We start from the raw sequence: 56,979 nt of genomic DNA on the forward strand, positions 1-56,979 counted from the left end.
CTGCACCGACACCGGTGCGTCCCCGCCCACCGCGACCGGCCCGACATGGATCTGCCGGCTCCTGCGCCGCTCGGCGATCGGCCGGGCCGGCACCTCGGGGACGCCCAGGGAAATGGCGGTCATGGCCTCAGCTCCGGTTTCCGGAGACGGTCTCGCGCATGGCGCGCAGGGACTCCTTCAGCGACCCCATGGTCGCCATCACGGCGGTGGGCTCGTAGCCGCAGTGGGCCATGCAGTTGTCGCAGCGCGGGTCCTTGCCGCGGCCGTACTTGTCCCAGTCGGTCTTCTCGATGAGTTCCCGGTAGGTGGGGACGTAGCCGTCGCTCATCAGGTAGCAGGGACGCTGCCAGCCGAAGAGCGAGTAGTTCGGGATCGCCCACGCGGTGCAGGGGAAGTCCAGCTTGCCCTCGAGGAAGTCGAGGAACAGCGGCGAGTGGTTGAGCCGCCAGCGCTTGCGGTTGCCACCGGCGAAGGCCTTCCGGAACAGCTCCCGGGTCTGGGTGACACCGAGGAAGTGGTCCTGGTCGGGAGCCTTCTCGTAGGCGTAGGCCGGCGAGATCATCATCTCGTCCACCTTCAGCTCGTCGTTGAGGAAGTTCAGGACGTCGATGACGGTCTGCGGGGTGTCGGTGTTGAAGAAGGTGGAGTTGGTGGTGACCCGGAAGCCGCGCCGCTTGGCCTCCTTGATGGCCGCCACGGCCTCGTCGAACACGCCTTCCTTGGCGACGGACTGGTCGTGCCGCTCGCGCAGGCCGTCGATGTGCACGGTGAAGGCGAAGTAGGGCGAGGGCTTGAACTTGTCCATCTTCTTGCGCAGCAGCATCGCGTTGGTGCACAGGAAGACGTACTTCCGCTTGGCCACCAGCTGCCGCACGATCTCGTCGATCTGAGGGTGCATCAGCGGCTCGCCGCCGGCGATGGACACCATCGGCGCACCGGACTCCAGCACCGCGCCGACGGCCTGGGCGACCGGCATGCGCTGCTTGAGCACCCCGGCGGGGTGCTGGATCTTGCCGCAGCCCTCACATTTCAGGTTGCAGGCGAAAAGCGGCTCCAGCTCCACGATCAGCGGGAACTTGTCCCGCTTGCGGAGCTTCTGCTCGGCCATATACGTCGCGACCTTGATGGACTGGCGCAGTGGCATGGCCATCTGGCTCACCTCCTGGGGAGCAGCACATTACGGTGCCATTCGAAAAAAGTCGGTAGTACAGAACGAAGAACGCGGAAAGCCGATATTCCACCGCGCAGTGTGCCGATGCGGACGAGCTCGTGTTCCGGAGCGTCCACCACGACCCGTACGGCCGCAACCGGGCGCGGTTGCCCCCGTACGGCGCTCAGCAGCGTGGCAGCCGACTCCATGTCCACCGCGATCGCACCGGTGGCACGCAGGTCGGATCTCTCCTCGCCGCGCACGACGTGGTCGGAGCCGGTCAGCGGCCCGGTGTGGACCTCGCGCCCGGGCAGGGTGCGGGCCAGCTCCTTGACGAGCAGGTCGGTGCCGGTGCACGCGACGCTCCCGCGCGGGTCCCGGGTCTCCTCGGCGACCACCAGGTCGCCGGGGTGCATGCCGGGCGCGAGTCCCGCGCAGAACCCCGTGGCCAGCACCGCGGCACCGGCCAGCGCCGGGTCGGCCAGGGCCCGGGCGACGGAGCGCTCCGCCGCCTTGGGCCCCATTCCCGTGCGCAGGACGGCCACCGGCCCGCCGGCGCCGCTCCTGTCGCCGGTGCGCAGGGCGAGGTGCTCGATGCCGAGCGCACAGGCGATCAGCAGCGGTGCCGGAGCGGGCTGTGTGCTCATCAGTTCCCCTCGACCTCGGCCGGGGAGCGCTCGGCGGCCACGGCCTTGCCGACGACGGGCTCGCCGTTGACGTAACGGCCGAGCGCGGTCAGCGGGAAGACCTGGCGGTACAGGTGGTAGTTGATGGAGAAGTCCCACGGGAAGCCGGTGCCGGTGAAGTACGGCTCGTCCCAGGAGCCGTCCTCCCGCTGGGTGGACGCCAGCCACTCGATGCCGCGCTCGACGGCCTTCGAGTCCTTCTCCCCGGCCGCCAGCAGCGCCATCAGTGCCCACGCGGTCTGCGAGGCCGTGGAGGCGCCCTTGCCGGCCCACTGTGTGGAGTACTTGTAGGAGCGCAGGTCCTCGCCCCAGCCGCCGTCGTCGTTCTGGACGGACTCCAGCCAGGCCACCGCACGGCGGATCGCCGGGTGGGAGCCGGGCAGGCCGGCGGCGATCAGGGCGGGCACCACCGAGCCGGTGCCGTAGATGTAGTTCACGCCCCAGCGGCCGAACCACGCGCCGCTCGGCTCCTGCTCGGACAGCAGCCAGTCGATGCCGCGGCGGGTGCGCGGGTCGTGGGCGAGGCCCTCGTAGGCGAGCATCTCCACCACGTGGGCGGTGACGTCCGCGGACGGCGGGTCGATGACCTCGCCGAAGTCGCAGAACGGCAGCCGGTTGGGGAACGGGCTGGTGTTGTCGACGTCGAAGGCGCCCCAGGCCCCGTTCTTCGACTGCATGCCGAGGTTCCAGCGCACGCCGCGCCCGACGGCCCGGTCCACCCGCTCGGGGTCGGGGTGCCTGACCCGGCGCAGCGCCAGGACGACCTCGGCGGTGTCGTCGATGTCGGGGTAGTTGTCGTTGTGGAACTCGAACGCCCAGCCGCCCGGGGGCAGCGTGGGCCGGCGCACCGACCAGTCGCCGGGACGCACGACCTGCTCGCCGAGCATCCAGTCGGCGGCCTTGACCAGCTGCGGGTGGTCGGCGGGCACACCGGCGTCGGCCAGCGCGATGGTGGCCAGGCAGGTGTCCCACACCGGCGACTGGCAGGCCTCGATCATCCGGGCGCCGTCCTCGCGCCAGACGGCGAAGCGGTCCAGCGACTCGAGGCCGGCGCGCATGACCGGGTGCTCCAGGTCGTAGCCCAGCAGGTGCAGCGCCATGATCGAGTACACCGCGGGCGGCTGGATGCCGCCCCAGCAGCCGTCGTTCTCCTGCCGCTCGATGATCCAGCGGGCCGCGGAGTTGATCGCGGCGCGGCGCAGCCGCTTCGGCGCCACCTTGCGGAAGGCGTGCAGGGCCTTGTCGATGCGCTGGAAGGCGCCGTCCCAGCTGACGGCCGGGGCGAAGGGCCGGGGCGGGTTGGGCACGGCCGGGTCGGTGTGCAGCTCGTCCAGCGGGAACGGGGCGGGACGCACCGGACGCTTCGCCGACACGATGGTCAGCGGCACGATGGTCTGCCGGGCCCAGCAGCCGAAGTCGTAGATGTTCAGTGGCATCCACGTCGGGAAATAGATCAGCTCGGGCGGCAGTTCGGGCAGGTCCTCCCACTTCCACCAGCCGAACAGGGCCAGCCAGATCCGGGTGAAGACGCGGGTGGCGGCGATGCCGCCCTGTTCACGGATCCACGCGGAGGCCCTGGCCATGTGCGGGGCGTCGGGCTCGTCGCCGGCCAGGCGCAGCGCCACATAGGCCTCGACGGTGGTGGACAGGTCGCCCGGGCCGCCGTAGAAGGTGGCCCAGGTGCCGTCCTCGCGCTGCTCACCGCGGATGAACAGGGCGGCGGCGTGCGTGGTCTTCTCGTCCAGGATGCCCAGGAACTGACGCAGCAGCAGGTCCTCGGCGTCCATCGTGACGTTGGTCTCGAGGTCGCCCTTCCACCAGCCCTCGCTGTCCTGCTTGGACAGCAGGTACTCGGTGGCGCGCCGGACGGCCTGGGCGGCGGCTTGCCGCACCCCGGCCGCCTCGGGGGTGGAGGGTTCGGTTTCGCTGGCCGAGGCAGCGTCGGACGGCAGGGCCGTCCCGGTGCTTCCGTCGGTCGTCGCTGTCATGGCTTCCCCTTCGTGCAGTCGTACACGTCGTGCTGCTGTGGGTCCGCCGTCGGCCGTTGTCCGGCATGTTCCCGGTCCGGCCGGCGACTACGCGAGGCTGTCAATGGATAGTGATCATCTCTTTCGTACGACGACGAAGTCGGCGAGCGCCGTGAACGCGTCCCGCACCTGGTCGGGCATCGTGACGGCGTCGAGTGCTTCGATGGCGATGGTGTGCTGGCGGCGCGCCTCCTCGGCCGTCCACTCGCGGCCGCCGGCCTCCTCGATGAGGGCGGCGCGGGCCGCGAACTCCTCCTCGGAGAAGTTGTCGAAGTCGCTGCTCTTGGCGTCGGCGGCCAGCATCTCGCCGAGACGTTCGGAGGCGGGGCCGCCGGCCGCCAGCGCGGCCACGACCGGCAGGGACTTCTTGCGCTGGCGCAGATCGCTCCAGGTCTGCTTGCCGGTGGCGTCCGGGTCGCCCCAGATGCCCAGCAGGTCGTCGACGGCCTGGAAGGCCAGGCCGAGGTGGTGGCCGTACGTCTCCAGCGCGTCGGCGGTGGCGTCGTCCGCGCCGCCGAGCACGGCGCCGATGGAGCTGGCGCAGGCGAGCAGGGCACCGGTCTTGTTGCCCTCCATCTCCAGGCACTCCTCGACGCTGACCCGGTCGCGGTGCTCGTAGGAGATGTCCTGCGCCTGACCGTCGATCAGGGCGCGGGTGGCGCGGGTGAGCCGGCGGGTGGCGCGGCCGGCCTCGACCGTGCCGAGCTCCAGCAGGACCTCGTTGGCGAGGGCGAACAGGGCGTCGCCGACCAGGATGGCCTGGGCGGGTCCGTGCACCTTCCACACCGTGTCGCGGTGCCGGCGCTGCTCGTCGCCGTCCATGAGGTCGTCGTGCAGCAGCGAGAAGTTGTGCACGAGTTCGACGGCCACCGCTCCGGGTACGCCGGTGGCGGGGTCGGCGCCGGTGACCTCGGCGGAGAGCACGGCCAGGGCCGGCCGGACGGCCTTGCCGCCGTCCCCGTGCGCGGGGTTGCCGGCCGCGTCGATCCAGCCGAAGTGGTAGGCGGCGACGGTGTCCATGGGCGGGGCCAGCCGGTCGACGGCCGCCCTGAGGACGGGCGTGGCCAGGGTCCGGCCGCGCTCCAACAGCGCGGTCACGTCCACCGCGGTCCTTCGAGCGGGCGCCGAGGCCGGGGGCACAGTGGGCACAGTCTCTCCTCTTGTCGCGGTGCCGGGGGTGCGGGAACCCGTCACGGGCTGCTGGTCGGACATCACCGGGTCCCCTCTCGCACGAATGCTCCGGTCACGCCCGGCCGGCGGCCGGGGAGCCGGGGAAGGTCCCCCGTCGGGACGTCCGGTGATGCCTCCTCGAAGGTGAAGAGGCGGCTCGGACGGGGTCGGCCCAGGGCGCTGAGCGCGGCGTCCGCCGCGCTGACACCACTGCGGACGGCGCTTTCCATGGTCGCGGGCCACCCGGTGGCGGTCCACGCTCCGGCCAGGTACAGGCCGGGGGCCTTGGTGCGGGCGCCGGGCCGCAGCCGCCCCACGCCGGGGGACGGGGCGAACGTCGCCGTACGCTCCCGGGTGACGAAGAAGTCCCGGACCCGGGCGTCACGTGCCAGGGGCAGCAGCCGCCGCAGCTCGGGAAGGTAGCGCTCGCGCAGTTCGGCGACAGGCGTGTCGATCTCCCGGTGCGCCATCGACTGGGACAGCGCCAGGTACTGACCGTCCTTCAGCCCCGAGGCGCGGGTACGGTCGAAGATCCATTGTACCGGGGTGCCGATGGCGGCGACGAAGGGCCGGGACAGCACCGTGCGGTCGTAGACGACGTGGACGTTCAGGATGGGCGCGGTGCCGATGGCCAGCAGTCGCTCCGGGGCGTCCAGGGCGCCCGCCGGCAGCAGGGCGTGGGCCTCGCGCTGGGGCACGGCGAGGACGACCGCGTCGGCCTCCAGGCTCCGTCCGGGAACCTGGACGCTCCACCGCCCGTTCTCCTTCCTGGAGACGGAGGTGACACGTGTACGGACCTCGACGCGCGCGCCCGCGGAGCCGAGCGCCTTGCGGGCCAGACGGTCGTGCAGTTCGCCCAGCGGGACGCGGGCCCAGCCGATGTCGGCCGCGCCCGGATCGGACAGCAGACCGGTCTTGAACACCATCGCGGCCAGCCCCAGTGAGGCGTCGGAGGCGGTCGCGTTGAGGGTGGCGACCCCCACGAGGTCCCACAGTGCCTCGACGGCACGCGCCGACTGGCCGTGCGCGGCCAGCCATTCGCCGAAGCTCTGGGTGTCCAGAGCCGGGTCGGCGGGGTCGAGGGCCTTGAGCGCGAGTGCGGCACGGCCCACGCGTGCGCGTTCGGCGAGGGAGAGGTGCGGGTAGGTGGCCAGGCTGCGCCCGAGATGCAGGGGTACCGGCAGCGCGTCGCGGCGGATCCTGCCGAGTCTGCGTCCCTCGGGGCGGGCCGCGTCGAGCACGGGCACGTCGAGGCGGTCCTGCAGCGGGGCCAGTTCCGTGCCGCCGATGCGGTCGAGGAACCACCGGTAGGCGGTGCAGCAGCGCAGGTAGACGTGCTGTCCGTTGTCGACGGTGAGGTCGCCGCGCCGGAAGGAGAAGGCGAGGCCGCCCAGGCGGGGCCGTCCCTCCAGCAGGGTCACGCGTACGCCGGCGTCCGCGAGCGAGAGCGCGGCGGTGAGGCCGGCCAGTCCGCCGCCGACCACGACCGCGTGCCGTGCCGGGCGGTCCGGCTCCGTGGTGCGCACACCGTCCGGTCGGATGCCGTCGGTCATCGTGCGCCCTCCCCTGTGCGTCCGCCGCGGGGGGCGGGCTTGCCCCGGACCGCCGCCACCGTGAGGGACGCGCTGTGCCGCCGCGGGGTTGTCCGCCCGCGGCCGCCCGCGGGCTGCGTCGTCGTCACAGCGCCGGTCACACCCGCCTCCTGACGGCCTGCCGGCTCACGTTCCGCGCGTCCAGGCCGGACAGGCCGCGCACGGCGACGTACGCCTTCTCCGGGCCGGGCAGCGAGACCCGGCCGCGCAGCACGGCCTCCGGGTCGCGGGCGATGCGGTCCAGCAGACGGCGGTAGATGCCCGCCATCGCGGCCACGCAGGCGCCGCTGCGCCGGTCGAGCATGGGCAGCAGCTGGTAGCCCTCGGCGAACAGCGCCCGGGCCCGCCGAACCTCATAGTGGACCAGCCCGGCGAAGTCGGATCCTTCCGGGGGCCGGGACCCCTGGAAGCCGGCGGAACAGCCGAACTTGGCCAGGTCCTCGAAGGGCAGGTAGGTACGGCCGCCCAGGGCGTCCTCGCGGACGTCGCGCAGGATGTTGGTCAGCTGCAGTGCGAGACCCAGGGTGTCCGCGTACTTGGGGGCGCGTTCGGCGTCGCGCGCGCCGGGTGCGGTGCCGAACACGCCGAGGGAGAGCCGTCCGATGGCACCGGCCACACAGCGGCAGTAGACCTTCAGGTCGTCCCAGGTCTCGTAGGTCTCGCCGCGCACGTCCATCAGCACGCCGTCGATCAGCTCGTCCAGACCGCCGAGCGGGATCGGGAAGGTGCGGGCGGCGTGCGCGAGGGCGACGGCGACGGGGTCGGTGTCGTCCTCCTCCACCGCGCCCTCACGGATGCGGGCGAGCAGCGCCCGGGTGTCCTGGAGCTTGGCGATCTTCACCTCGTCCGCCAGCGTGCCGTCGCCGATGTCGTCGACCCGCCGGGAGAACGCGTACAGCGCCGACATCGCACGGCGCTTGGGCGTCGGCAGCAGCCGGATGCCGTACGCGAAGTTGCGGGCCTGCTGCCCGGTGACGGCCTCGCAGTAGCTGTAGGCGGCGAGTACCGGTGCGGACACCTGCTGTTCCGACTCCACGGCCCGGATCACCCCTCTCCTCGCAGAGTCACGCCCACCTCGCGCAGCAACTGGACCTTGCCTGGCTTGGGCGGGCCGGGAAGTACGTCGTATTCGGCGGCGGCGATCGCGTCGATCGCCGCCCTTCCCCCCGCCACGAACCCTGCGAGCAGCAGTTTCAGTCTGCCGTGGACGCTACCCACCAAAGGGGCGCCTTCATTCAGCAGGTCGCGGGCGCGTTGCGCTTCGAACGCAACCAGGGCGCGCACCGACGCGCCCGCGGTGGACGTGGCGAGATCCGCCTCCTGGACGTGAAAGCGTTTCATGTCCTCGGCGGGCAGATAGATGCGGTCGCGGCCGAGGTCTTCCTTGACGTCCTGAAGGTGTTCGACGATCTGCAGCGCGGTGCAGATCGCGTCGGACCGGCGGATCCGCTCGGGGGTCGAGGTTCCGGTGACGGCGAGGACGAGACGGCCGACCGGGTTGGCGGACAGCTCGCAGTAGGCGAGGAGGTCGTCGTAGGTTTCGTACCGGCTGACGAGCTGGTCCTGCCGGTTGGCGGCGATCAGGCCGAGGAACGGCTCCGGGGTCAGCCCGCACCGCCGCACGGTCGGCTGCAGCCGACGCAGCAGCGGGTGGCGCGGGGTTCCGTCGAAGACCCGGCGCAGATCGGCCTCGAACGCGTCGAGCAGGACGAGCCGGTCCCCGGCCTCGCCGGGCGGGACACCGAGCAGCCGGGCGTCGGTTCCGCCGGGGGCCAGGTCGCCGTCGCCGATGTCGTCGACGAGGCGCGCGTAGCCGTAGACGGCCATGAGGTCGTCGCGCCAGGCCCGGGGCAGGAAGAACGGCGCCACGGGGAAGTTCTCGCCCGCGGCCTTGTCGAGGGTGGCGCGTTCCGCTTCGCGCGCCGTCGCAGTCGGGGTCATCGTCCGCTGCCCGGGGCGAGGACGGCACATGCTGCGTTGAGCTGGGGAGTTTCCGTAGCCATTGCCGTCACATCTCCCGTTCTACACTGCCGACCCGATACACACTATTTCGGACACGCCGCCCGGCGGTCCGCGGGGCGCCCTGGCGCAGGGTGTCGCGCATTATCTCCCCACTTGCCGTTTTCCGGGACCGGACCAGCTTACGTTGTACAACGCAGCCACTTTCCGGGGGGGTGTCCTGCACATCACAACAACACATGGCCCCCTTTCAAGATTCCTTGGCTTCCCGACACGTTTGCCTATGGTGACCTATCCGTTACGAAGACCAGGGGCCCCACCGGCGCACGTGTCCGGTGGGGCCCCGGGCGGGCGAGGCGGGCCGCTGCCTGCGGCTACCTGTTCGTGAACTTCTCGTACTCCTTGAGCACCTCGTCGGTGGGGCCGTCCATGCGCAGCTCCCCGCGCTCCAGCCACAGCACACGGTTGCAGGTGTCACGGATCGACTTGTTGTTGTGGCTGACGAGGAACACGGTGCCGGCCTGCTTGCGCAGCTCGCGGATGCGGTCCTCGGAGCGCTTCTGGAAGGCGCGGTCGCCGGTGGCCAACGCCTCGTCGATCATCAGCACGTCGTGGTCCTTGGCGGCGGCGATGGAGAACCGCAGCCGGGCGGCCATGCCGGAGGAGTAGGTCCGCATCGGCAGGGAGATGAAGTCGCCCTTGTCGTTGATGCCGGAGAAGTCGACGATCTCCTGGTAGCGGGCCTTGATCTGCTCGCGGGACATGCCCATGGCCAGACCGCCGAGGATGACGTTCCGCTCGCCGGTCAGGTCGTTCATCAGCGCGGCGTTCACCCCGAGCAGGGAGGGCTGCCCGTCGGTGTACACCTTGCCCTTCTCGGCCGGCAGCAGGCCCGCGATGGCCCGCAGCAGGGTCGACTTGCCCGAGCCGTTGGAGCCGATCAGGCCGATGGCCTCGCCGCGGTAGGCCACGAAGGACACCCCGCGCACGGCGTGGACCTTGCGCACCCCGCGCGCCGCATCGCCCGAGCCCCGCCGGAGGATCCGGCTGAGGGCGGCGGTGGCGCTGCCCTTGCCCCCGGCGGCACCGTTGACGCGGTAGACGATGTGCAGGTTGTCGGCGATGACGGTGGGGACCCGCTCCCCGCCGCCGCCCTGGCGGGAGTCGTTCTCAGCCACGGCCGTACCTCTCCTCCGCCTTCCAGAAGTACACGAAGCCGCCGACGAAGATCACCAGGGCCCAGCCCAGGGCGACGGCCCACACGTGCGGGGGCAGATGCTCCCGGCCGTAGCCGTCCAGCAGGGCGAACCGCACCAGGTCCATGTAGACCGCGGCGGGGTTCACCTGCATCAGGCGGACCAGCCACTCCGGTTTGCCGACGAGCATCTTGTCGATGGAGAACATCACCCCGGAGGCGTACATCCAGGTACGCATCACGAAGGGCATCAGCTGGGCCAGGTCCGGGGTCCTGGCGCCCATCCGGGCCACGATCAGCGCCAGGCCGGAGTTGAACAGGAACTGCAGCACCAGCGCCGGGACGATCAGCAGCCACGACAGGCGCGGGTAGCTGCCGAAGCCGACCGCGACGACGAACACCACGATCATCGAGAACAGCAGCTGCTGGAGCTGCTGCAGCGCGAACGAGATCGGCAGGGAGGCGCGCGGGAAGTGCAGCGCCCGCACCAGGCCGAGGTTGCCCGAGATGGCGCGCACACCGGCCATGACGGAGCTCTGGGTGAAGGTGAACACGAACACACCCGTCACCAGGAACGGGATGTAGGTGTGGCGGCCGAGTCCTCTGTCGGCGTTGAGAATGACCCCGAAGATGAAGTAGTACACCGCCGCGTTGAGCAGGGGCGTGACCACCTGCCAGAGCTGGCCCAGCTTGGCCTGGCTGTACTGGGCGGTCAGCTTCGCCTGGGAGAAGGCCAGGATGAAGTGGCGCCGCCCCCACAGCTGACGTACGTACTCCCTGAGCGGGGGCCGGGCACCGCTGACGGCCAGCCCGTATTTGGCGGCGAGCCGGGCCGCGTCGAGCCCCTCGTCGGGCGGCGGTGCCGCGCCGAGGGCGACGCCGCCGTCATGCCTTGTCTCACTCACAAGTGGATACTTTCGTCTTGATGCGCAAGCCTGTGCGACTGTACGGGCATGCCACGAGCGCCGGCCGGGCGGCCGGGCGCTCAGGGAACGAGCTTGTCAGATCACCGGTGGCCGGCCCAGCCGGGTGAGCCGCCATACCGTACGCCATTTCATGGGCCGGCGTGGCCCGCAGGGTGTCGTCCAGCCCTCCTTGAAACCGCCGAACCAGGCCTTCAGGGCGGGACGCGAGGGCCGGCGGAGCAGCGTGAGCAGCAGCCAGCTCCCCAGATAGACGGGAACGAGCACGGCCGGCAGGTTGCGCCGGGCCAGCCAGACCCGGTTGCGCGCGACCATGCGGTGGTACACCGCGTGCCGCGAGGGCGCGGTCGTGGGATGGTGCAGCACCATGTCGGCCCGGTAGTCGATCATCCAGCCCGCGTCCAGGGCGCGCCACGCGAGGTCGGTCTCCTCGTGCGCGTAGAAGAAGTCGTCGGGCAGGGTGCCGACCTCGGTGAAGACCTTCGTGCGCACGGCGTTCGCGCCGCCGAGGAAGGTGGTGACCCGCGAGGAGCGCATCGGGTCCGAGGCGCGCAGCCGCGGCACGTGACGGCGCTGGGTGAGACCGGTGTCCGGGTCGGCGATGCGGAAGCTGATGATCCCGAGCCGGTCGTCCTCGGCGAAGGCCTTCCGGCACAGCTCGGCGGTGTCGGTGCGGGCGAGCAGGCCGTCGTCGTCGAGGAACAGCAGGATGTCGACGTCCCGGCCGGCCGGCCCGAAGGCCTCGATGCCGACGTTGCGGCCGCCGGGGATGCCCAGGTTCTCGGGCAGCTCGATGGTGCGGACGCCCTCGGGGACGTCCGGCACGGGCGCGCCGTTGCCGACGACGACCACCTCGATCGGGTCGCCCTCCTGCTCGGCCACCGACTTCAGCAGGGCACGCAGCTCGTCGGGACGGTTGCCCATGGTGATGACGACCGCGCCGACCTTCATGGCCCCGCTCACCGCAGCCTGCTGGAGGCGAGGACGGACACCAGGTGCAGCAGCGTCTGCAGCAGCGCGATCGCGGCGAGCACCGCGGTGCCGAGCCTGGTGAAGAACAGATCGCCCCGGACCTGGTCGACGACGGCGAGGACCAGGATCAGCAGCGAGGCCTCGATGCCGAGGATCAGCCGGTGGAACTTCAGCGCGGCCGCGGCGCGCCGGGCCAGGGCCACCTTGGAGGACCGCGGCTCGGCGGCGGCCTCCTTCACCGGCGGCAGCCCGGCCTGGTGGCGGGCGACGCCGACCAGGTCGGTCTCGGCCTTGATCAGGATCGCGCCGAGCGCGGCCAGCGTGCCGAGGAAGGCCCACACCCAGTGGATCCGTCCGGGACCCCACAGATCGGCGGCGCGCAGGCCGAGGCCGACCAGCACGGCGGCGTCCGTCAGGTAGGCCCCGACCCGGTCGAGGTAGACCCCGCTCAGGGAGAACTGCTGCTTCCAGCGGGCCACTTCTCCGTCGACGCAGTCCAGCAGCAGGTACAGCTGGACGGCGACCACGCCGAGCACCGCGCCGGGGATCCCGGGCACGAGCAGGGCCGGGGCGGCCAGCACGCCGAACAGGGTCATCAGGTAGGTGAGCTGGTTGGGCGTGACCCTGGTGCCCACCAGATGGCGGCTGACGCGCAAGGACACCTCGCGCATGTACAGGCGTCCCGCCCAGTGCTCCCCGCTGCGCCGGTCCTTGACCCCGGCGGGGTGGACGACCGGTCTCAGTTCAGCTACCGATGGCCTTGACATAGTCGGCGTAGATGTCCTTGATCTGCTCGGTCGTGAGGTCGAGGTGTTCGAGAATCGTGTAGCGGCCGGGCCGGGTCTCGGGAGCGAACTCCACGACCCGGACGAACTCCTCGGCGCTGAAGCCGATCTCCTCCGGCAGCACGGGCAGCCCGTGCCCGCGCAGTACCCGGGCGATCTGGGCCGACTGTTCGTGGGCCCCGCGCAGGTGCATGGCGAAGGCCGCGCCGAGGCCCACCTGTTCGCCATGGCTCGCGGCCCGCTGCGGGTACAGCAGGTCGAAGGAGTGGCTGATCTCGTGGCAGGCGCCGGAGGAGGGGCGGGAGTCGCCGGAGACGGACATCGCGATGCCGGTGAGGACCAGCGCCTCGGCGAGCACCTGCAGGAAGTCCTGGTCGCCGATGCCGCCGGGGTGCCGCAGCACGGCCTCGCCTGCCTGGCGGGCCATGGCCGCGGCCAGGCCGTCGACCTTCTCTCCGTTGACGCGCTGGGACAGCTCCCAGTCGGCGACCGCGGAGATGTTCGACACCACGTCGCCGATGCCCGAGCGCACGAAGCGCGCCGGAGCCTGACGGATCACGTCCAGGTCGATGACCACCGCGATCGGGTTCGGCACCCCGTAGGAGCCGCGCCCCGCGTCGTTGTCCAGGGTGGCCACCGGGGAGCACAGGCCGTCGTGCGCCAGGTTGGTGGGCACGGCCACCAGGGGCAGCCCGACCCGCGCGGCGGCGAACTTGGCACAGTCGATGATCTTGCCGCCGCCCAGGCCGACGACGGCGTCGTAGCGGCCGGACTTGATCTGCCCGGCCAGCCTCACCGCGTCGTCGAGGGTGCCGCCGCCCACCTCGTACCAGCTCGCACCCGGCAGCGAGGGAGCGATCCGCTCCCGCAGCCGGGCCCCGGAGCCGCCGCTGACCGCCACGGCCAGCCGCCCGGACTGCGACACGCGTTCGTCGGCGAGGACGCTCGCGAGGTCGTTCAGCGCGCCCGCGCGGATGTCGACGGCGACCGGGGAGGGGATGAGGCGGGTCAGTACCGGCACGCGATCTCCCGGCCCTTGGCGAGGTCGTCGTGGTTGTCGATCTCCACCCACTCGACGTCGCCGATCGGCGCCACGTCGATCGTGAAGCCGCGGTCGACCAGCTCCTGGTAGCCGTCCTCGTAGTACAGCTGCGGGTCGCGCTCGAAGGTGGCCTTCAGCGCGTCGGCCAGCTCCGCGGCCGCCTCGGCCTCGATCAGGGTGACGCCGATGTACTCGCCGGTGGCCTCCGCGGGGTCCATCAGCTTGGTGATCTTCCGGACGCCCTTGCCGGGGTCGGCGACGACCTTCATCTCCTCGTCGGCGAGCTGCTTGACGGTGTCCAGCGCGAGGATGATCTTCTTGCCGTCACCGCGGGCGGCCAGCAGGGTCTTCTCCACGGAGACCGGGTGGACGGTGTCGCCGTTGGCGAGCAGGACGCCCTCCTTCAGGGCGTCACGGCCGCACCACAGGGAGTAGGCGTTGTTCCACTCCTCGGCCTTGTCGTTGTCGATCAGCGTGAGCCTCAGGCCGTACTTCTTCTCCAGGGCTTCCTTGCGCTCGTACACGGCCTCCTTGCGGTAGCCCACGATGATCGCGACCTCGGTCAGGCCGACCTCGGCGAAGTTGCCGAGGGTCAGGTCGAGGACGGTGATGCCGTCCTGTGCGCCCTCGGGCCCCACCGGCACCAGCGCCTTGGGCAGGGTGTCGGTGTAGGGGCGCAGGCGCCGTCCGGCGCCGGCCGCCAGCACGAGGCCGATCATGCGGGTTCTCCTTCGTCGTGTACGGCGGGCTCGCCCCTCAGATGAGAGACCACCCAGAAGCGGATGCTCTCGGCGAGCACCAGCACGGCCACGAGCACGGCGAGGGCCGTGAGCGCGACCTTGAACTGAACAGCGGTGAGCAGTGCGGCGAGCACAGCCACGAGCAGCGTCCGGCCCTCCTGCCCGCCGATCGCGCGCACCAGGCCGGCGGGGGGTGCCCCGGCGCTGCCCCGGATGCGGTACACCGTGTCGTAGTGATGGTAGGCGACGGCCGCCACCAGCCCGTAGGCCGCCGGCAGCGCCCCGTGCACGCCGGCGTGTGCGGCGAGCGCCAGGATCGTGCCGTACTCGGCGGCGCGGAAGAACGGCGGGACGAGCCAGTCCAGTGCGCCCTTGAGCGGGCGGGCGACGGCGAGCGCCGACGTGACGACGTGGACCAGCGCGCCGGCGACGACCCAGGGGCTGCCGGAGCCGGCCAGCGCGGCGGGCACGACGACGGCGAGGCCGCCGAGCAGGGCGAGGGCGGGGGCGGCGATGCCGGGCAGGCGGCGGGCGGGCCGGCGGACGATCCGTGCCAGGACCTCGGCGAGCGGGCCCCGGTCGGCGAGGTCGGCCAGCGCCCGCGCGGCACGGTCGGTGCGGGTGGCCTTGCGGGTCACCGAGCGCAGCAGCCGGCCCGCCGTGGTGTAGGCGGCGGCGACGGCACAGCCGATGAGCAGCACGCAGAAGGTGATGCGCGGGGTGGTGGCCGCGGTGAACACGGCGATCAGCGCCCAGCGCTCGCCGATGGGCAGGACGATCATCCGGCGCGCCCACACGGTCCAGCCGACGCTGTCGAGCCGGTCGGACAGGGCGGCGGTGGGGCTGGTGTTGGCGGTGGCGTCGTGGTTGGCCTCGTTGAAGGAGAAGTCGACCACGTGCCGGCAGGTCTGCAGGACCATGGCGCCGAGAGCGAGGGCCCACACGTCGTCGCCGCCCCGGGCGGCGCCGAGGGCGAGGCCGGCGTAGTAGGCGTACTCCTTGGCCCGGTCGAAGGTGGCGTCCAGCCAGGCGCCGAGCGTGGAGTACTGCAGCGAGTAGCGGGCGAGCTGCCCGTCGGTGCAGTCGAGGACGAACGAGGCGATCAGCAGCACACCGGCGGCGACGAAGCCGCCGCGGGTGCCGGTGGCGGCGCAGGCGGCCGCCACGAGCGCGGTGAGCAGGGAGGCCGTGGTGACCTGGTTGGGGGTCAGGCCGCGGCGGGCGCACCAGCGGGCGATGTAGCGCGAGTACGGGCTGATGCAGAACGTGGTGAAGAAGCCGTCGCGGGCCTTCACCGCCGACTTCAGCCGCACCGCCTCGTCGTCCACGGCGGCCACGGCCTGCCGTGCCTCGGTGCGGGCCTGCGGGTCGGCGGGGACGACGGCGACCAGGCTGCCCAGCTCGGGGCGGTGCACCTCGGCGCCGTCCGCCTCCAGCGCGGCGGCGATCCGGTCGGCCAGGCAGCCGGCCGTGGTGGTGGTACCGCCCTGCCCGGCCGCGGCGGCGAGGCCGGGGGAGGTCCCGCTGCCGGCGGAGGTCTCGCGGGCCATCGCCCGGGTCAGCACCTGCCGGCCGGCCTTCTGCGCGGTCACCGCGCCGGGCACGGCCGCCAGCGGGAAGCGGGGGTCGGTCAGGCCCAGGCGCAGGGCGTGCAGGTGGCCGACGAAGCCGGCGTCGACGACGGCGACGCGCTGGTCACCGGGCACCTGGGCGAGCAGGGTCTCGGCCTCGGCGGCGTCCGCGGCCGTGCGCACGTCGAAGCCCAGGGACCGCAGATCGTCCTCGATCGACGATCCGGGGACCGGCTGACCGGTGAGGATGGCGGTCGACAACCGTACTCACTCCCTGGTGACGACGCCTGACGCGTCGGTCATGTGCATGTTGGGCTACCGCCTGTCACGGGCGCCCGGCGGCATGTCGGCAGAGGCTATCGGATGCCGGGACGTCCGCGTTCACCGCCCGTCCGCGAGCCGGCCGCCCCCCTGCCGCAGCCTGCGCCGCGATCATCATGGGCGATCGGAGCACCGGGCCACAAACTATGGATCAGATCCGAACATTCCCCGCATACGACCGTTCCGGCTGCGCCGGGTGTTCCGGGCGGCCGCGGTCCGCCGGGTCCGGCCGGCCGCGGCACGGGCGGCCGGCGCGGCGTTCGCACCCTGTCCCGCACGGCCCTGACCTGCGCTTCGTTTCCGCAGGTCAGGGCACATGACAACGGTGTTCAGTGCCGCGTTGCCCGATCCCCTGCGGCCGTAGTTGACTGTGAGTCCGGCGGAACACAGGAGGGCGGTCGGACAGATGGGGGCCGGTCACGACCACGGGCACGCGCACGGTGTCCACGGCACGGCTGCGGCGGCGCACCGCGGCACGCTGCGTGCCGCGCTGGTGATCACCCTCACCGTGATGGCGGCGGAGATCGCCGGCGGTGTGCTCGCGGGCTCGCTCGCTCTGGTCGCGGACGCCGCCCACATGGCGACGGACGCTCTCGGCCTCGGCATGGCGCTGCTGGCCATCCACTTCGCGAATCGTCCGGCGACCCGCAACCGCACCTACGGTTACGCCCGGGCCGAGATCCTGGCCGCGCTGGCCAACTGTCTGCTGCTGCTCGGTGTCGGCGGGTATGTCCTGTTCGAGGCCGTCGAGCGGTTCCTCTCCCCGGTCGGCACCGACGGTGCGCTGATGATCTGGTTCGGTCTGTTCGGCCTGGTGGCGAACTCGGTGTCGCTGTCTCTGCTGATGCGCGGCCAGCAGGAGAGCCTCAATGTGCGGGGGGCCTTCCTGGAGGTGGCCTCGGACGCCCTCGGCTCGCTGGCGGTGATGGTCTCGGCGGCGGTGATCCTGCTCACCGGCTGGCAGGCCGCCGACCCGGCCGCCTCGCTCGCCATCGCCCTGCTGATCGTCCCGCGCACCGTCAAGCTGCTGCGTGAGACCCTGGACGTGCTGCTGGAGGCGGCCCCGCAGAACGTCGACATGGCCGCGGTCCGGGCGCACATGCTGGCCCTGGACGGGGTCGAGGACGTGCACGACCTGCACGTGTGGACCATCACCTCGGGGCTTCCGGTACTGTCCGCGCACGTCGTCGTCAGCTCGGAGGTGCTCAGCGCCGTCGGCCACGAGAAGCTGCTGCACGAGCTGCAGGACTGCCTGGGCGACCACTTCGACGTGGAGCACTGCACGTTCCAGCTGGAGCCCGGCGGGCATGCCGAGCACGAGGCGGGTCTGTGCCACTGAGGCGCACACCCACCCGAGCCCGCCGGCGCCCCGGAAGGGGACCCGGGGGGTTCCTCCGGAACCGCGTCGGGCACGATCACCTACCGGGTCCCTGGCGCGGCAACCGGCCGGCGACGGGCGCCGCCCACGGCTGTGTGGGACATGCGGTGCGCCGACAAGCGCCGGGAGTGCCGGATTCGTGCGGCAGACTTGGGGGCTCGAGGACCGATGCGAAGGATGGGTATGCCGATCACACCTGCCACCGCGACGCACAGCTCGTCGAACGGGACCGCGGACGCGATTTTGCTCGAACTCGTCGACGAGGACGGCGTGACGATCGGCACCGCGGAAAAGCTCGCCGCCCATCAGCCGCCGGGCCGGCTGCACCGGGCGTTCTCGGTGTTCCTCTTCGACGACCGGGGACGGCTGCTGCTGCAGCAGCGGGCGCTCGGCAAGTACCACTCCCCCGGTGTGTGGTCCAACACCTGCTGCGGCCACCCCTACCCCGGTGAGGCGCCGTTCGCGGCGGCGGCCCGGCGCACCTACGAGGAGCTGGGGATCTCGCCGGCGCTGCTGACCGAGGCCGGAACGGTGCGCTACAACCACCCGGATCCGCTGTCGGGCCTGGTGGAGCAGGAGTACAACCACCTGTTCGTCGGTCTGGTGCGCGCCCCGCTGCACCCGGACCCGGACGAGGTCGGCGACACCGCGTTCGTGACCCCCGAGGAGCTGGCGAAGCGGCACGCCCGGGATGCGTTCTCGTCGTGGTTCATGACCGTTCTGGACGCCGCCCGGCCGGCGATCCGCGAGCTGACGGGCACCGCCGCGGGCTGGTGAGCCCCGGCCGGGTGCCGTCCCGCGCCGCCGGCCGCGCGCGGCCGGGACGGGCGCGGCCGTGCTGCCGCAGCGGACGGAGCGCCCGGCAACAGGCGGGCCCGCGCCGGCTACCGGCCGGGCCCGAACGGCAGGGCGGCCCAGATCACCTTGCCGCCGCTCGCCGTGTGCTCGACACCGCACACTCCGCCCGCCTCCCGGGCGATCTCCTGGACCAGCAGCAGGCCGCGGCCCCCGGTGCGCCCGTGGTCGGTGTGCAGGGCGCTGGGCCGGTAGGGGTGGTTGTCCTCCACGGACACCCGCAGCCACTCGGGGCCGACGGCGACCTCGACGGCGAGCATCGGCGACAGCAGCGCCGCGTGCCGTACGGCGTTGGTGACCAGCTCGGAGACGATCAGCAGCAGTCCGTGGACCAGGACTTCGGAGACGGGCACGCCCTGGCGCCGCAGCAGGTCGCGCACGGCGTGCCGGGCCTGCGGGACGGAGGCGTCGACGGTGGGCGCGGTGAAGCGCCACACCCCCTCGTAGGGTGCCGGGTCCGGCGGCCGGGCACCGGGTGAGGCCGCCGCTCCTCCCGGCGGACGCGGGCCGCCGTCGCACCCGTGCTCGTCCATGCTCCAGTCGCCGTCCTCGCGCTCGGTGGTCGCCACACGTCGAGTCTTGGTAACGCAGCGCTCGGTTCCCAGGACTGACCACAAGTGCACGGATTTCCCGCATTTACCGACCGTTACTGTGCATCCGGCACCCGCGTGTGACCGTTGCTGTCCGGTCCGCACCGCTTGGGCACCACGCCGCTTTTTCGGTCGCCCACCCCGGCGACGACGGCACGGGCCGGTGCGGCGACGGGGCGTGACGGCCGGCGGCCGGGACGGCGGCAGCGGCGGCACCGCTGCGACGCCGCTGCGGACGCCGTGCCGGGTCAGGTGGGCCAGGGGGCGTTCAGGACCCGCTCGACCATGCTGGTGCGGCGGAATCCGGGGACGAAATGCTCCAGCACGTCCGCGTTGACCGTGCCGTACGTGGTGTCGGGGCGGTGCCGGAGCCCCTCGGCGAACAGACGCAGGAACCGCTGTTTGAAGGCGCCGCGCGGATGGGCCGCGACGATCTCGTCGACCCGGTCGCGGTCCAGCTGGTCGAGGCGCAGGCCGACCGCGTCGGTGAGCACGCCGGCGTTCAACGCCGCCGTCTCCGGTCCCAGGCGGGCGGGGATCCCCGGCGTGGTGTGCAGCGCGACGGCCGACCAGACCACCTCGGCGGACCTCTCCGGGAAGCCGCGGTCGAGCAGGAACGCCCGTGCGTGGTCGGCGCCGTCGAGCTCGAAGCGCTGGGGAGTGGCGGAGAAGGGGACGGCAAGTCCCGTGTCGTGGAACATCGCCGCCACGTAGAGCAGCTCGGGATCCGGCGTGAGGCCGAGCGCTCGCGCGTGCCGGGACGCGAACAGGAAGACGCGTCTGGAGTGGTGGTACAGCAGGGGGTCGCCGGTCTCCTGCAGGAAGCGGGCGGCCTGTATCGCGACCGCGGTGTCCGGGAGGTCCACTCCCGCGATGGTCTCGCTCATGACGCCGGTGCTTTCCCTGGGCCCGTGTGAGCGCCGGGACGTGCGCTCCCACTCTCCACGGTGCGGCCCGGCGACGTCCCGCGCCATCCGGCCGGGCCGCCGCGGACGGGACGGATGCCGGCAGGGCGTATGCCGGCAGGGCGTATGCCGGCAGGGCGTATGCCGGCAGGGCGTATGCCGGCAGGGCCCGCCCGGGAGCCCCGCGTACGGCGGATCTCCCGGGCGGGCGGCAGACGGCTCAGCTCGCCACCAGGTCGGGCTTGCCGCCCGACGCGGTGTCCGCCGGGCGACGGTCCCGCTGGGGCAGGACCAGCATCGAGCCCGCGCCGATCACCGCCAGGACGGTCATCACGACGAAGCCACTGGAGAAGCTGCCGGTGGAGGAGACGATGAAGCCCATGACGGACGGCGCGACGATGCCGGACAGGGCGAACGCCGCGTCGGCGAACCCCGCGGCGACACCGGGTTGCGCCGGCACCGCGTCGATGGCCGCGACCCACCAGATGCCGCCGGTGACGAAGCCCAGGCCGACCCCGACCGAGATGAAGGTGACCGAGACCGTCAGCGACGGAGCCACCACGATCGGGACGAGGGCGGCGCCGGACAGCAGCAGGGCCACGCCCATGATGGTCAGCCGGGAGCGGGGGCTGCCGGTGCGGGCGAAGACCCGGTCGGTGATCACACCGCCGAGGAGCGCGCCCACCACACCGGCCGCCCACGGTGCCACGGTGAACAGGCCGACGGCGGTGATGCTCAGCCCGTACTCCGAGGACAGGTAGTCGGGCAGCCAGTACATGAAGCCCCAGAACATGAAGCCCCAGGCGAAGTAGCCGACCGCGATGATCCACAGATTGCGGTTGGTGAGCACGGGACGCCAGTGCACCCGCCCCTTGGAGGAACGTTCCTCCTCCAGCTGGCCGGCGGCGATGTGCGCGCGTTCCCACTCCGACACCCGGCTGTGCTCCTCAGGAGTGTTCCACAGCAGCACCCAGGCGGCGGCGAACCACAACGCGCCGAGGACCGCGAGCACCCAGAACATGCCGCGCCAGCCCACGCCCGAGATCAGCTGCGTGACCAGCGGGCCGCCGATCAGCAGCGAGCCGGCCACGGCGACACCGCCGACCATGGCGAGCGCGACCCCGCGTTCCTTCTGCGGCAGCCAGCGGCTGACGGTGCGGGTCGCCGCCGGGAAACCCGGGCCCTCACCGGCGCCGAGAATCACCCGTGCCACGAACAGCCCGATGAACGAGCCGGAGACCGGGGTCACCGCGGTGACCACCGACCAGATGGCCACACCCACCAGCAGGATGCGCCGCGCGCCGTAGCGGTCCACCAGCGGTCCCGCGGCGAACGCGAACACCATGTAGCCGACGGAGAACGCGCTGCTGATCAGACCGTACTGGGACTTGCTGATGCCGAACGCCTCGGAGAGCGGGTCCACGGCGTAGCTGACCGCGCTGCGGTCGATGTAGTTGATGACGATGAGGGCGACGATCAGTCCGAGTGTCAGCCACCGGACGTGGGAACGCGAGGATCTCATGGGTTCACCTCGGGGAGGGGATGGGGAGTCGGCGACGGCTCAGGTGCCGTCCGCCACCGCGGACAGGGCGCGGGTCAGCTCCGCGGTGTCCGGGGCCGTTGCGATGTGCCATACCGTGTCGGCCAGTGCTCTGACAGCCCGCTCGTCACCCGTGCCGAGGGTGTTGGCGTAGAACTTCGCGGTGAGTTCCATGGCGTCGAGAGGGTTTTCGGGGCTTCCCCTGTTCACCATGACCCGTTCGGTCACGGTGGTGCCGTCGTCCAGTTCCGCGGTGAGTACGGCCGGGAACTGGTGCGGGAAGACGGCGGTGCACTCCTCGTCCGCGACGCAGGTCACGCGTGCGGCGAGGGCCAGGCGGGCGGGGTCGGCCGCCGCCTCGTCGGTGAAGTCCTCGTGGAACACACCGAGTCCGTGGCCCGGTTCCCCCGGCCGGGCCAGCAGTCCGGCGGCCACCGTGTAGGGGCCGCTGAACGCCGCGTGGTAGCCCGAGCGCGGACGGGCCTTCTCGGCCGCCGGCTCCGCGATGGTGCGCAGCACGGGTGCCGGAACACCCAGAGTCAGCCGCGCGATGCGCTCGGGATCGACCCCGCGGGCGCGCAGCCGCATGGCCGCGTCCACGCCCGCGTGGGTGAAGTGGTTGCAGGGATAGGGCTTGATGAACAGCCGGGACAGCTCCCAGCGTTCGCCGAGCTGCTGCGTCGTCTCGGCGACGACGGTGTCCGCGTCGAAGCGGTCGCCGCAGAACGCCTGGAAGAAACCGAAGCGGCCCTCCAGGACGGTGGGCGGGCCGGTCAGCCCGAGCCGGGCCATGTCCGCGGCCACGACACCGGCGTGGGCGGCCCAGCCGCAGTGCACACGTTTGACGGTGCCTCCGGTGCGGTTGGCCTCGATGATGCCGGACCCCATGCTCGCGGCGATGCCGATGGCGGAGCAGATGCCGTCGGCGTCCAGGCCGCGCAGCATGGCCGCCGCGACGGCCGCGCCGATCGCCCCGCAGATCGCGGTGGCGTGCAGACCCCGGTCGAAGAAGACCGAGTTGCCGAGGTCCGCGTCGTACTGGGCCATGCCGAGCCGGCAGGTGACCTCGATGCCGACGGCCCCGGCGGCCAGCAGCTGCGCGCCGCTCGCGCCGACGGCCTCGGCGGTGGCCAGGGCGGTGGGCAGCACGGACGCCGAGGGGTGCAGGACGGACGGCAGGTGGGTGTCGTCGAAGTCCAGGCTGTGCGCGAGGGTGCCGTTGACCAGGGCCGCCGACGGGGCGGGCAGCCGGGTCGCGGACCCGATGACGGTGGCGGCGGGTGTGCCGCCCCATTCGCGGGTCAGTTCCCGCACGGCGGCCCCGGGCCGCTGGGACAGGGCGGCGAGGCTGTTGCCGATCAGGTCCAGCAGGTGGCCGGTGACCTTGTCGCGCAGCCCGTCGGGCAGGCCGGTGTCCCGGACGGACACGGCGAACGCGGCGAGCTGCTGGGCGGCGGTCGGCTGGGGGCTGGAGGCAGTGGTCATCAGGCCACCACCGCGATCGGGCGGATCGGGGAGCCGGTGCCGCCGACGATCCGCAGCGGGGCGACGATGAACAGGAACTCGTGCACGCCGGCGGCGGACAGGTCCTCCAGGGCCAGGTGTTCCATGATGTAGATGCCGTGGTCGACCAGGAGCAGCCGGTGCACCGGCAGCACGCTGTGCCCGGCGCCCGGGGGTATCCGCTCGCAGGCGGTGGTGTCGCAGCCGACGGCGCGCACCCCGCGTTCGGCGAGCCAGGCGCCCGCGTCCTCGGTGATGCCGGGGACGCCGGACTCCTTGCCCAGGTAGGCGACCGGGTCGTCGAAGTGGCGGGCCCAGCCGGTGCGGACCACGGCGACGTCGCCCCGGCGCGGCTCGGCGCCGCCCAGCTCGGCCGCCTTCTCCAGGTCGGCCGCGGTCACCCCGTAGCCGCCGGGGAGGGTGTCGGTGCCCAGGGCCGCGGCCACGTCGAGCAGCACGCCGCGGGTCACCATCGCCGGGGTGCGTTCGGCGCCGTGCACGGAGAAGGAGCCGCCGGCCTGTGCCTCGGCCGCGTCGACGCCGCCGTGCAGCAGGCCGTTGTGGCTGACATGGGACAGGGCGTCGATGTGGGTGCCGACATGGCCGCCGGTGATGATCACCTCGTTGGCGGCGGATCCGCCGTCGGGGCGGACCATGTCGCCGTGCCGGCGGGCCAGGGTCATGCGGAAGCCGGGGTGGTTGGGCGAGCACGGCATGCCGGTGAACAGCGGCTGGCCGAGTTCGATGATGCGCGGGTCGCTCGGCAGCGCGGCGAGCAGCGGGTTCGAGGTGTGCGGAACGGAGGTCATGACCTGCCTTGCCTGGATGTGGTGGGGGTGTGGGCGGGAAGCCGGTGGTGTCAGCCGGCGAGGTCGAGCACCCAGCGGGCGCGGGCCACGACCGCGGGGTCGACGAACCGGCCGCGGTCGTCGAGCCAGGCCGCGCTGCCCGCGTCCTCGGCGCGGCGCAGCGAGTCGAGGAGCCGGCGGGCGTCCTCGACCTGTTCCGGCCGCGGGGTGAAGGCGGCGTTGACCGGGGGGATCTGCCGGGGGTGGATGACGGACCGGCCGAAGAAGCCGTGTGCGTGGGCGCGCCGGGTGTCGGCGGTGAGGCCGTCGAGGTCGGCGACGTCGGTCCACACGCTCTGGACGGGGCCGGGAAGGCCGGCGGCGCGTGCGGCGTTGACGAGGCGGGCGCGGGCCCAGTCGAGGGCGCCGGCATCGCTCACCCGCAGGTCGGCGGCGAGGTCCGCCTCGCCCAGCGAGAGCAGGGCGACCTGGGGTGCGGCGGTGGCCAGGGCGAAGGCGCGTTCCACTCCGAGGGCCGTCTCGAACAGCAGGTGCAGCGGGGCGTCGATGCGGCCGAGCACTGCCCGGATCTCCTCGGGGCTCTCGCACTTGGGCAGCCGCAGTCCCTGCACGGGGGTGCCGGCGAGGGCGTCGAGGTCGGCGCGGCCTTCCAGGGTGCGGACCGGGTTGACGCGTATCCACAGCGGTTTGGGCCAGGTGGCGGTCACGGCCTCGACGGCGTGGGCGCGGGCCTCGTCCTTGCGGCCGGCGGGGACGGAGTCCTCCAGGTCGAGGACGACGGCGTCGGCGTCGCCCGCCATCGCCTTGTCGAGCAGGCCGGGTCGGGTCGCGGGCACGTACAGCCAGGACCGTGCGGCGCCGACCGCCCGCGGGGCGGTCATACGATGCCCCGTTCGGCCAGTGCGGCCAGCTCGTCGGCACTCACGCCGTAGCGGCCGAGGATTTCCGCGGTGTCGCGGCCCTTGCGCGGGCCGGGCCAGCGGACGGCTCCGGGGGTGTCGCTGAGGCGGAAGGGGACGTTCTGGAAGCGGATGGTGCCGAGTTCCTCGTCCTCCACCGTGGTGATGGTCTGAAGGGCCTGGAACTGCGGGTCCTCGAAGATGTCGCGCATGTCGTAGATCGGTGCGACGGCGGCCTGGGCCTCCTCGAAGGCGGCGACGACCTCGCTGCGGGTGCGTTCGGCGATCCAGGAGCCGACCGCCTCGTCCAGTTCGTCCGCGTGCCGGGCGCGTTCGGCGCCGGAGGCGAACCAGGGTTCGTCCACGTACTCGGGGTGCCCGACCAGGCGCATGACGCGTTCCGCGATGGACTGGGCGCTGGTGGAGACGGCGACCCAACTGCCGTCCTTGGTGCGGTAGATGTTGCGCGGGGCGTTGTTCACGGACCGGTTGCCGGTGCGCGGCTGGAGCTCGCCGAGCTGGTCGTAGGCGATGGCCTGCGGACCGAGCAGCGTGATCATCGGTTCGATGATCGCCAGGTCGAGCACCTGCCCGCGGCCGGTGCGCTCGCGGGCGTGCAGCGCGGTCATGATGCCGAAGGCGGCGGTGAGCGCGGAGATGCCGTCGGCGAGCCCGAAGGGCGGCAGGGTCGGCGGCCCGTCGGGCTGGCCGGTGATGGCGGCGAAGCCGCTCATGGCCTCGGCCAGGGTGCCGAACCCGGGCCGCTGGGCGTACGGGCCGGTCTGGCCGAAGCCGGTGATGCGGGCGAGGACGAGACGGGGGTTGATCTCGGAGAGGGTGTCGTAGCCCAGGCCCCAGCGTTCCAGGGTGCCCGGGCGGAAGTTCTCGATGACGACGTCCGCGTCCGCGACCATGCGGCGGAAGATGTCCTGCCCTTCGGGGCTGCCCAGGTAGAGGGTGATGGCCTTCTTGTTGCGGGAGAGCATCTTCCACCACAGGCCGACGCCGTCCTTGCTCGCCCCGTGGCTGCGCACCGGATCGCCCTTGGGGTGCTCGATCTTGGTGACGTCGGCGCCGAAGTCGGCGAGCAGGGTGGCCGCGAGGGGCCCGGCGAAGAGGGTGGCGATGTCCAGCACCTTGATGCCGGCGAGCGCCGCGCCGGGGGCGTCCGGGACAGCGGGTGAGGTGTCGGTCATGGGGATCCTTCCGTTGTCGCGTGCGGAAAGGCCTTGGCGGCGGGTGTGCCGGGGCCGTCGCCGGTCCAGCCGAGTGCGGCGGAGATCTCCCGCGCCGCCGCGACCACGCCGGGTGCGCAGGCGCTGACGAACTGCGGGGTGAACCGTGAGCGCGGGCCGCACACGGACACCGAGCCGAGGACGTCGCCGTCCAGCCCGAACACCGGCGAGGCGACGGAACCGGCGTCCGCCTGGCGCTCGCCCTGCGAGCTGGCGTAGCCGAGCTCCCTGATCTCCTTCAGTTCGGCGCGGAGCGCGTCGGGGTCGGTGCGCGTGCTGTCGGTCAGGGCGGACAGGCCGGCGGTGAGGATCTGCTCGCGCCGCTCCGCGGGCAGGAACGCGAGGATGCACTTGCCCGAGGAGCCCGCGTGCAGCGGGAACCTGCGCCCGAGGTCCACGGTCATCTTCACCTCGTGGGTGCTGACGATCTGGTCGATGTAGGCGCGTCCGCCGGGCACGAGCGCGGTGAGGGTCACCGTCTCCCGGGTCTGCTCGTGGAGCCGGCGGAGGGTGTCCGCGGCCACGGCCCTCAGGTCCAGCTCGCGCAGGGCGCGGGCGCCGAGGGCCGCGGCGGTGGGGCCGAGACGGTACAGCCGGGTCTCCTGGTCCAGCGCCACCATGCCGCGGGCGACGAGGGTCTGCAGGATGCGGTGCACCACGGCCTTGCTCAGGCCGAGTTCACGGGCGATCTGCGAGACGCCGAGTTCGTCGGGTCCGTCGGTGAACAGCAGCAGGACGTCGATGACGCGGCCTGCGGTCTCGGTTCCGGGTTGAGTCGTCATGGGCCCATTCTCACCTGCCCGTTGCCTGGCGGCCGGGGGCCTCTCTGCGAGCGATCACGTTTTCTGTACCGCTCAATGGAACAACAGAGAAGCATCGCTCTCCGGCGAGGTCAAGGCCCTCTCCCCAGTGATTTCCAGGTTTCCTGGCGTTTACAAAGAGGGTATTGACGGGTTCCGCTCGGCACTGACAGCATGTTTGCGTCATAGTGTTCCGCTGAGTGGAACACTCGGAGGGAGGTGGACACGTGCCCCCCGGCCGGTCCCGCACACAACCCGACCCAGCCTGCGACCCTCAGCGCGAGGCCGCGCGGCGCACCGAAGAACTCGCCCACTGGGCCTGGACGTTGTCCTGGCCCGAGGTCCCCGGCACCGTCCGCGAGCGCCTCTCGCTCGTCCTGTTCGACACCCTCGCCGTCTCCGTCGCCGGCGCCCGCACCGAGGGACAGCGGCGCATCCGTGCCGCCTGGCCCGCACCGCCGGGCGACGCGCCGGTCCTCGGTACGAGCCTGCGCACCCAGCCCGACGTCGCCGCCTACCTCAACGCGACGGCCCTGGTGTGCTGCGAACTCGACGAGGGCGGCAAATACGCCAAGGGCCACCCGGCCGCCCACGCCTTCCCGGCGATCCTGGCCCTCGCCGCCTCGCTGAACAGCACGGGCGCCGAGACCGCGCGCGCCCTGCTCGCCGGGTACGAGGTGGCCGCGCGCTTCGGCCGCGCCACCGCGCTCGCCCCCGGTGTCCATCCGCACGGCACCTGGGGCGCGACCGGCGCCGCCGCCGGCTGCGCGCTGCTGCTCGGCCTGGACGCCCACCAGGTGGCGGCGGCCGTCGACACCGCCGCGGGCCTCGCGGTGGCCGGGCACTTCGACTCGGCGCTCGACGGGCACCGGGTGCGCGACGCCTGGGTGGGCGCCGCGGCCCTGTCCGGCCTCGCCGCGGCCCGGCTGGCGGCCGCGGGCGCCGTCCGCACCACCGGCACGGCCGCCCTGTCGCTCGGCACCCTGCTCGGCCGCTTCGACGCCGCGGCGCTCGCCGACGGGCTGGGCGACGACTGGCAGATCACCCACAACTACTTCAAACGGCACGCCTCGTGCTCGTACACCCACCCCGCCGCCGACCTGGCCCTCGAACTGCGCACCGCCCGCCACCTGGACGGGCTGCGGCCCGGTGAGGTGACCGACGCGGTGAGAGAGATCCGTGTGGACACGCACGCCCTGGCCGCGCGGCTGGACCGCCGACGCTGGGACAGTTCGCTGGGCGCGATGTTCTCCGTCCCGTACGCGGTGGCCGCCGCGCTGCTGGACGGGGCCGTCACCCCAGCCACCGCCGAGGCCACCGAGGCCGAGCGGCCCGAGCTGTTCGCCCTGGCCGCGAAGGTCACCGTCGCCGAGGACCCGGCGCTGACCGCGCGCCTGCCGCACGAGCGCGCCACCCGGCTCACCGCCCTCCTCACCGACGGCGAGCGCGTGGAGCTGTCCGCACCGCACCCCGTGGGCGACAGCAGCCACCATCCGTTCACGACCCGCACGCTGCAGGCCGTCCTCACCGGCCTGCTCGGCGACGACGCCCTGGCCGACCAGCTGCGGCGGGCCGCGGACCGTCTGCCCGACACCGACGGCGCGGGACCGCTGCTGCGGAGCCTCGCCGCCCTGACCGCCGCGCCGGCGGCGAGCCGTGGAGGCACCCGATGAAGATCTTCTCCGTCACCCCGGTCCACGTCGACGCGGAGGAACTGGCCCGGCGCCGCGCCCGCTACCGGCGGCTGGCCCCGCCGGGTGTGGACGTCGTCCTTGAGGACGGCGGCCCGCAGGCGCCCGCGCAGCTGCGGACCCGGCAGGACGTCGACGTCTCCACCGCCGGCGTGGTCGCCGCGCTGGCCCAGGCGCCCGACGAGGGCTACGCGGTGTACCTGCCGGACTGCGTGCTGGACCCCGGGGTACCCGTGGAACCCGATGGCGCCGCCGTCCCGACCGTCGGCATGCTGCGCCTGACCGCAGCCCACCTCGCGGCCACCGGGCGCCGCTTCGGCGCCGTCACCCGCAACCGCGCCATCGCCGACGCGCTGGCCGGACGCATCGAGGACTACGGCCTCGCGCCCTGGTTCGCGGGTGTCACCGTGCTGGACCTGGACTTCGAGGCCATCGCCGACACCCGGCGCTGGAACCGGGCCGTCCGCGACGCGCTCGACGGCTTCGCGGCCTCAGGTGTGACCGCGGTGATCAACGGCTGCTCGGCCGTGGACACCGACGCGCCGCACCTCGTGGAACTGGTCGACCCGGCGGCCTGTGCCCTGCGGCTGCTGGCGGCGGGGGCGCGGTCATGAGCGGCGGCACGCAGGAGGCGGCGGTCGACCTCGTCGTGGCCGGCGCCGGCGGCGGCCTCGCGGGCGCGCTCCGGGCGGCGCAGGCCGGGCTGAGCGTCCTCGTGGTGGACCCGGACGAGCAGTTCCTGCGCGGCAACAACACCTCCATGTCCACCGCGATGATCCCCGGCGCGGGGTCGCGCTGGCAGCGCGAGGCGGGGATCGACGACAGCCCCGAACGCTTCACCGCCGACATCGCCGCCAAGACCCACGGCACCGCGGATCCCGCGCTCGCCGCGGCCCTGGCCCGGATCAGCGCGCCGCTGGTGGAGTGGCTGGCCGACGAGGCGGGCCTGCCGCTGAGCCTCGTCACCGACTTCGCCTATCCGGGCCACTCCGTGCACCGGCTGCACACCGTGGAGGGACGGCACGGGTCCACGCTGCTGCGGCACCTGTACGACCGGGTGCGCTCCGCGCCCGGGATCGACCTCCTGGTCCCCGCCCGGCTCACCGACGTCGAACGAGGTGCCGGCGGCGAGGTGACGGGCGCGGTCGTCGAGGACCCGGGCGGCCACCGGGAGACGATCCCCACGCGGGCCGTCCTGCTGGCCACCAACGGCTACGGCGCCGACCGCGAGCTCGTGACCCGGCATCTGCCCGAGATCGCGGCGGCCGACTACCACGGCGGCCAGTTCTCCCGCGGCGACGGACTGCGGATCGGGCTGCGGCACGGTGCGCGCGCCGCCTACCTGGACGCCTACCAGGGGCACGCGGCGCTGGCCCGGCGGTCGCGCACGCTCGTCGGCTGGGCCACGATCATGCACGGCGCGATCATGGTCGACCGCGACGGGCGGCGCTTCGGCGACGAGACCACCGGCTATTCCGAGTACGCGGCGGCCCTCGCGGCCCGTCCGGACGCCCGCGGCTGGATCGTCCTGGACCGGCGCATCCACGACCTGTGCCTGCCGTTCACCGACTTCCGCCAGACGGTGGACGCCGGGGCCCTGGTGTGGGCCGACGACCTCGACGCCCTCGCCCGGCGGACCGGCTGCGACGCGGCGGCGCTGAAGGAGTCGGTCGCGGGCCAGGTCGCGCTGGCCGGCGGGACCGCCGACCAGGACGCCTTCGGCCGGACCTTCTTCGAGGAGCCGCTGCGCGCCCCGTACGCGGCGGTCGAGGTGATCCCCGCACTGTTCCACACCCAGGGCGGCCTCGCGGTGGACGGCGACGCCCGCGTCCTGGCCGAGGACGGATCGCCGGTTGCCGGGCTCTTCGCGTCGGGCGGCGCGGCACACGGCATCTCGGGACACGGGGCCGGCGGCTACCTCGCGGGCAACGGCCTGCTTCCAGCACTCGGACTGGCCTGGCAGGCGGCGACGGTCCTGTCCCATACTCACACCCACGCAGAGAGGCACGAGCACTCATGACCGAACTGGACCTGCTGATCAAGAACGTGCGGCTGGTCAGGCACGACGCACCCGACATCCCCACCACGGACATCGGCATCAAGGACGGCGTGTTCCACCGCATCGCCCCGGACATCCCGGCCGAGCAGGCCCGTGAGGTCGTCGACGGCAAGGGACTGCTGGCCTTCCCCGGCGTGGTCGACGCCCACCAGCACTGGGGCATCTACAACCCGCTGTCCGACGACACCGCGACGGAGAGCCGTGCCTGCGCCCAGGGCGGCGTGACCACGGCACTGACGTACATGCGCACCGGCCAGTACTACATGAACCGGGGCGGCAGCTACGACGAGGTGTTCCCGCTGGTCCTGGAGAACGCCGAGGGGCGCTCCCACGTCGACTACGCCTTCCACCTCGCGCCGATGCAGAAGTCGCACATCGCCGAGATACCCGAGCTGATCGCGCGCTTCGGCGTCACCTCGTTCAAGGTGTTCATGTTCTACGGCAGCCACGGCCTGCACGGCCGGTCGGCGGACCAGAACTCCTTCCTGATGATCCCGCCGGGCGAGCGCTACGACCTGGCGCACTTCGAGTTCGTGATGCGCGGCGTGCAGGCGGCGCGCGAGGCGTACCCGGAGCTGGCGGACTCCATCTCGCTGTCGCTGCACTGCGAGACCGCGGAGATCATGACGGCCTACACCAAGCTGGTGGAGGAGGAGGGCAAGCTCGACGGCCTCGCCGCGTACAGCGCCTCCCGCCCGCCCCACTCGGAGGGTCTCGCCGTCACCATCGCCAGCTACCTCGCGGCGGAGACGCAGCTGCCGAACATCAACCTGCTGCATCTGTCCTCGCGCAAGGCCATCGAGGCGGCCATGCTCATGGCGAAAACGTTTCCGCAGGTCGACTTCCGGCGCGAGGTCACCATCGGCCACCTGCTGGCGAACATCGAGACCGCGTCCGGCATCGGCGGCAAGGTCAACCCGCCGCTGCGTCCCCAGGACGACGTGGACGCACTGTGGGAACACCTGGTGGCCGGGAACGTCAGCTGGGTGGTCAGCGACCACGCGTGCTGCAGGCAGGAGACGAAGTTCGGCGACCCCGCCGACGACGTGTTCCAGGCCAAGTCGGGCTTCGGCGGCACCGAGTATCTGCTGCCCGGCCTGGTGGGCGCCGCGCCCGCGCACGGTCTGCCGCTGCAGAAGGTCGCGGAGCTGACCGCCTGGGCCCCGGCCCGGCGCTTCGGCCTGACCGCCAAGGGTGCCATCGCGGAGGGCTACGACGCGGACCTGGCGCTCGTCGACCCGTCGCGCTCCTGGACGGTGGACGCGGCGGACTCGGAGTCGGCGCAGGAGTACTCGCCGCTGCAGGGTCTGGAGATCGGCGCGCGGGTGGAGTCGACGTTCCTGCGCGGCCGGCCGGTCTTCGCGGACGGCAAGGTGGTCGGCGAGCCGCAGGGCCGCTACCTGTCGCGCCCGACCACGCGCTGAGACACCGGGCGCCGTCGCACGGCCGGGTCCCCCGCCCGGGACCGCCGTGCGGCGGCGCCGTCGCCCCCTACGCCCGCTTTGGCGGCCGGCCGGAAGCGGCGGACGCCCCGCACCGTTGCGCGCCGCGGGACGGCGCGCGCGCCCTGGACCACGAGGCCGGCCGGCCGGACGACGGTGCTGCGGCTGACGCCCGGCCTGCTGCACGTGGTGCGCGACGTTCTCCGCGGTGCCTCACATCGCCGGTGCCCCCGCGCCGTGACACTCTGAGAACGTACGCACCCGCGACACTTTGAGAACCTGCGCACCGGCTCCCGCTGCGGGCACGACACAGGGAGCGCCTCATGACGACACCGGCCGACGACCTGCGGACGCTGGGTCACGAGGCATACGTGTATCTGTATCCGCTGGTGACGATGGACGTCACGCGCGAGATGTGGGTGAGCAGACCGGCCGGTTCCGGGCCGGGGGCCGGGCCGCCGAACCGGTTCCACCACCTGCGCGCGTTCCCTGCGGCGGACTTCCGTGCCGTGGTGCGCCCGAACTTCGACACCCTGTACTCGACCGCCTGGCTGGATCTCACCGAGGGACCGGTGCGTGTGTCCCTCGGCGACACCGGGGGCAGATACGTCCTGATGGCGATGCTCGACATGTGGACGGATGTGTTCGCCGCGCCGGGCAGGCGCACCACCGGCACCGGCGCGCAGAGCTACCTGCTGGTGCCGCCCGGCGCACCGGCCGGTGACGCGGAGGGCCGCCCGGTGGTCCGGGCACCGACGCCCTGTGTGTGGATCATCGGCCGGACGCAGACCGACGGCGTGGACGACTACGCGGCGGCGCACGCCGTGCAGGACGGCTTCACGATCACTCCTCGCACACCGCCGGCGGACCGGGGAGGAGGCCCGGCGTCCCCGGTGGAGGAGCCGCTCGGGTTCGTCGACGGGCTCAGCGCCGTCGGCTTCTTCCTCCGCGGTGCCGCTGTGCTCGGCGTGCAGCCGCCGCACGCCACGGACTTCTCCGTCCTGGCCCGGATCGCGGGTATCGGCGTGATCCCCGGCCGTCCGTTCCCGGACACCGGTTTCAGCCGGCAGCAGCTCGACGAGATCCAGGCGGGCGTCACCGAGGCGCAGCAGCGGATGCTCGCCGCCCGCAGCCGCCTGGGGCGGCGGGTCAACGGCTGGTCGATGGTGACCGAGGGCATCGGCGTGTACGGCAACGACTACTTCCGGCGGGCGGTCGTCGCCATGACCGGGCTGGGCGCCAACCCGCCCGAGGACGCGGTGTATCCGGTGCTCGTGGCCGACGCGGACGGGGATCCGCCGACCGGTGAGCACGACTACGTGATCCACTTCGATGCCGGCGCGCTGCCGCCGGTGGGCGCCTTCTGGTCGGTCACCATGTACGACGAGGACGGGTTCCCGGTGCCGAACGAGCTGGACCGCTACTGCCTCGGCGACCGCGACCGGCTGCACCGCAACGCCGACGGCTCCCTCGACATCGTCCTCGCCCGCACCCGGCCCGGCGCCGGCCGTGACACGAACTGGCTTCCGGCCCCTTCGGGCCCCCTCGGCGTCACCATGCGCCTGTACGCACCGCATGCCGACGTCCTGACGGGCGCATGGGAACCGCCCCCCGTCCGCAAGGCATGACGGGCACGGCCCGCCGTCCGGGGCGCCGGTCAGCCCAGCGCCTCGGCCTGCCAGTCCAGCAGCTTGACGTGTCCGACGGTCACCACATGGTGGTGCATGGCCCGGGCCGCGGCCTCGGCGTCACGGGCCCGGACGGCCTCCGCGATGGCCCGGTGCTGTTCGAGGGACCTGGCCGGGCGGCCAGGCTGGCGCAGCGATTCCTCGCGGCTCTCGGCGATGGGCAGGGCGATCTCGGCCATGAACGCCGCGAGCAGCGGGCTGTGTCCGGCGGCGGTGACCGCGGCGTGGAAGCGTTTGTCCTGGGAGACACCGAGTTCGCCGCGCTCGACGGCCTCCGCCATGGCGGCCAGCGCGGCGTCGATCTCCGCCAGGTCCTCCTCGGTCCGGCGGGTCGCGGCGAGGAAGGCGAGCTTGGTCTCCAGCGCGTCCCGGGCGTCCAGCACGTCGGGGAGCCTGCGCCGCCGGTCGATCATGGTCTCCAGCGGTTCGGTCTCCAGCCGGTCCCGCAGCAGATAGGTGCCGCCACCGTGCCGTACCTCGACCAGGCCCTGCACCTCCAGCGCGACGATCGCCTGCCGGACGGAGGTACGGCTGACGCCGAGCCGGTCCGCGAGATCACGCTCCGGGGGCAGCCGGTCCCCCGCGTGCAGATGCTCGCTCCGCACGTACTCCCGCAGCCTGTCGACCACCTGCTCGTACAGACGCGAGCGGGTGAGCGGACGCAGCGACTCCGTCACGACGCAGATCCTTTCCCCGGCCGATCCCCCCGGACCCCGACGCCGGCCTTGACATCGGTTCGAACCCGTCGAACACTCTAGCTCACGGTCCAGTGGTCCAGTGGTCCATCCACTTGTCCACCCGGCGCCCGCTCCAGAAGGGACCCCGCAGGCATGACTTCGCCCGACACACCGGCTCCCATGGGCGGCCCCGCCCCCGGCGCCCTCTGCGGAATCCGCGTCCTCGACCTCTCCCGCATCCTCTCCGGCCCCCTGGCGACCATGGTGCTCGCGGACCTCGGCGCCGACGTCGTCAAGGTGGAGGACACCAAGGACGGCGACGACACCCGCCAGTGGGGGCCGCCGTTCCAGGGCGGCGAGGCCGCCTACTTCCTCGCGGCCAACCGCAACAAGCGCGGGGTGAGCGTCGACCTCAAGACGGCGCAGGGACGCGAGTTCGTGCTCCGCCTCGCCGACCGCGCCGATGTGCTGGTGGAGAACTTCCGGCCCGGCACCGCCGCCCGCCTGGGCCTCGGCTACGAGGAGCTCTCCGCCCGCAATCCCCGCCTGGTGTACGCGTCGATATCCGGCTACGGCCAGACCGGCCCCTGGGCCTCCCGCCCCGGATACGACGCGATCGCCCAGGCCCAGAGCGGCATGATGAGCATCACCGGCGAAGCCGGCGGCCCACCGGTGCGCCCCGGGGTGGCCACCGCCGACATCGGCGCCGGGATGTGGGCGGTCATCGGCATCCTCGCCGCGCTGCACGCCCGCGAGGTCACCGGCCGCGGCCAGCACGTCGACGTCGCCCTGCTCGACGGGCAGCTCGCCTGGCTGACCTACGTGGCCGGCGGATACTTCGCCACCGGCACCGTCCCCGGGCCGCACGGCTCCGCCCACCCGACGATCGTCCCCTACCAGGCCCTGGCCACCGCCGACGGCCATCTGATGGTCGCCGCCGGCAACGACAGGCTGTGGCGGCGCTTCGCCGAGGTGCTCGGCCAGCCCGCCCTCGCCGACGACCCGCGCTTCGCCACCAACCCCGACCGGGTCCGTCACCGCGACGCCCTGATCCCGCTGCTGGAGGAGGCCCTCGCCCGGCGCTCCAGCGCCGAGTGGGCCGAGGCGCTTCAGGCCGCCGGGGTGCCGTGCGCGCCGATCAGCACCGTGGACGAGGCGCTGGACAGCCCGCAGGCACGCGCCCGCGGCATGGTGACCACTCTGCCCCACCCCACGGCCGGCGAGCTGCGCACGCTCGGCTCGCCGCTCAAGCTCAGCGCCACCCCGCCCCGGATCCGCACCGCTCCCCCGCTGCTCGGCCAGCACACCGACGACGTCCTGGCCGAGGCCGGCTACAGCGCCCGCGAGATAGAGGAACTGCACGCGATCGGAGCCGTACGATGACCGGCCAGACGGGCGCGGTCGGAGTGACGCGCGACGGTGCCGTCGCGACCGTGCGGGTCGGGACCGGGCGCCGCGCCAACGCCCTGACGCGCCGTGACTGGATCGCCGTGGCCACCGTGTTCGAGGACCTGGCCCGCGATCCCGCGCTCGGCGCGGTGATCCTCACCGGGGCCGGCGAGACCTTCTTCAGCGCGGGCTCCGACATGCGCGAGTGGCTGTGCGCCGAGCCCGCGGAGATCGACGCCTCCTTCACCGCGATGGAAAGCGCCCTCAGCGCGATCGAGCGTGTTCCCGTCCCCGTCGTCGCCCGGGTCCGCGGCACCGCGGCGGGCGCGGGCTGCCAGCTCGCCTGCGCCTGCGACCTGCGCGTCGTCGCCGACGACGCCACGCTCGGCATGCCCGTCGCCCGCTGGGGCATCCTCGTGCCGCCCGCCTTCGCCGCACGGATCGCCCTGCTCACCGGCCCCGCCGTGGCCCGCGACCTGCTCTTCACGGGACGGCTGGTGGACGGCCGCGAGGCGGTGCGGCTCGGTCTGGCCAGCAGTCATGTCCCCGCGGCCGAACTGGACGACACCGTCGCCGCTCTCGTCTCCGCGATCACGGCCCATCCGCCGACGGCGATCCGCGCGGCCAAACGCTCGGTGGACGCGCTGCTGGCCCCGGTCCGCGAGCGTCTCGCCGCGACCCCTGCCGGACCCGCCGCGGACTACGCGAGCATGCAGGAAGGACTCGCCGCCTTCCTCTCCGGGGTCACCCGCGCCGGCTGACCCGCCGGCACGTTCCGGTTCTCTCCCCCCCGTTCTCCCCCACCCCGTTCTCCGCCACCCCGTCACCCGTCGTCACCCCCAGGTCGACAGAGCCGAATCGAGGTCACCGTGACGATCGACAATCCCCCGACGAGAGCCGCCGGCGCCGGCACACCCCCACGACTCACCTCAGCACAGCGCCGGGCCTTCTGGGGGTCCTTCGGCGGCTGGGCCATGGACGGCTTCAACTGGACCATCTTCGGGCTGGTTCTGGCCCCCACCATGACCGAGCTGCTGCCCCGCGCGGGCATCGCCGCCACGGCCGGCAACATCGGCTGGTACGGGCAGATCAGCGCGGCGCTGTTCCTCCTGGGCTGGGGCTGCTCGGCGATCTGGGGCCCGCTCGCCGACCGCTTCGGCCGCAAACCCACCATGATGGCCTCGATCCTGATGTACGGCGTCTTCACCGCCCTGGCCGGCGTCGCCGCCGACCTGTGGCAGTGGAACGCCTTCCGCTTCCTGGCCGCCATCGGCGTGGGCGGCGAATGGGCCATGGCGGGCACCCTGCTGTCGGAGGTCATGCCCGAGCGGGTGCGCGAGCGCTTCGGCGGCCTGATGCACTCGGCCGCCTATGTCGGCGTGCTGGCCGTCTCCGTCGTCTACCTGGCGTTCGGGCCCGAACTCGGCTGGCGCGGCCTGTTCCTCATCGGCGGTCTGCCCGCGCTCGCCGTCTTCCTGCTGCGCCGCAGCACCCCGGAACCCGAACGCTGGAAGGACACCTCGCACCTGGCCGCCCGACGGTCCTTCTGGCAGCCGGTCGTGGAGATCCTCACGCCGCCCTACCGCGGCCGCACGATGGGCAATCTGCTGCTCCTCGTGGTGTGCGTGATCGGCCTGTGGGCCGGGTCGACCTACGTCCCGACCGCCATGACCGAACTGGCGGAGCGGGCCGGCGAGAGCCACGACGCCACGGTCCGCCTGGCCAGCCTGTCGTCGATGACGGTGGCGCTGTTCACGATCCTGGGCTGCTTCGCGGTGCCCCGCCTGGCCGCACGCCTGGGCCGCCGGGGCGCGCTCGCCCTGCTCTACGGCTTCATGATCGTCGGGACGGTCGGTGCGTACGGGGTGGCCTACCCGCTGTCCTCCATCGGCCTGACCTTCGTCTTCCTGCCCCTGCTCGGGTTCGGCGGGGCCAACTTCGCGGTCTTCACCATCTGGCTGCCCGAGCAGTACCCGACCCGGATGCGGGCCACCGCGTTCGCCTTCACCACCACGTTCTCCCGCTGGGTCGCGGCCGCGGGCACCTTTCTCATCGGCTACGGCATCCACGCCGCCGGCTCGCTCACCCTGCCCCTGACCCTGACCGCCGTCGTCTTCGTCGTCGGCATCGGCCTGGTCCGCCTGGCCCCGGAGACCCGCGGACAGGCTCTGCCCGACTGACGGCCCACGGCTCCTTCGAGCCGCCCGGCCCCCGGGTCTTTTCTCCTCGCCCGCCGCGGCCGCTGCCCCAGCGCAGCGGCCGCGGCGGCGTCATGACAGCGGTTCCGCACCTCTTGACCCCGCCCCGGCGCGTCCCTACAGTGCTCGCACCTTTCGCGGTACATCGATCAACCAAGCAGGTCGCCGCGGCGGCCGGGGTGTCGACGGCCGCGGTCTCCCAGGCGCTCAACAACAAGGGCCGGCTGTCCCAGGAGACCCGCGACCGCATCCTTCGGGCGGCGGCCGGCCTGGGCTGGTCGCCCAGTGTGCCGGCGACGGCCCTGCGCAACGCCCGCACCCGCAGCCTGGCCCTGGTGGTGCGCCGCCCGACGGTGACGGTCCGTCCCGTCGCCGAGGGCGCCCTGCACCCGCTCGGCGGCGGAGCACCGGTGACCGAGGTGCCGCTGGAGCCGTACGGGGTCGCGGTGCTCGAGCTGCGCTGAGCCGTGCCACAGCGGGGCCGGCCGCCCGCCGTCCGCGTCAGGGCCCGCGGCGGGCGGCCGGGGACACGCTCCGCCCCGCCGGGGCCCGCCCTGTCCCCGGATCGCCGGTCGCTCCTGCCACAATTGCCGCGCAACCCGAAGCGGAGAAGGCGGTACGGCAACGTGACGACACCCGGGTCCCTTGCTGCAGGGTCCATCGAGAGCAGGATCGCCGAGGAGCTCGGCGTGCGGGAGCGGCAGGTCAAGGCCGCCGTGGAGCTGCTGGACGGCGGTTCGACGGTGCCCTTCATCGCCCGCTACCGCAAGGAAGCCACCGAGATGCTCGACGACGCGCAGCTGCGCACGATCGAGGAGCGGCTGCGCTATCTGCGGGAGCTGGAGGACCGCCGGACGGCGATCCTGGAGTCGGTGCGCGAGCAGGGCAAGCTCACCGAGGAACTTCAGGCGCGGATCCAGGGCGCCGAGACCAAGGCGCGGCTGGAGGACATCTACCTGCCGTACAAGCCCAAGCGGCGCACCAAGGCGCAGATCGCCCGGGAGGCCGGTCTGGAGCCGCTGGCCGACCGGCTGCTCGCCGACCCGGGGCTGGAGCCGAAGGACGCCGCGGCCGCGTTCGTCGACCCGGACAAGGGCGTGGCCGACGCGCAGGCCGCGCTGGACGGGGCGCGGGCCATCCTCACCGAGCGGTTCTCCGAGGACGCCGACCTGATCGGCGAGCTGCGCGAACGCATGTGGGTGCGGGGCCGGCTGGTGGCGAAGGTGCGGGAGGGCAAGGAGGAGTCCGGCGCCAAGTTCGCCGACTACTTCGACTTCGCCGAGCCGTTCACCGAGCTGCCCTCGCACCGGATCCTGGCGATGCTGCGCGGTGAGAAGGAGGAGGTGCTGGACCTCGTCCTGGAGCCGGAGGAGCCGGGCGACGGTCCGTCGTCGTACGAGGGCATCGTGGCCCGCCGGTTCAAGATCGCCGACCGCGGCCGGCCCGCCGACGCCTGGCTGCTGGACACGGTCCGCTGGGCCTGGCGCACCCGCATCCTCGTCCACCTCGGCATCGACCTGCGGCTGCGGCTGCGCACCGCCGCCGAGGACGAGGCGGTGAAGGTGTTCGCGGCGAACCTGCGCGACCTGCTGCTCGCCGCCCCGGCCGGCACCCGCGCCACGCTCGGCCTGGACCCCGGGTACCGTACGGGGGTGAAGGTGGCCGTGGTGGACGCCACCGGCAAGGTGGTGGCCACGGACGTGATCCACCCGCACGTCCCGGCCAACCGCTGGGACGAGGCGATCGCCACGCTGGCCCGGCTGGCGGAGCAGCACGCGGTCGAGCTGGTCGCGATCGGCAACGGCACCGCGTCCCGGGAGACCGACAAGCTGGTCGGCGACCTGATCGCCCGGCACCCGGAGCTGAAGCTGACCAAGGTAATGGTGTCGGAGGCGGGCGCCTCGGTGTACTCGGCCTCCGAGTACGCCTCGCGGGAGCTGCCCGGTCTGGACGTCTCGCTGCGCGGCGCCGTCTCCATCGCCCGCCGGCTGCAGGACCCGCTGGCGGAGCTGGTGAAGATCGACCCGAAGTCGATCGGGGTCGGCCAGTACCAGCACGACCTGTCCGAGGTGAAGCTGTCCCGTTCGCTGGACGCGGTGGTCGAGGACTGTGTGAACGGCGTCGGCGTGGACGTCAACACCGCGTCGGTGCCGCTGCTCGCCCGGGTCTCCGGCATCACTGCCTCGCTCGCCGAGAACATCGTGGCGCACCGGGACGCCAACGGGCCGTTCACCTCCCGTGCGCAGCTGAAGAAGGTGCCGCGGCTGGGTCCGAAGGCGTTCGAGCAGTGCGCGGGCTTCCTGCGGATCCGCGGCGGCGAGGACCCGCTGGACGCCTCCAGCGTCCACCCGGAGGCGTATCCGGTGGTGCGGCGCATGGTGAAGACCACCGGGCTTCAGGTGGCGTCGCTGATCGGCAACACCGCGGTGCTGCGGTCGCTGAAGCCGGCCGACTTCGTGGACGACACCTTCGGTCTGCCGACGGTCACCGACATCCTCAAGGAGCTGGAGAAGCCGGGACGCGACCCGCGGCCGGCCTTCCGGACGGCGGCCTTCAAGGAGGGCGTGGAGAAGATCTCCGACCTGTCGGCGGGGATGATCCTGGAGGGCGTGGTGACGAACGTGGCGGCCTTCGGCGCGTTCGTGGACGTCGGTGTCCACCAGGACGGTCTGGTCCATGTGTCGGCGATGTCGCGGACGTTCGTGAAGGACCCGCGGGACGTGGTCAAGCCGGGCGACATTGTGAAGGTGAAGGTGCTCGACGTCGACATCCCGCGCAAGCGGATCTCGCTGACGCTGCGTCTGGACGACGAGGCCGGCCCGCAGGTCCGGCAGGGCGGCGGCGAGCAGCGGCGGCGCGGCGGCCGTCCGCCGCAGCAGCGCCAGGGCCGGGGCGGCGGGTCGCGTCCGGCGTCCGCCCCGGTCAACAGCGCGATGGCGGACGCGTTGCGGCGTGCCGGACTGCTCGGCTCGGACTCCGGTCGGCGCTGAGCGCACCGCCCGGTCCGGCGCGGGCGACGGCCGCGCCGGGCCGGGTGGCGGACACGCCGGGCCGGGCAACGGCCACGCCGGTGGCCCGGGCCGCGTTCCCGGACGGGCGCGGCCCGGCGGGGGGGATGCACCGGGCGGCACGTCCGGGCGGCCGGCGTGTCGTGACGTCGTGACGAAGCGGTGCGCAGGGCGGCGTGCACCGGTGACGGCCCGCACGGGGCCGCAGTCCGGCGCCCCCGCCGGCACCACCGTGGCCGTCGGTCAGCGAGGGTGCGGGCCGAGCGGCAGTGCCGAGGCGGACCGCTGGCCCGGATGGGCGGCCGGGGTCTCGGCCTGGAGGGCGCTCGACGGCTGCCCGGTGCGCATCACCTGGTCCAGCTCCCTGCGTATGTTCGAGGCGGCGTCCCGGACCCGGGCGGGCACATCGCCTCGTTCGGCCACGAGCTGGTGGTAGATGGGGGCGTCTTTGAACATGGACTACCAGGCCTTTCGGTCGGGGGGTCTGGCTCCTCGGAGCAACGGTTGCCGAGTCTAGGACCCGCGCTCCCCCGCTTCGGTGGCCGGTACACCCATGAGGGGGTACACCTCTTGACGGCCGGTCACCTCAGGTGCTTCGGTACGCCCCCGGCTCACCGCCGGGGGCTGTCCTCCGCATGGTCCGCGCCGTCGCGGACCGTGGGCGGTGTCCGAACGTGCCGTCTGCCGCGCGACGTCACGGACACGAGCTGGTGCCGGCCCGGTGTCCGCCACTCAGGACGTGGCCCGTGCGAAGGCCGCCGCACCGCCCGCCAGCGGCAGCCGGGCCGAGGTGCGGGCGAGGTCCAGGGTGAGCGTCGGGGTGGTGGACGGCGGATCGATCAGGCCCTTGTCGGTGCCGGCGACGATCAGCGCCAGCCGGTGTCCCGCGGGCACGACGTGGTCGGTGGCCGCCAGGTCGACGGTGAGGCGGTAGGCCCGGCCCGGGGTGAGCGGGACGCCGTGGGCCGGCGAGGCGTGGTGGCCGAGGTCGGCCCAGCCGCGGCTGACGACGGTGGCGTCCACCTGTGTGGTCTTCGGCCCGGTCCGCAGGTAGCAGGCGCTGTCGCCGGGCGTGCTCGCGCCCCAGCAGGTGCGGTCGGTGAGGGTGGTGATGCCCTCCGCGGCGTCGGCGTAGTCGCGGATGGTGTCCGGGCCGAGGTCGACGAGGACGGCGGACAGGTGGGCCGTCGTGGTGCTGGGGGTCACGGTGACGGTGACCCGGGACGAGCCGGACAGCCGCAGGTCCTCGGTGAGGCGCGGGGTGACGAAGGAGACCTTCTCGGGCGACGGTGTGGTGGCCCGCGCCGCCCAGTCGGTCTCGCTCAGCGCCGGGTCGTCGGTGAAGGTCTCGGTGCCGCGAGCCGCCTCCGGGCCGAGGGTGCCGACGCCGGCCCGGGGGCCGGGGGCCGGGCGCAGGGTGACCGCCGAGGTGCCGCGCGGCGGCCAGACGCGGGAGGTGACCCACTGGCCGGGGTGGCGTTCGATGTCGGCCATCGGCTCGCGGTCGATGCCGTTGTGGTAGCCGAGCAGTTCGTGGTCGAACCAGCGGTGCAGGGTGTCGACCCAGGCTCCGCGGCGGTAGTCGAAGGGGTCGACGTGGCCGGTCTGGGACAGCCAGATCTTGCGCCGTACCTGATGCTTCGCCAGGGCGTCCCACCACTGCCCGAGATGCTTGGTGCGCACGTTGAGGTCCTGCATGCCGTGCACGAGGAAGACGCTTGCGCGGACCTTGCCGGCGTCGCGGACGTAGTCGCGTGCGGTCCACAGCGCCGTCCAGTCGCCGCCTCGGGGTGCGCCGTCGACGAGCTGCTGCCGGACGGCCGCGCAGTGCGCGCGGGCGTCGTCGCTCTCCACGGCGTCGGCGAGCCGGTCGGGGCCGGTGCCGTACAGGGGTGCGCCCTGCTGGAAGTAGTAGTCGTACCAGGAGGAGATCGCGCTGATCGGGACGATGGTCTTCAGCCCCTTGACGCCGGTGGCGGCGACGCCGTTGGCGATGGTGCCGTCCCAGCTCTTGCCGATCATGCCGGTGGTGCCGTCGGTCCAGGTGGCCCGGACGGGTGTGCCTCCGGTGCGGGCGGTGTAGGCGCGGGCGCGGCCGCCCAGCCAGTCGACGACCGCTTTCGCCGACTGGATGTCCAAGGGCCCGCCGACGTCGACGCAGCCGTCGGACCGGTTGGTTCCGGCCAGGTCCACGGCGACGAAGGCGTAGCCGCGGGGCACGAAGTAGTTGTCGTAGTACAGGGGCATCCCCACGACGCGGCCGGCCGCGTCGTAGGTCTTGGTCTGGCTCTCGTTGCCGCGCCCGCAGCAGGAGTAGTACGGGCTGGCCTCCAGGATCACCGGGACCTTCCGGCCCTGCTGGGCGGGCTCGCGGGGCCGGACGATGTCGGCGGCGACGCGGTCGGTTCTGCCGTCGCCGTCGGCGTCGAGTCTCGTGTCGACCCAGACGGTCTCGCGTACGGCGTTCGCGTAGGAGTAGACGGGCCGGCTCTCGCGCGGGGAAGAGCCGGCGGACGGGGCGGCGTGGGCCGCGGGACCGAGCAGAGCGGCGGCCAGAGCGGCGGCGACCGCCACGACGGACGACCGGGTGGTCATGCGCATGCTAGTCGGCATGGGCGACGACGGTACCGGGGACGACTGCCGCGCTGAAGGGCGCGGCTGACGTGTCGTCGGACGCGTGGGCCGGCCGGCGGCACCCGGGGTGCAAAACGCCCCGTTCATGACGGCCGGATGGCGATCACGTGACAAAGGCGGGCATGGACACGACCAGGGTGGCGGATCTTTCCTAGGCTCTCGGCAACGCACCCCGACGACTTGGAGCTGACGTGCACCGCAGATTCACCGTGCCGGGCGCACTGGCCGCGGCCTCTTTGCTGCTGGCGATCCCGGCATCGGCCGCGAGCTACTCCCCCGGCGCACCGGGCATCGGCGATCCGTACTACCCGTACTACGGCAACGGCGGCTACGACGTCTCCCACTACGACCTGAGGCTGAAATACCAGCCCGCCACCGACGAGCTGTCGGGCACGGCGACGATCTCGGCGCGCACCACGCAGGACCTGTCAAGCTTCAACCTGGACTTCCTGCTGGACGTCGACGAGGTGCGGGTCAACGGGGCGACGGCACACTTCACCACCTCCGGGGAGCACGAGCTGGTGGTCACGCCCCGGCAGCCGCTGGCCAAGGGCACGCCGGTCACGGTTGTCGTCCGCTACCACGGGGTGCCGTCCGCCAAGAGCGCGTACGGCTTCACCACCTGGCACCGCACGCCGGACGGCGCGATCGCGGCGGACGAGCCGGAGGCCGCCTGGTGGTGGTTCCCCAGCAACGACCACCCGAGCGACAAGGCCACCTTCGACGTGTCGGTGGCGGTCCCGGACGGCACCCAGGCCATCTCCAACGGCACGCTGGTGTCGACCAGCTCGCAGCTGGGCTGGACCCGCTACAACTGGCGGCAGAACAAGCCGCAGGCGACCTATCTGTCCACGCTCGCGCTGGGCCGGTTCGACATCACGACCGGCACCTCCGAGGGCGGCGTGCCGGTGATCAACGCCTACAGCACGGACCTCGGCGACAACGACGGGGCGGCACGGGCGAGCGTGGAGCGCACCGGGGAGCTGGTGGACTGGCTCAGCGGCTACTTCGGGCCGTATCCGTTCGACTCGGCCGGCGGCTATGTGCCGAACACGACCACCGGGTACGCGCTGGAGACCCAGACCCGCGTGTACTACAGCCCGGCGCAGTTCGCGAACGGCTCGAACACCTCCGTGGTGGTGCACGAGCTGGCCCACCAGTGGTACGGCGACAGCGTGTCCGTCAAGGGCTGGAAGGACATCTGGATCAACGAGGGCTTCGCCCGCTACGCCCAGTGGCTGTGGTCGGAGCACGAGGGCGAGGGCACGACGCAGGAGCTGGCGGACTACGTCTACGCCTCGCACCCGGCCGACGACGCCTTCTGGACCGTGAAGCCGGGCGACCCCGGCCCTGACCACCAGTTCGACGCCGCGGTCTACGACCGGGGTGCCCTGGCGATCCAGGCGCTGCGTAACGAGATCGGCGACACGGCGTTCTTCCGCCTGCTCAAGGGCTGGCCGCAGCGGCACGCCTACGGCAACGCCTCCGTGGCCGACTTCCAGACGTACGCCGAGCAGGTCTCGGGCAAGCCGCTGGCCGGGCTGTTCGACACCTGGCTGTTCCAGCCGGTCAAGCCGGCCGCCCCGGCGGCGCGTGCGGCGTCCTTCGCCGCCTCGCCGGCCGGCGTCGAGCAGCCGCGGTCCTGGAAGAAGATCGAGGCCACCAACGACGTGCACGGCCGGTGACAGACGGCCGCGCGGCCGGGGCGCCCTGAGCGCCTCCGGCCACGCGGCCCCGGAACCGTGAAATCCCCCCAGAACTGCCGAGCGGCGGCTACTTCACCGGCTCGTCGGTGGTCCGCTCCCCCCGCAGGACCCGGCGGCGGACACCGAACCAGCCGGCCACCAGCAGCACCGCGATCAGCGGGATCAGCATCACGGTCTTGCGGCCGACCTCGGGGTCGTTCCACATCAGGCCGAGACAGGCCAGCAGGAACGCGATCGTGGCGATCTCCGTGACCGGGCTGCCGGGCAGACGGAAGTGCGGACGGGTGACCAGGCCCGACTTGGCGCGGCGGACGAAGATCATGTGACAGATCATGATGATCACCCAGGTGCTGACGATGCCGAGGGAGGCGACGTTCAGCACGATCTCGAAGGCCTCGCTGGGCACCAGGTAGTTCAGCCCGACGCCGAGCACGCAGATCCCGCAGGTCAGCAGGATGCCGCCGTAGGGGACCTGGCTGCGGCTCATCACGCGGGTGAACTTCGGCGCCGAGCCGGCCATCGCCATGGAGCGCAGGATGCGGCCGGTGGAGTACAGGCCGGAGTTCAGCGAGGACATCGCGGCGGTGAGGACGACGAGGTTCATCACATCGCCGGCCGCCGGGACACCGATCTTGGACAGGACGGTGACGAACGGGCTCTCGTCGGCCGAGTACACCGAGCCGGGCAGCAGCAGGGCCAGCAGCACGACGGAGCCGACGTAGAACAGGCCCACCCGCCACATGATCGAGTTCACCGCGCGCGGGACGACCTTCTCCGGCTCGGCGGTCTCGCCGGCGGCGACACCCACCAGCTCCAGGGCGGCGTAGGCGAAGATCACGCCCTGCATGACGAGGACCACCGGCATCACACCGTGCGGCAGGAAGCCGCCGTGGTCGGTGATCACGTTCAGGCCGGGGCTGTAGCCGTCCACCTTGTGCTGCGTGACCAGCAGGAAGATGCTGACCAGCATGAACGCGACGAGCGTGACGACCTTGACGATGGAGAACCAGAACTCCATCTCGCCGAAGATCTTCACCGAGATCAGGTTCACGGTGAGGACGATCGCCAGGGCGATCAGCGCCAGCAGCCACTGCGGGACCGGTGTGAAGAAGCTCCAGTAGTGCGCGTACAGCGCGACCGCGGTGATGTCGGCGATGCCGGTCGTGGACCAGTTCAGGAAATACATCCAGCCGGCGACATAGGCGCCCTTCTCCCCCAGGAACTCGCGCGCGTACGACACGAAGGACCCGGACGACGGGCGGTACAGGACGAGCTCGCCGAGCGCGCGGACCACGAAGAACGCGAACACGCCGCAGATGAGGTAGGCCAGCGCCAGCGCCGGGCCCGCGTTGTGCAGCCGGCCGCCGGCGCCCAGGAAGAGGCCGGTGCCGATCGCGCCGCCGATCGCGATCATGTTGATGTGGCGGTGCTTGAGGTCCTTGCTGTACCCGGCGTCGCCCGCGTCTGCGGGCGCGGCGGTCGTCGGTGCTTGTTCGACGACCTGTGCCGTGTGCACGGATTCCTTGCTCACGGGTGGATCTACTCTCTGGTGCGCCGAGCGGATTCGCCCGGGTGCCGTACGGTTCCGGCCCGCACCAGCTCACGCGGTACAGACCAGGGGAGCAGCTTCCCAGAGGGATCACCTCTCATGCGATGGCACATCTCACACAGCGGAACTTCTCACATGATCAGCGCAACTCGGCCACCGGCTTTCACACTCCCGGTGAGACAGCGATACTGCTGCACATGACGACGCCCGACGCCGCCGAGCCGGCTTATACGGTCGACGAGCTGGCCGCCCGGGCCGGCGTCACCGTGCGCACCGTGCGCTTCTACAGCAGCCGGGGCCTGCTGCCGCCGCCCGTCCTGGGCCCCCGCCGGGTGGGCCGCTACGGCGAGCAGCACCTGGCCCGGCTGGATCTGATCGGGCAGATGCGGCGGCAGGGCATGACGCTCGCCGCGATCGAGCGGCATCTGCGGCAGCTGCCGCCCGGCCTGAGCCCGCGCGAGCTGGCCGTGCAGCGGGCGGTGGTCGCCTCCTGGGCGCCGGAGAGCGAGGAGACGATCGGCCGCCGGGAGCTTGATCGGCGGGCCGGCCGCCCGCTGAGCGACGAGGACCTTCGGCGGCTGGCGGCGATGGGCGTGCTGGCGCGGGCGGCGGACGGCGACCGCGAGGAGGGCGCCGCGGACCCCGGTGAGCAGGCCGATCGCACCGGCGGCGCCGCTGAGGAGCGCTACCGGGTCGACACCGGGCTGCTGCGGCTCGGCGTCGAGCTGCTCGATGTGCCGCTGTCGCAGGAGACGGTGCTGGCCGCCCGGTCGGTGCTGACCGAGCACTCCCGGGCGGCCGCACACGAGCTGTCCGAGCTGCTGCGTGCCGCGGTCGCCGGCCGCGGCACCGAGGACGTCCGGTCGCTGTCCGCTCATATGCACCCGCTGGTGGTGCAGGCGCTGCTCACCACGTTCCAGCGGTCCCTGCGGCAGGAACTGCGGGCGTGGCTGCACAGCGCCGGCGAGTGACCCGGCGCCCGGGAGCGCCGGTGCGCCTCAGCGGGCGTCGGTGAACGTCTCCCCTCGTTCCGCCTTCTCCACCAGCAGCGCGGGGGGCGTGAACCGCTCGCCGTAGCGCTCGGCGAGCTGCCGTGCGCGGGCCACGAAGCCGCGCGGGCCGCCCGGGTAGCCGTTGATGTACTGCAGCACGCCGCCGGTCCAGCCGGGGAAGCCGATGCCGAGGACCGAGCCGATGTTGGCGTCGGCGACGGAGGTGAGCACGCCCTCCTCCAGGAGCCGGACGGTGTCCAGCGCCTCGGAGAACAGCATGCGCTCCTGCATGTCCTCGAACGGGATCCGGTGGTCCGGCTTGGTGAAGTGCTCGCGCAGGCCTGGCCACAGGCACAGCCGCTTGCCCGTCTCGTCGTAGTCGTAGAAGCCGGCGCCGCCGCTGCGGCCGGTGCGGCCGAACTCGTCGACCATGCGGTCGATGACCGCCTCGGCCGGGTGCGGTGTCCAGGTGCCGCCGGCCTCCTCGACGGCCTGCCGGGTCTCGTCGCGGATCTTCCGGGGCAGGGTGAGGGTCAGGTCGTCCATCAGGGACAGCACCTTGGCCGGGTAGCCGGCCTGGGCGGCCGCCTGCTCGACGGAGGCGGGCTCGATGCCCTCGCCGACCATGGCGACGCCCTCGTTGATGAAGTGGCCGATGACCCGGGAGGTGAAGAAGCCGCGGGAGTCGTTGACCACGATCGGGGTCTTGTTGATCTGCCGGACCAGGTCGAAGGCGCGGGCGAGGGCCTCCTCGCCGGTGCGCTCACCCTTGACTATCTCGACCAGCGGCATCTTGTCGACGGGCGAGAAGAAGTGCAGCCCGATGAAGTCGTCCTGGCGCCGCACGCCCTCGGCCAGGGCGGTGATGGGCAGGGTGGAGGTGTTGGAACACAGCAGCGCGTCCGGTGCCACCACCTGCTCGGCCTCCTGGAAGACCTTCCGCTTGAGCCCGACGTCCTCGAAGACCGCCTCGATCACCGCGTCGCAGCCGGCGAGGTCGGCGATCTCGGCGGTGGGCGTGATCCGGGCCAGCAGCGCGTCCGCCTTCTCCTGGGTGGTGCGACCCTGGGCGACGGCCTTGGCGCACAGCTTCTCGGAGTACTGCTTGCCCTTGACCGCGGCTTCGAGCGAGACGTCCTTCAGGACAACCTCGATGCCGGAGCGGGCGCAGGCGTAGGCGATGCCGGCGCCCATCATCCCGGCACCGAGGACGGCGGCCTTGCGGACCGTGCGGGGTTCGACGCCCTGCGGGCGGCCGGCGCCGGAGTTCACGGCCTGCAGGTCGAAGAAGAACGCCTGGATCATGTTCTTCGCGGTCTGGCCGGTGGCCAGCTCCACGAAGTAGCGGGACTCGATCACCTGCGCGGTCTCGAAGTCGACCTGGGCGCCCTCGACGGCGGCGGCCAGGATGGCGCGGGGCGCCGGGTAGGGTGCGCCGTTCGTCTGCTTGCGCAGGTTGGCCGGGAAGGCGGGCAGGTTGGCGGCGAACTTCGGGTGCGACGGGGTACCGCCGGGGATCTTGTACCCGGGGCGGTCCCAGGGCTGCTGCGATGCGGGGTGGGCGTCGATGAAGGCGCGGGCCCGGGCGATCATGTCCTCGGGGGTGTCCGCCACCTCGTCGACCAGGCCGCCCGCCAGGGCCCGGCGCGGGCTGTACTGGGTGCCCTGCAGCAGCACCTTCAGCAGGGCGTCGGTGATGCCGAGCAGCCGGACGGTGCGCACCACGCCGCCGCCTCCGGGCAGCAGGCCGAGGGTGACCTCCGGGCAGCCGATCTTGGAGCCGGGAGCGTCCAGGGCGATGCGGTGGTGGCAGGCCAGCGCGATCTCGTAGCCGCCGCCGAGGGCGGCGCCGTTGATCGCGGCGACGACGGGCCTGCCGAGGGTCTCGATGCGGCGCAGGTTCCGCTTCAGGGCCAGGCCGCCGTCGAGGAGGTCCTGCGCGCCGTCGGGGGTGACCCGGATGAGTTCGCGCAGGTCGCCGCCGGCGAAGAAGGTCTTCTTGGCGGAGGTGACGATGACGCCGCGGACGGTGTCCTTCTCGGCCTCCAGACGGTCGGCGACCGCGGCGAGCGAGTCCCGGAACGCCTGGTTCATGGTGTTCGCGGACTGGTTCGGGTCGTCCAGGACGAGAGTGACGACGCCGGTGTCGTCCTGCTCCCAGCGGATGGTGGTGGGCTGAGTGCTCATGGGAAGTGCTCCGTGATGGTCCGGGGTGATCCGTCGGGAGGGCGTCAGAGGCGTTCGACGACGGTGGCGATGCCCATGCCGCCGCCGACGCACAGCGTGACGAGGCCGTACCGCTTGTCCTGGCGTTCGAGTTCGTCCACGAGGGTGCCGAGCAGCATCGCTCCGGTGGCGCCGAGCGGGTGGCCGAACGCGATGGCGCCGCCGTTGACGTTGACCTTGTCCAGGCTCAGGCCCATCTCCCTGACGAAGCGCAGCACGACCGCGGCGAACGCCTCGTTGATCTCGACCAGGTCGATGTCGTCGATGGTCAGGCCGGCCTTGGCGAGCGCCTTGCGGGTGGCGGGGGCGGGGCCGGTGAGCATGATGGTCGGCTCGGAGCCGGAGACGGCGGCGGAGACGATCCGGGCGCGCGGAGTCAGCCCGTAGCGTTCCCCGGCCTCCTTGGAGCCGATGGCGACGAGGGCGGCGCCGTCGACGATGCCGGAGGAGTTGCCCGCGTGGTGGACGTGGTCGATCTTCTCCACCCAGTGGTACTTCTGCAGCGCGACGGCGTCGAAGCCGCCCAGCTCGCCGATGTCCGCGAAGGACGGCTTGAGCTTGGCCAGGGTGTCGGCGGTGGTGCCCGGCCGCAGGTGCTCGTCGCGGTCGAGGACGACCAGGCCGCTGCGGTCCCTGACCGGGATCACGGAGCGGTCGAAGCGGCCCTCCTTCCAGGCGGTGGCGGCGCGCTCCTGGGACAGGGCCGCGTACTCGTCGACGTCCCGGCGGGAGAAGCCCTCGACGGTGGCGATCAGGTCGGCGCTGATGCCCTGGGGGACGAAGCCGACGGCGAGGTTGGTCATCGGGTCGTTGAACCAGGCGCCGCCGTCGGAGGCCATCGGCACCCGGGACATCGACTCGACCCCGCCGGCCAGCACCAGGTCCTCCCAGCCGGAGCGGACCTTGGCGGCGGCCAGGTTCACGGCTTCGAGACCCGAGGCGCAGAAGCGGTTCTCCTGCACGCCGGCCACCGTGTCGGGCAGGCCCGCGGCGATCGCGGCGATCCGGGCGATGTCGGAGCCCTGGTCGCCGACCGGGCTGACGACGCCGAGGACGATGTCGTCGACGGCGGCCGGGTCCAGGCCGGGCAGGCGGCGCTGGATCTCGTGGATGAGGCCGACGACCAGGTCGACGGGTTTGGTGCCGTGCAGCGAGCCGTTGGCCTTGCCGCGTCCGCGCGGGGTGCGGATCGCGTCGTACACATACGCTTCGGTGCTCACGTCAGTGGGCCTTTCGACGTCGGGTTGGACGGTCCCGGGCGGACCGGGGCGGACGGGACGGGGCAGAACGGGCGGTGCCGGCCGGGTCAGGCGTCGTCCTGCAGCAGGGCGGGCAGGTCCCAGTCGCGGGCCACCGCAGCGGTGCCGTCGCCCGGGCGGGCGGGTGCGCTGCGCACCGCGGTGGGGGTGGCGGAGAAACGGGGTGCGGGGGCCGGCTGGGTGAGGCCGGCGTGGTCGGTGAACGTGCCGCGGGCCGCCAGGTGCGGGTGGTGCGGGGCCTGGCGCAGCGACAGCACCGGCGCGACGCAGGCGTCGGAAGACTCGAACACGTCCGTCCACTCCTTCTGGGTACGGGTGGCGAAGCGGGCGGCGACCGCCTCGCGCAGTTCACCCCAGCGGGCCGGGTCGGTGTGGGCTCCGGCGTGCTCGGGCAGGCCGAGCAGGCGCAGGAACTCGTCGTAGAACTGCGGTTCCAGCGCGCCGACCGCCATGTAGGCCCCGTCCGAGGTCCGGTAGGTGCCGTAGTAGGGACAGCCGCCGTCCAGCAGGTTGGTGCCGCGGCGGTCCTGCCAGGCTCCGGCGGCGAGCATGGCGTGGATCATCGTGGACAGATGGGCGGTGCCGTCGACGATGGCGGCGTCCACCACCTGGCCGGTGCCGGTCTCGCGCGCGTGGTGCAGCGCGGCGAGGACACCGACGACGAGGTAGAGGGCGCCGCCCGCGTAGTCGCCGAGGAGGTTGGCGGGCACCGCCGGGGGCTGGTCCGCGGCGCCGATCATGCCGAGGGTGCCGGTGACGGCGATGTAGGCGATGTCGTGTCCGGCGCGGGGGGCGAGCGGCCCGTCCTGGCCCCAGCCGGTCATCCGGCCGTAGACCAGGCGGGGGTTGCGTGCGTGGCAGGCCTCGGGTCCGACGCCCAGGCGCTCGGCGACACCGGGCCGGTAGCCCTCGACGAGGATGTCGGCGCGGGCGGCGAGATCGAGGACGCGGGCGGGGCCGTCGGCCGCCTTCAGGTCGACGATCACCGAGCGTTTGTTGCGATTGGTCAGGTCGCGGGCGGGGTCGATGCCCAGCGGGGCGCCGCCCGGGCGGTCGACGCGGACCACGTCGGCGCCCAGGTCGGCGAGGAGCATCGCGGCGAACGGGCCGGGGCCTATGCCGGCCAGCTCGACCACGCGCACACCGGTGAGCGGGCCGTGCCGCCCCTGCGTCGGTGCCGTTGCCATGGAGCCCCCTTGCTCGCCGTGACGGTGACCGCTGCGGCCCGCGCGGTCGCCGTGGCCGCTCGTGACCGCCCCGGCCGCCCTGCTCGCCGCGGGCGGCCGTGACCTCGGCGCCCGCCGTGCCCGGTGTCCGCCGCTCCGGAACGGCACCGGATCACTGTGACACAACTGCTGTCACACTGCTGATGCTAGGAATGCGGCCGACTCCGCACAAGCCCTGAGCGAGCAAGCGCTTAGCCAGCTTCCGTTCCTGGACGTTGCCTGCTCCGCCGGTGCCGTACCGCGCACCCGGCGGACGGGCCTGCACCCCTCACGCTAGCCGCGGCCACCCGCGGCGGCGCGCAGTGCGGTCCGTCGGAGCGAGGCACGCACACGGCACGCGTGACACGGAGCGCCCGGCCAGGCCACAGCATGCGGGACGTCAGGTGCCCCGGACCGGCCCACGGCGCGCAGGACACACCGCACCCGGACCACGGCGGCTCAGCCGGCGGCGCGGCCCGCCGCCGTGGCCTCGCGCAGGGCCCGCCGGCACAGCGCGTCGGCCCTGCGGGTGGTCTCCGGCAGACGGTAGGCCGGGGTCAGGGCGAGGACGTGGGCGCAGGCGTTGTCCAGCGACACCCGGTGGCCGACGGAGACGAACACCGGCTTGACCCCGTCCCGGGTGCGCAGCGCGCGACCGACCTCGTCGGCGCCCGCCCGCAGCGGCGAGGAACTGCCGCGCGGCGCCGGGGGTTCCGCGTAGGAGAAGGTGAACGGGTTCTTGGCGACGCCGATCGCCGGCAGTCCGGTCAGCACCCCCAGATGGCTGGCGAGTCCGAAACGGCGCGGATGCGCCAGCCCGTAGCCGTCGCAGACGACCAGGCCGGGCGGACGGTCCAGGGCGTCCAGCGCGGCGCACACGGCCGGAAGCTCACGGAAGGCCAGCAGACCCGGCACGTACGGGAAGGCGACCCGGCCGACGGCAGTGGACTCGGCCACGACCCGCAGGGTCGCCGCGTCCAGCACCACGGCCGCCGCCGCGACGAGGTCGCGCTCGTCGTCGTAGGCGACGTCCACCCCGGTGACGTGCCCGGTGCCAGGTTCCGGCCCCGTCGCGTCCAGCACCATCCGGGCGCGCAGCGCGTCCTGCACGGCGCGCGCCTCCTCCTCGGTCGTGGGCCAGCCCGCCGGAACGCCTGCGATCGTCGTCGTCATGGTGCCCCGAGCCTACGACGCCCCCGCGGCCGGCGGGCAACCGGTGCCGCACCCCCGCCGCCCCGCTGGGCGGATCCGGGCACACGGAGCGGGACGCGCGGGTGCGGCGCGCCCCGCCCGCCGGCCGGCACCGCCGGTCAGCCCTTGCGCAGGGCCTGCCGCAGCTGCTCCTTGTTCATCTCCGAACGGCCGTGGATGTCCCGCCGCCTGGCCTCCTCGTAGAGCTCGTGGTAGGTCTGTCCCTCCGTGCTCCGGCCGGACCGCTGCCCGCCCCGCTGGGCGGAGGACGGCTTGCGGGCCGAGGAGCGGCTCGCGGTCTTCGACTCGCCCGAGCGGGCGCGGTCCTTGTTCACCGTGCGGGCCGCGATCTCCTTGGCGCGCTCGGTGCTCTCCCCCCGGTCCCGCGCGCTCTGCTTGATGTGCTCGTACTGACGCTCCCGTTTGGGGCTGGAACCGCGTGGCATACCGTTCACTTCCTCTCCGTCAAGAACCGGATACCCGCATTCCGGCACACTTCGCCTCCTCGGCCGCCCCGCGCTTCCCGGCGGAGGCGGTCACTCCCGCGGTGCCGGGCATGATCGCGGTGACACAGGTCACTCGCATCCCGGGTGCACGGACGGATCGGTTCCGGCATCTTCCCCCATGCCCGGCCTGGTCCGCCCGGACGCCCCGCTGGTGCGTCGTCCGTCGCACGCACGTCATCCGTCGCAAGGGAGCAAGGCGTTGTCCACCGTGATAGAGCAGCCCGTTCAGGCCCGCCTGGTCGCCGCCGCGCCGCAGACGTCCCGCATCACCGCCACACTGCGCTACGACCCGTGCGACCCGTTCGCCGTCCGCATGACCTTCCCGGCGCCGGCCGCGCTCGACGGGGTGGAGGTCTGCTGGATCTTCGCGCGGGAGCTGCTGACCGCGGGTCTGCACCAGCCCGAGGGCGTCGGCGACGTACGGGTGCGCCCGTACGGCTACGGCCGCACCGTCATGGAGTTCCACGCTCTGGAGGGCACCGCCGTGGTCCACGTCCCCACCGGCGAGCTGCGCCTGTTCCTGCGGGCCACCAACGCCCTGGTGCCGGCCGGCCGGGAGCATCTGCGGCTCGACCTGGACCACGATCTGGCCGAGCTGATGGGCGACGACTGAGCGGAAGCCGGCCACCGCACCGGCACGGTCACCGCCGCCTCGCGACCGCCCTGTCAGGGCTGCCGGCGGGCGAGCGTCCGGGTGTCCGTGGCGACACGGTAGTTCTCCACCACGTCCGTCAGGCGCCCGATCACCTCCTGAGGGTCACCGTCGGCCCTGATGTCCGGAACATCCAACTCCGTCACACGCTCACCCGCCTGCGGCACGAGGCTCGCCACGGGCGCATCAGGAGGAGAGGCCACGAGGGCGGAGATGAATCCGTGCTCGTCGTGTACGACAGAAACGCGCATGCCGAATCCCCAACGATCGATCCCGGGTGCGGTCAGGGGGTGATGCCGGTGAGGTGAAGGTCGGAGGAGTTGACGGTTCCGTCCCCGCTGCGCCCGTTGTTCCTCGTCTTCGCCCAGAGGTAGGACTGGACGTTGCTGATGTCCCCGGAGCCGATGTCCTTCTTGCCCACCGAGACGTCGTCGACGGTCAGCCAGTAGAACCTCTGCCGGATGTCGGTGACCGGGTGGGCGGACAGGACGAAGGTGCCCTTGTCGAAGAACGGATCCGGACCCCAGGTGATGTCTTCCCGGTTCCCGGGGGGAGGTCATGGACGTAGTAGTAGCGGAACGTCCGAGCAGCCATCGCTTCCTCCTGCACGTATGGACGTCCGGACCTGGGCAGGACGCCGTTTCTCCCGGCCTGCGCCACCCGCGCTCCGGGCACACCGCACACCCGTCGCCCGCTGCACACCCACCGCCCGGGGAACTCGCGATCGAGCCTGACCAGCAGCCGCCGAACTGTCCGCCGCGACGTCCGCCTTCCCTTCCCACCGTGGTTCCGACGGCCTGGTGCCGCAAATCGGCCAGGGGGCTCGGACCGGCGGTGCGGTGCTCACAATGCGTTGACGCACGTTCCGGCCCCCTCGTACGGTGCACGACGGTTCCGTCGTCGCCGAGAAGGAGAAGGACGTTGCTTCACTGAGGTCCTGGGGCACCGCTGCACACCGCTGCATGTGTGTGCGTGCGTCGCGTGTCGGCCGCGACGGCGCCGGCAAGACGACGCTGCTGCGCACGATCGCCGGGGAACTGCCCCCGCTGTCGGGCGAGGCGGCGGTCCACGTCCCGCCGCGCTTCCTGCCGCAGCGCCTCGACGTGCTCGACGACGAGCTGAGCGTCGCCGAGAACGTGGCACGGTTCGCGCCGGACGCCGACGACAACCGGGCCCGGGCACGCCCGGCCCGCTTCCTGTTCCGGGGCGCCCGCGCCGACCGGACGGCGGCGACCCTGTCCGGCGGGGAGCGCTTCCGCGCCGCGCCGGCCGCGCTGCTGCTGGCCGAACCCGCGCCGCAGCTGCTTCTGCTCGACGAGCCGACCACCAACCTCGACCTGGCGAGCGTGCGGCAGCTGACAACCGCTCTGGAGTCCTGCCGCGGCGCCTCGTCGTCGCGAGCCACGACCTGCCGTTCCTCACCTCGATCGGCATCACTCGCCGGCTGCTGCTGGAGGAAGGGACGGTGAGGGTGACCAGCAGGGAAGCCGTCGCCGGCCCGGTGTAGCCGTGCGACGGCCCGGCCGGCACCGCGCGTCCGCCCGCCCGCGGCCGCCGGGTCGCGCGGTCAGCGTGTCCTCAGGCGCCGCAGGGCCAGGCGTTCCTTCTCGGACAGCCCGCCCCAGACGCCGAAGCGTTCGTCGTGGGTGAGCGCGTACTCCAGACAGGCCGGGCGGGCCTCGCACATGCCGCAGATGCGTTTCGCCTCGCGCACGGAACTTCCCGGTTCCGGGAAGAAGAAGTCGGATCCGGTCTGTGCGCACAGGGCCTGGGCCTGCCAGGCGGACACGGTCGGCGGGGTGACGGTCTCGGTCTGCATGGACGAGAGCCTGCCGGACGGCGCACAACAAACGATGAACGCCCGATCAACGCGGCCGCCCCGCCGTCGGCGCACCGCCCGCCCGCCGGTCCGGCGCCGGCTGCGCCCCGCCCGGCCGCCATGGCAGCTGCCGCTCCTCGGTCGCGGAGCGGCAGCGCGTGGCCGGCGGGTCGGCGGCTCGACGCGGCATACGCGGGCCCGCCTGGTACACCGGCGTGCGGGAGGAGATCTTCGGGCCCGTCGGCGCGCTGACGACGTTCACCGGCATCGACGACGCGATCGCCCAGGCCGACGACACCGCATAGGACCTGGCCGCATCGGTGTGGACCACCGATCTCGGCACTGCGCACCGGATGGCGGCCGCGCCGCGGGCCGGCACGGTGTGGATCGACACCTGGGGCGAGATGAGCACCGGCAACCTGCCCTTCGGGCTGCGCGCAG

50 protein-coding genes and 3 pseudogenes (1 of these 53 only partly in view) are annotated in these 56,979 nt (G+C 72.7%); 18 read left to right on the plus strand and 35 right to left on the minus strand.

The window, feature by feature from the left end:
- From IE286_RS17135 to IE286_RS17205, 15 genes and pseudogenes are all read right to left on the minus strand, one after another.
- Positions 1-123, minus strand: a pseudogene (locus IE286_RS17135) (flavodoxin-dependent (E)-4-hydroxy-3-methylbut-2-enyl-diphosphate synthase); the annotation flags it as partial.
- 4 nt (positions 124-127) lie between these two features.
- A complete protein-coding gene (gene hpnH, locus IE286_RS17140) occupies positions 128-1,150 on the minus strand; it encodes an adenosyl-hopene transferase HpnH (protein WP_189797627.1) in 1,023 nt (340 codons plus the stop codon).
- A gap of 5 nt (positions 1,151-1,155) precedes the next feature.
- Positions 1,156-1,797: a phosphorylase family protein gene (locus tag IE286_RS17145; RefSeq protein WP_189797628.1), complete on the minus strand. Its 642-nt coding sequence runs from the start codon at positions 1,795-1,797 to the stop codon at positions 1,156-1,158.
- A complete protein-coding gene (shc, locus tag IE286_RS17150) occupies positions 1,797-3,824 on the minus strand; it encodes a squalene--hopene cyclase (protein WP_189797629.1) in 2,028 nt (675 codons plus the stop codon). The genes IE286_RS17145 and shc overlap by 1 nt, the downstream gene beginning before the upstream one ends.
- 114 nt (positions 3,825-3,938) lie before the next feature.
- On the minus strand, positions 3,939-5,075 hold the full coding sequence (locus IE286_RS17155; protein WP_189797630.1) for a polyprenyl synthetase family protein: 1,137 nt from the start codon (positions 5,073-5,075) through the stop codon (positions 3,939-3,941).
- The gene (gene hpnE / locus IE286_RS17160; protein WP_189797631.1) at positions 5,075-6,586 is read right to left on the minus strand and encodes a hydroxysqualene dehydroxylase HpnE; all 1,512 of its coding nucleotides are present in this window, start codon (positions 6,584-6,586) and stop codon (positions 5,075-5,077) included. Before hpnE ends, IE286_RS17155 begins: the two co-directional genes overlap by 1 nt.
- A gap of 136 nt (positions 6,587-6,722) precedes the next feature.
- On the minus strand, positions 6,723-7,673 hold the full coding sequence (gene hpnD, locus IE286_RS17165; protein ID WP_189797632.1) for a presqualene diphosphate synthase HpnD: 951 nt from the start codon (positions 7,671-7,673) through the stop codon (positions 6,723-6,725).
- On the minus strand, positions 7,670-8,566 hold the full coding sequence (hpnC, locus tag IE286_RS17170; RefSeq protein WP_189797633.1) for a squalene synthase HpnC: 897 nt from the start codon (positions 8,564-8,566) through the stop codon (positions 7,670-7,672). The genes hpnD and hpnC overlap by 4 nt, the downstream gene beginning before the upstream one ends.
- 392 nt (positions 8,567-8,958) lie before the next feature.
- Entirely contained in the window at positions 8,959-9,762 is an 804-nt protein-coding gene (locus IE286_RS17175; RefSeq protein WP_189797634.1) for an ABC transporter ATP-binding protein, read from the minus strand.
- A complete protein-coding gene (locus IE286_RS17180) occupies positions 9,755-10,684 on the minus strand; it encodes an ABC transporter permease (RefSeq protein ID WP_189797635.1) in 930 nt (309 codons plus the stop codon). The genes IE286_RS17175 and IE286_RS17180 overlap by 8 nt, the downstream gene beginning before the upstream one ends.
- 96 nt (positions 10,685-10,780) lie before the next feature.
- Entirely contained in the window at positions 10,781-11,653 is an 873-nt protein-coding gene (locus tag IE286_RS17185) for a glycosyltransferase family 2 protein (RefSeq protein WP_189797720.1), read from the minus strand.
- An 8-nt stretch (positions 11,654-11,661) separates the two neighbouring features.
- A complete protein-coding gene (locus tag IE286_RS17190; protein ID WP_189797636.1) occupies positions 11,662-12,441 on the minus strand; it encodes a CDP-alcohol phosphatidyltransferase family protein in 780 nt (259 codons plus the stop codon).
- Positions 12,419-13,480 (minus strand): iron-containing alcohol dehydrogenase family protein, encoded by a 1,062-nt coding sequence (locus IE286_RS17195; protein ID WP_189797637.1) that lies wholly within the window; start codon positions 13,478-13,480, stop codon positions 12,419-12,421. The genes IE286_RS17190 and IE286_RS17195 overlap by 23 nt, the downstream gene beginning before the upstream one ends.
- The gene (locus IE286_RS17200; protein WP_189797638.1) at positions 13,468-14,220 is read right to left on the minus strand and encodes a phosphocholine cytidylyltransferase family protein; all 753 of its coding nucleotides are present in this window, start codon (positions 14,218-14,220) and stop codon (positions 13,468-13,470) included. The genes IE286_RS17195 and IE286_RS17200 overlap by 13 nt, the downstream gene beginning before the upstream one ends.
- Complete coding sequence (locus IE286_RS17205) at positions 14,217-16,073, minus strand: DUF5941 domain-containing protein (RefSeq protein ID WP_189797639.1); 1,857 nt, start codon at positions 16,071-16,073, stop codon at positions 14,217-14,219. The genes IE286_RS17200 and IE286_RS17205 overlap by 4 nt, the downstream gene beginning before the upstream one ends.
- Before the next feature lie 466 nt (positions 16,074-16,539).
- Between IE286_RS17205 and IE286_RS17210 the strand changes: the two genes are divergently transcribed.
- Together IE286_RS17210 and idi are read left to right on the plus strand one after the other, a co-directional pair.
- The gene (locus IE286_RS17210; RefSeq protein ID WP_189797640.1) at positions 16,540-17,472 is read left to right on the plus strand and encodes a cation diffusion facilitator family transporter; all 933 of its coding nucleotides are present in this window, start codon (positions 16,540-16,542) and stop codon (positions 17,470-17,472) included.
- A 222-nt stretch (positions 17,473-17,694) separates the two neighbouring features.
- Positions 17,695-18,288: an isopentenyl-diphosphate Delta-isomerase gene (idi, locus tag IE286_RS17215; RefSeq protein ID WP_189797641.1), complete on the plus strand. Its 594-nt coding sequence runs from the start codon at positions 17,695-17,697 to the stop codon at positions 18,286-18,288.
- A 107-nt stretch (positions 18,289-18,395) separates the two neighbouring features.
- Here the strand turns inward: idi and IE286_RS17220 are convergent, their stop codons facing one another.
- The 8 genes from IE286_RS17220 to IE286_RS17255 form a co-directional block, all read right to left on the minus strand.
- Complete coding sequence (locus tag IE286_RS17220; RefSeq protein WP_189797721.1) at positions 18,396-18,899, minus strand: ATP-binding protein; 504 nt, start codon at positions 18,897-18,899, stop codon at positions 18,396-18,398.
- A gap of 305 nt (positions 18,900-19,204) precedes the next feature.
- A complete protein-coding gene (locus IE286_RS17225; protein WP_189797642.1) occupies positions 19,205-19,843 on the minus strand; it encodes an HD domain-containing protein in 639 nt (212 codons plus the stop codon).
- Between the two features lie 238 nt (positions 19,844-20,081).
- On the minus strand, positions 20,082-21,383 hold the full coding sequence (locus tag IE286_RS17230; RefSeq protein WP_189797643.1) for an MFS transporter: 1,302 nt from the start codon (positions 21,381-21,383) through the stop codon (positions 20,082-20,084).
- A 39-nt stretch (positions 21,384-21,422) separates the two neighbouring features.
- Entirely contained in the window at positions 21,423-22,886 is a 1,464-nt protein-coding gene (locus IE286_RS17235; protein ID WP_189797644.1) for an MmgE/PrpD family protein, read from the minus strand.
- On the minus strand, positions 22,886-23,713 hold the full coding sequence (locus IE286_RS17240) for a cyclase family protein (RefSeq protein ID WP_189797645.1): 828 nt from the start codon (positions 23,711-23,713) through the stop codon (positions 22,886-22,888). Before IE286_RS17240 ends, IE286_RS17235 begins: the two co-directional genes overlap by 1 nt.
- Positions 23,714-23,763: 50 nt before the next feature.
- Entirely contained in the window at positions 23,764-24,594 is an 831-nt protein-coding gene (locus IE286_RS17245; protein ID WP_189797646.1) for an HpcH/HpaI aldolase/citrate lyase family protein, read from the minus strand.
- On the minus strand, positions 24,591-25,808 hold the full coding sequence (locus IE286_RS17250; RefSeq protein ID WP_189797647.1) for a CaiB/BaiF CoA transferase family protein: 1,218 nt from the start codon (positions 25,806-25,808) through the stop codon (positions 24,591-24,593). Before IE286_RS17250 ends, IE286_RS17245 begins: the two co-directional genes overlap by 4 nt.
- Entirely contained in the window at positions 25,805-26,629 is an 825-nt protein-coding gene (locus tag IE286_RS17255) for an IclR family transcriptional regulator (RefSeq protein WP_189797648.1), read from the minus strand. The genes IE286_RS17250 and IE286_RS17255 overlap by 4 nt, the downstream gene beginning before the upstream one ends.
- A 245-nt stretch (positions 26,630-26,874) precedes the next feature.
- Here IE286_RS17255 and IE286_RS17260 point away from each other — a divergent pair, with 245 nt between their 5' ends.
- The 5 genes from IE286_RS17260 (at position 26,875) to IE286_RS17280 (ending at position 33,467) form a co-directional block, all read left to right on the plus strand.
- Positions 26,875-28,320 carry an MmgE/PrpD family protein gene (locus tag IE286_RS17260; RefSeq protein WP_189797649.1) on the plus strand — a complete coding sequence of 482 codons (1,446 nt, stop codon included), beginning with the start codon at positions 26,875-26,877 and terminating at the stop codon, positions 28,318-28,320.
- Positions 28,317-28,952, plus strand: a complete 636-nt coding sequence (locus IE286_RS17265; protein ID WP_189797650.1) for an aspartate/glutamate racemase family protein — start codon at positions 28,317-28,319, stop codon at positions 28,950-28,952. The genes IE286_RS17260 and IE286_RS17265 overlap by 4 nt, the downstream gene beginning before the upstream one ends.
- Entirely contained in the window at positions 28,949-30,358 is a 1,410-nt protein-coding gene (locus IE286_RS17270; RefSeq protein ID WP_189797651.1) for an FAD-dependent oxidoreductase, read from the plus strand. Before IE286_RS17265 ends, IE286_RS17270 begins: the two co-directional genes overlap by 4 nt.
- Entirely contained in the window at positions 30,355-31,821 is a 1,467-nt protein-coding gene (locus tag IE286_RS17275; RefSeq protein WP_189797652.1) for a dihydroorotase, read from the plus strand. The genes IE286_RS17270 and IE286_RS17275 overlap by 4 nt, the downstream gene beginning before the upstream one ends.
- Positions 31,822-32,162: 341 nt before the next feature.
- Complete coding sequence (locus tag IE286_RS17280) at positions 32,163-33,467, plus strand: DUF1254 domain-containing protein (protein ID WP_189797653.1); 1,305 nt, start codon at positions 32,163-32,165, stop codon at positions 33,465-33,467.
- Between the two features lie 29 nt (positions 33,468-33,496).
- Here IE286_RS17280 and IE286_RS17285 read toward each other — a convergent pair whose 3' ends face one another.
- Positions 33,497-34,204, minus strand: a complete 708-nt coding sequence (locus tag IE286_RS17285; RefSeq protein WP_189797654.1) for a FadR/GntR family transcriptional regulator — start codon at positions 34,202-34,204, stop codon at positions 33,497-33,499.
- A 153-nt stretch (positions 34,205-34,357) separates the two neighbouring features.
- Here IE286_RS17285 and IE286_RS17290 point away from each other — a divergent pair, with 153 nt between their 5' ends.
- The 5 genes and pseudogenes from IE286_RS17290 to IE286_RS17310 all read left to right on the plus strand — a co-directional run bounded on the left by IE286_RS17290 (position 34,358) and on the right by IE286_RS17310 (position 40,781).
- Positions 34,358-35,587, plus strand: coding sequence for a CaiB/BaiF CoA transferase family protein (locus IE286_RS17290; protein WP_229863010.1), 1,230 nt, complete (start codon positions 34,358-34,360; stop codon positions 35,585-35,587).
- Positions 35,584-36,354 carry an enoyl-CoA hydratase/isomerase family protein gene (locus IE286_RS17295; RefSeq protein WP_189797655.1) on the plus strand — a complete coding sequence of 257 codons (771 nt, stop codon included), beginning with the start codon at positions 35,584-35,586 and terminating at the stop codon, positions 36,352-36,354. Before IE286_RS17290 ends, IE286_RS17295 begins: the two co-directional genes overlap by 4 nt.
- Positions 36,355-36,462: 108 nt before the next feature.
- Positions 36,463-37,773 carry an MFS transporter gene (locus IE286_RS17300; protein ID WP_189797656.1) on the plus strand — a complete coding sequence of 437 codons (1,311 nt, stop codon included), beginning with the start codon at positions 36,463-36,465 and terminating at the stop codon, positions 37,771-37,773.
- A 140-nt stretch (positions 37,774-37,913) separates the two neighbouring features.
- Positions 37,914-38,144, plus strand: a pseudogene (locus IE286_RS17305) (LacI family DNA-binding transcriptional regulator); the annotation flags it as partial.
- 273 nt (positions 38,145-38,417) lie between these two features.
- Positions 38,418-40,781: a Tex family protein gene (locus IE286_RS17310; protein ID WP_189797657.1), complete on the plus strand. Its 2,364-nt coding sequence runs from the start codon at positions 38,418-38,420 to the stop codon at positions 40,779-40,781.
- Between the two features lie 261 nt (positions 40,782-41,042).
- Here IE286_RS17310 and IE286_RS17315 read toward each other — a convergent pair whose 3' ends face one another.
- Positions 41,043-41,255 carry a hypothetical protein gene (locus IE286_RS17315; protein WP_189797658.1) on the minus strand — a complete coding sequence of 71 codons (213 nt, stop codon included), beginning with the start codon at positions 41,253-41,255 and terminating at the stop codon, positions 41,043-41,045.
- Positions 41,256-41,531: 276 nt separating this feature from the next.
- Positions 41,532-43,412: a Xaa-Pro dipeptidyl-peptidase gene (locus tag IE286_RS17320; protein WP_189797659.1), complete on the minus strand. Its 1,881-nt coding sequence runs from the start codon at positions 43,410-43,412 to the stop codon at positions 41,532-41,534.
- Between the two features lie 212 nt (positions 43,413-43,624).
- Between IE286_RS17320 and IE286_RS17325 the strand changes: the two genes are divergently transcribed.
- Entirely contained in the window at positions 43,625-45,118 is a 1,494-nt protein-coding gene (locus IE286_RS17325) for a M1 family metallopeptidase (RefSeq protein WP_189797660.1), read from the plus strand.
- 88 nt (positions 45,119-45,206) lie between these two features.
- Here IE286_RS17325 and IE286_RS17330 read toward each other — a convergent pair whose 3' ends face one another.
- The gene (locus IE286_RS17330; protein WP_189797661.1) at positions 45,207-46,670 is read right to left on the minus strand and encodes an amino acid permease; all 1,464 of its coding nucleotides are present in this window, start codon (positions 46,668-46,670) and stop codon (positions 45,207-45,209) included.
- Between the two features lie 215 nt (positions 46,671-46,885).
- Here IE286_RS17330 and IE286_RS17335 point away from each other — a divergent pair, with 215 nt between their 5' ends.
- Positions 46,886-47,659, plus strand: coding sequence for a MerR family transcriptional regulator (locus IE286_RS17335; protein ID WP_189797662.1), 774 nt, complete (start codon positions 46,886-46,888; stop codon positions 47,657-47,659).
- Between the two features lie 27 nt (positions 47,660-47,686).
- On the opposite strand, the gene IE286_RS17340 is transcribed toward IE286_RS17335, so the two are convergent.
- The 5 genes from IE286_RS17340 to IE286_RS17360 form a co-directional block, all read right to left on the minus strand.
- Complete coding sequence (locus IE286_RS17340; RefSeq protein ID WP_189797663.1) at positions 47,687-49,867, minus strand: 3-hydroxyacyl-CoA dehydrogenase NAD-binding domain-containing protein; 2,181 nt, start codon at positions 49,865-49,867, stop codon at positions 47,687-47,689.
- 44 nt (positions 49,868-49,911) lie between these two features.
- A complete protein-coding gene (locus IE286_RS17345; protein ID WP_189797664.1) occupies positions 49,912-51,126 on the minus strand; it encodes an acetyl-CoA C-acetyltransferase in 1,215 nt (404 codons plus the stop codon).
- Between the two features lie 86 nt (positions 51,127-51,212).
- Complete coding sequence (locus IE286_RS17350) at positions 51,213-52,352, minus strand: CaiB/BaiF CoA transferase family protein (RefSeq protein WP_189797665.1); 1,140 nt, start codon at positions 52,350-52,352, stop codon at positions 51,213-51,215.
- 477 nt (positions 52,353-52,829) lie between these two features.
- Positions 52,830-53,543 carry an endonuclease V gene (locus IE286_RS17355; protein ID WP_189797666.1) on the minus strand — a complete coding sequence of 238 codons (714 nt, stop codon included), beginning with the start codon at positions 53,541-53,543 and terminating at the stop codon, positions 52,830-52,832.
- 137 nt (positions 53,544-53,680) lie between these two features.
- The gene (locus IE286_RS17360; RefSeq protein ID WP_189797667.1) at positions 53,681-54,007 is read right to left on the minus strand and encodes a plasmid stabilization protein; all 327 of its coding nucleotides are present in this window, start codon (positions 54,005-54,007) and stop codon (positions 53,681-53,683) included.
- Between the two features lie 259 nt (positions 54,008-54,266).
- On the opposite strand from IE286_RS17360, the gene ssgD reads away from it, so the two are divergent.
- Positions 54,267-54,680 (plus strand): spore wall synthesis regulator SsgD, encoded by a 414-nt coding sequence (gene ssgD / locus IE286_RS17365; protein WP_189797668.1) that lies wholly within the window; start codon positions 54,267-54,269, stop codon positions 54,678-54,680.
- Positions 54,681-54,733: 53 nt separating this feature from the next.
- Here the strand turns inward: ssgD and IE286_RS17370 are convergent, their stop codons facing one another.
- Together IE286_RS17370 and IE286_RS17375 are read right to left on the minus strand one after the other, a co-directional pair.
- Positions 54,734-54,970 carry a hypothetical protein gene (locus IE286_RS17370; protein ID WP_189797669.1) on the minus strand — a complete coding sequence of 79 codons (237 nt, stop codon included), beginning with the start codon at positions 54,968-54,970 and terminating at the stop codon, positions 54,734-54,736.
- A gap of 32 nt (positions 54,971-55,002) precedes the next feature.
- Positions 55,003-55,140: a hypothetical protein gene (locus IE286_RS17375; RefSeq protein WP_189797670.1), complete on the minus strand. Its 138-nt coding sequence runs from the start codon at positions 55,138-55,140 to the stop codon at positions 55,003-55,005.
- A gap of 550 nt (positions 55,141-55,690) precedes the next feature.
- Here IE286_RS17375 and IE286_RS17380 point away from each other — a divergent pair.
- Positions 55,691-56,226 (plus strand): annotated as a pseudogene (locus tag IE286_RS17380) (ATP-binding cassette domain-containing protein); the annotation flags it as partial.
- A gap of 60 nt (positions 56,227-56,286) precedes the next feature.
- Here the strand turns inward: IE286_RS17380 and IE286_RS17385 are convergent.
- Entirely contained in the window at positions 56,287-56,538 is a 252-nt protein-coding gene (locus tag IE286_RS17385; protein ID WP_189797671.1) for a WhiB family transcriptional regulator, read from the minus strand.
- Positions 56,539-56,696: 158 nt separating this feature from the next.
- Between IE286_RS17385 and IE286_RS27230 the strand changes: the two genes are divergently transcribed.
- Positions 56,697-56,843 (plus strand): hypothetical protein, encoded by a 147-nt coding sequence (locus IE286_RS27230; RefSeq protein ID WP_229863020.1) that lies wholly within the window; start codon positions 56,697-56,699, stop codon positions 56,841-56,843.
- A gap of 15 nt (positions 56,844-56,858) precedes the next feature.
- Positions 56,859-56,979, plus strand: the 5' portion of a protein-coding gene (locus IE286_RS27935; RefSeq protein ID WP_372462564.1) for a hypothetical protein. It continues 17 nt past the right edge of the window; the window shows 121 of its 138 coding nt (coding positions 1-121); its start codon is at positions 56,859-56,861; its stop codon lies off the right edge, out of view.

It is taken from the genome of Streptomyces thermodiastaticus, assembly GCF_014656135.1.
Taxonomy (GTDB): domain Bacteria; phylum Actinomycetota; class Actinomycetes; order Streptomycetales; family Streptomycetaceae; genus Streptomyces; species Streptomyces thermodiastaticus.

Bases quoted from the DNA above. Each gene is read 5' to 3' on its own strand.
- IE286_RS17190 (WP_189797636.1), bottom strand. From the start codon at position 12,441: ATGTCAAGGCCATCGGTAGCTGAACTGAGACCGGTCGTCCACCCCGCC.
- IE286_RS17210 (WP_189797640.1), top strand. From the start codon at position 16,540: ATGGGGGCCGGTCACGACCACGGGCACGCGCACGGTGTCCACGGCACG.
- IE286_RS17270 (WP_189797651.1), top strand. From the start codon at position 28,949: ATGAGCGGCGGCACGCAGGAGGCGGCGGTCGACCTCGTCGTGGCCGGC.
- IE286_RS17385 (WP_189797671.1), bottom strand. From the start codon at position 56,538: ATGCAGACCGAGACCGTCACCCCGCCGACCGTGTCCGCCTGGCAGGCC.
- IE286_RS17350 (WP_189797665.1), bottom strand. From the start codon at position 52,352: ATGGCAACGGCACCGACGCAGGGGCGGCACGGCCCGCTCACCGGTGTG.
- IE286_RS17340 (WP_189797663.1), bottom strand. From the start codon at position 49,867: ATGAGCACTCAGCCCACCACCATCCGCTGGGAGCAGGACGACACCGGC.
- IE286_RS17265 (WP_189797650.1), top strand. From the start codon at position 28,317: ATGAAGATCTTCTCCGTCACCCCGGTCCACGTCGACGCGGAGGAACTG.
- idi (WP_189797641.1), top strand. From the start codon at position 17,695: ATGCCGATCACACCTGCCACCGCGACGCACAGCTCGTCGAACGGGACC.
- IE286_RS17360 (WP_189797667.1), bottom strand. From the start codon at position 54,007: ATGCCACGCGGTTCCAGCCCCAAACGGGAGCGTCAGTACGAGCACATC.
- hpnC (WP_189797633.1), bottom strand. From the start codon at position 8,566: ATGACCCCGACTGCGACGGCGCGCGAAGCGGAACGCGCCACCCTCGAC.
- IE286_RS17280 (WP_189797653.1), top strand. From the start codon at position 32,163: ATGACGACACCGGCCGACGACCTGCGGACGCTGGGTCACGAGGCATAC.
- IE286_RS17220 (WP_189797721.1), bottom strand. From the start codon at position 18,899: ATGGACGAGCACGGGTGCGACGGCGGCCCGCGTCCGCCGGGAGGAGCG.
- IE286_RS17155 (WP_189797630.1), bottom strand. From the start codon at position 5,075: ATGTCCGACCAGCAGCCCGTGACGGGTTCCCGCACCCCCGGCACCGCG.
- IE286_RS17225 (WP_189797642.1), bottom strand. From the start codon at position 19,843: ATGAGCGAGACCATCGCGGGAGTGGACCTCCCGGACACCGCGGTCGCG.
- IE286_RS17250 (WP_189797647.1), bottom strand. From the start codon at position 25,808: ATGACCGACACCTCACCCGCTGTCCCGGACGCCCCCGGCGCGGCGCTC.
- IE286_RS17275 (WP_189797652.1), top strand. From the start codon at position 30,355: ATGACCGAACTGGACCTGCTGATCAAGAACGTGCGGCTGGTCAGGCAC.
- shc (WP_189797629.1), bottom strand. From the start codon at position 3,824: ATGACAGCGACGACCGACGGAAGCACCGGGACGGCCCTGCCGTCCGAC.
- IE286_RS17185 (WP_189797720.1), bottom strand. From the start codon at position 11,653: ATGAAGGTCGGCGCGGTCGTCATCACCATGGGCAACCGTCCCGACGAG.
- hpnE (WP_189797631.1), bottom strand. From the start codon at position 6,586: ATGACCGACGGCATCCGACCGGACGGTGTGCGCACCACGGAGCCGGAC.
- IE286_RS17230 (WP_189797643.1), bottom strand. From the start codon at position 21,383: ATGAGATCCTCGCGTTCCCACGTCCGGTGGCTGACACTCGGACTGATC.
- IE286_RS17295 (WP_189797655.1), top strand. From the start codon at position 35,584: ATGACCGGCCAGACGGGCGCGGTCGGAGTGACGCGCGACGGTGCCGTC.
- IE286_RS17355 (WP_189797666.1), bottom strand. From the start codon at position 53,543: ATGACGACGACGATCGCAGGCGTTCCGGCGGGCTGGCCCACGACCGAG.
- IE286_RS17145 (WP_189797628.1), bottom strand. From the start codon at position 1,797: ATGAGCACACAGCCCGCTCCGGCACCGCTGCTGATCGCCTGTGCGCTC.
- IE286_RS17290 (WP_229863010.1), top strand. From the start codon at position 34,358: ATGACTTCGCCCGACACACCGGCTCCCATGGGCGGCCCCGCCCCCGGC.
- hpnH (WP_189797627.1), bottom strand. From the start codon at position 1,150: ATGGCCATGCCACTGCGCCAGTCCATCAAGGTCGCGACGTATATGGCC.
- IE286_RS17245 (WP_189797646.1), bottom strand. From the start codon at position 24,594: ATGACCGCCCCGCGGGCGGTCGGCGCCGCACGGTCCTGGCTGTACGTG.
- IE286_RS17370 (WP_189797669.1), bottom strand. From the start codon at position 54,970: ATGCGCGTTTCTGTCGTACACGACGAGCACGGATTCATCTCCGCCCTC.
- IE286_RS17255 (WP_189797648.1), bottom strand. From the start codon at position 26,629: ATGACGACTCAACCCGGAACCGAGACCGCAGGCCGCGTCATCGACGTC.
- IE286_RS17235 (WP_189797644.1), bottom strand. From the start codon at position 22,886: ATGACCACTGCCTCCAGCCCCCAGCCGACCGCCGCCCAGCAGCTCGCC.
- IE286_RS17200 (WP_189797638.1), bottom strand. From the start codon at position 14,220: ATGATCGGCCTCGTGCTGGCGGCCGGCGCCGGACGGCGCCTGCGCCCC.
- IE286_RS17315 (WP_189797658.1), bottom strand. From the start codon at position 41,255: ATGTTCAAAGACGCCCCCATCTACCACCAGCTCGTGGCCGAACGAGGC.
- IE286_RS17240 (WP_189797645.1), bottom strand. From the start codon at position 23,713: ATGACCTCCGTTCCGCACACCTCGAACCCGCTGCTCGCCGCGCTGCCG.
- IE286_RS17320 (WP_189797659.1), bottom strand. From the start codon at position 43,412: ATGCCGACTAGCATGCGCATGACCACCCGGTCGTCCGTCGTGGCGGTC.
- IE286_RS17335 (WP_189797662.1), top strand. From the start codon at position 46,886: ATGACGACGCCCGACGCCGCCGAGCCGGCTTATACGGTCGACGAGCTG.